This window comes from Citrobacter sp. Cpo032, assembly GCF_030332975.1.
In the GTDB taxonomy this organism is placed as follows: domain Bacteria; phylum Pseudomonadota; class Gammaproteobacteria; order Enterobacterales; family Enterobacteriaceae; genus Citrobacter; species Citrobacter portucalensis.
This window is the reverse complement of record NZ_JAOWGU010000046.1, coordinates 138,060-195,730: the sequence shown is the minus strand read 5'-3', so window position 1 is coordinate 195,730 and position 57,671 is coordinate 138,060. Positions and strand designations below refer to the sequence as shown.

Annotated in this window: 45 protein-coding genes and 2 pseudogenes (2 of these 47 cut by a window edge); 22 read left to right on the top strand and 25 right to left on the bottom strand. The window is 48.2% G+C overall.

Translation table 11 applies throughout. From position 1 onward, the window contains the following. The 6 genes from OGY33_RS16200 to OGY33_RS16175 form a co-directional block, all read left to right on the top strand. A protein-coding gene (locus OGY33_RS16200) for an ankyrin repeat domain-containing protein (protein ID WP_049007390.1) crosses the window boundary here: on the top strand, window positions 1-877 show its 3' portion. It extends 68 nt beyond the left edge of the window; only the last 877 of its 945 coding nucleotides appear in the window; the start codon falls outside the window, past its left edge; the stop codon is at window positions 875-877. Window positions 878-1,053: 176 nt separating this feature from the next. Then, complete coding sequence (locus OGY33_RS16195; RefSeq protein WP_049007389.1) at window positions 1,054-1,458, top strand: hypothetical protein; 405 nt, start codon at window positions 1,054-1,056, stop codon at window positions 1,456-1,458. Continuing rightward, complete coding sequence (locus tag OGY33_RS16190; RefSeq protein ID WP_049121040.1) at window positions 1,455-2,702, top strand: relaxase/mobilization nuclease domain-containing protein; 1,248 nt, start codon at window positions 1,455-1,457, stop codon at window positions 2,700-2,702. The genes OGY33_RS16195 and OGY33_RS16190 overlap by 4 nt, the downstream gene beginning before the upstream one ends. A 189-nt stretch (window positions 2,703-2,891) precedes the next feature. Next, window positions 2,892-3,164, top strand: a complete 273-nt coding sequence (locus OGY33_RS16185; protein WP_071978083.1) for a hypothetical protein — start codon at window positions 2,892-2,894, stop codon at window positions 3,162-3,164. A 49-nt stretch (window positions 3,165-3,213) separates the two neighbouring features. Then, on the top strand, window positions 3,214-3,600 hold the full coding sequence (locus OGY33_RS16180; protein ID WP_057058079.1) for an SEN1984 family lipoprotein: 387 nt from the start codon (window positions 3,214-3,216) through the stop codon (window positions 3,598-3,600). A 26-nt stretch (window positions 3,601-3,626) separates the two neighbouring features. Next, entirely contained in the window at window positions 3,627-3,947 is a 321-nt protein-coding gene (locus OGY33_RS16175) for a hypothetical protein (RefSeq protein ID WP_057058078.1), read from the top strand. A 145-nt stretch (window positions 3,948-4,092) separates the two neighbouring features. On the opposite strand, the gene OGY33_RS16170 is transcribed toward OGY33_RS16175, so the two are convergent. Next, complete coding sequence (locus OGY33_RS16170) at window positions 4,093-4,518, bottom strand: hypothetical protein (protein WP_057058080.1); 426 nt, start codon at window positions 4,516-4,518, stop codon at window positions 4,093-4,095. 992 nt (window positions 4,519-5,510) lie between these two features. On the opposite strand from OGY33_RS16170, the gene OGY33_RS16165 reads away from it, so the two are divergent. Together OGY33_RS16165 and OGY33_RS16160 are read left to right on the top strand one after the other, a co-directional pair. Then, window positions 5,511-6,074: a helix-turn-helix domain-containing protein gene (locus tag OGY33_RS16165; RefSeq protein WP_000072653.1), complete on the top strand. Its 564-nt coding sequence runs from the start codon at window positions 5,511-5,513 to the stop codon at window positions 6,072-6,074. 69 nt (window positions 6,075-6,143) lie between these two features. Continuing rightward, window positions 6,144-6,449: a hypothetical protein gene (locus OGY33_RS16160; protein ID WP_057058141.1), complete on the top strand. Its 306-nt coding sequence runs from the start codon at window positions 6,144-6,146 to the stop codon at window positions 6,447-6,449. A gap of 173 nt (window positions 6,450-6,622) precedes the next feature. Here OGY33_RS16160 and OGY33_RS16155 read toward each other — a convergent pair whose 3' ends face one another. The 3 genes from OGY33_RS16155 to OGY33_RS16145 form a co-directional block, all read right to left on the bottom strand. Beyond that, a complete protein-coding gene (locus OGY33_RS16155; RefSeq protein WP_286571914.1) occupies window positions 6,623-6,898 on the bottom strand; it encodes a hypothetical protein in 276 nt (91 codons plus the stop codon). Between the two features lie 204 nt (window positions 6,899-7,102). Beyond that, a complete protein-coding gene (locus OGY33_RS16150) occupies window positions 7,103-7,309 on the bottom strand; it encodes a helix-turn-helix transcriptional regulator (RefSeq protein WP_001064738.1) in 207 nt (68 codons plus the stop codon). Window positions 7,310-7,431: 122 nt separating this feature from the next. Further along, window positions 7,432-8,286 carry a DUF6387 family protein gene (locus tag OGY33_RS16145; RefSeq protein WP_000800614.1) on the bottom strand — a complete coding sequence of 285 codons (855 nt, stop codon included), beginning with the start codon at window positions 8,284-8,286 and terminating at the stop codon, window positions 7,432-7,434. 240 nt (window positions 8,287-8,526) lie between these two features. Here OGY33_RS16145 and OGY33_RS16140 point away from each other — a divergent pair. Continuing rightward, a pseudogene (locus OGY33_RS16140) lies at window positions 8,527-8,655 on the top strand (IS3 family transposase); the annotation flags it as partial. Window positions 8,656-8,721: 66 nt separating this feature from the next. Here the strand turns inward: OGY33_RS16140 and OGY33_RS16135 are convergent. Beyond that, window positions 8,722-8,869: pseudogene (locus OGY33_RS16135) on the bottom strand (ATP-binding protein); the annotation flags it as partial. A gap of 174 nt (window positions 8,870-9,043) precedes the next feature. Here OGY33_RS16135 and OGY33_RS16130 point away from each other — a divergent pair. From OGY33_RS16130 to OGY33_RS16120, 3 genes are all read left to right on the top strand, one after another. Beyond that, window positions 9,044-10,036, top strand: a complete 993-nt coding sequence (locus tag OGY33_RS16130) for an ankyrin repeat domain-containing protein (protein WP_118909817.1) — start codon at window positions 9,044-9,046, stop codon at window positions 10,034-10,036. 888 nt (window positions 10,037-10,924) lie between these two features. Further along, entirely contained in the window at window positions 10,925-12,277 is a 1,353-nt protein-coding gene (locus OGY33_RS16125) for an SIR2 family NAD-dependent protein deacylase (protein WP_252069247.1), read from the top strand. Between the two features lie 931 nt (window positions 12,278-13,208). Further along, window positions 13,209-16,751 carry an inverse autotransporter beta domain-containing protein gene (locus tag OGY33_RS16120; protein WP_191238214.1) on the top strand — a complete coding sequence of 1,181 codons (3,543 nt, stop codon included), beginning with the start codon at window positions 13,209-13,211 and terminating at the stop codon, window positions 16,749-16,751. Window positions 16,752-16,968: 217 nt separating this feature from the next. Here OGY33_RS16120 and iolB read toward each other — a convergent pair whose 3' ends face one another. The 10 genes from iolB to OGY33_RS16070 all read right to left on the bottom strand — a co-directional run bounded on the left by iolB (window position 16,969) and on the right by OGY33_RS16070 (window position 30,143). Beyond that, complete coding sequence (iolB, locus tag OGY33_RS16115; RefSeq protein ID WP_048215741.1) at window positions 16,969-17,787, bottom strand: 5-deoxy-glucuronate isomerase; 819 nt, start codon at window positions 17,785-17,787, stop codon at window positions 16,969-16,971. 9 nt (window positions 17,788-17,796) lie between these two features. Continuing rightward, a complete protein-coding gene (gene iolE / locus OGY33_RS16110; RefSeq protein ID WP_020996280.1) occupies window positions 17,797-18,687 on the bottom strand; it encodes a myo-inosose-2 dehydratase in 891 nt (296 codons plus the stop codon). A gap of 14 nt (window positions 18,688-18,701) precedes the next feature. After that, window positions 18,702-20,606 (bottom strand): bifunctional 5-dehydro-2-deoxygluconokinase/5-dehydro-2-deoxyphosphogluconate aldolase, encoded by a 1,905-nt coding sequence (locus tag OGY33_RS16105; protein ID WP_191238213.1) that lies wholly within the window; start codon window positions 20,604-20,606, stop codon window positions 18,702-18,704. A gap of 12 nt (window positions 20,607-20,618) precedes the next feature. Further along, complete coding sequence (locus OGY33_RS16100) at window positions 20,619-21,752, bottom strand: Gfo/Idh/MocA family protein (RefSeq protein ID WP_191239002.1); 1,134 nt, start codon at window positions 21,750-21,752, stop codon at window positions 20,619-20,621. Between the two features lie 8 nt (window positions 21,753-21,760). Next, window positions 21,761-22,789, bottom strand: a complete 1,029-nt coding sequence (locus tag OGY33_RS16095) for an ABC transporter permease (RefSeq protein ID WP_003826102.1) — start codon at window positions 22,787-22,789, stop codon at window positions 21,761-21,763. A gap of 11 nt (window positions 22,790-22,800) precedes the next feature. Continuing rightward, the gene (locus OGY33_RS16090) at window positions 22,801-24,348 is read right to left on the bottom strand and encodes a sugar ABC transporter ATP-binding protein (protein WP_191238212.1); all 1,548 of its coding nucleotides are present in this window, start codon (window positions 24,346-24,348) and stop codon (window positions 22,801-22,803) included. 53 nt (window positions 24,349-24,401) lie between these two features. Further along, the gene (locus OGY33_RS16085) at window positions 24,402-25,331 is read right to left on the bottom strand and encodes a sugar ABC transporter substrate-binding protein (protein ID WP_003839787.1); all 930 of its coding nucleotides are present in this window, start codon (window positions 25,329-25,331) and stop codon (window positions 24,402-24,404) included. Between the two features lie 38 nt (window positions 25,332-25,369). After that, entirely contained in the window at window positions 25,370-26,356 is a 987-nt protein-coding gene (gene iolG, locus OGY33_RS16080; protein WP_032944644.1) for an inositol 2-dehydrogenase, read from the bottom strand. A gap of 344 nt (window positions 26,357-26,700) precedes the next feature. Then, complete coding sequence (gene iolD / locus OGY33_RS16075) at window positions 26,701-28,626, bottom strand: 3D-(3,5/4)-trihydroxycyclohexane-1,2-dione acylhydrolase (decyclizing) (protein WP_149608154.1); 1,926 nt, start codon at window positions 28,624-28,626, stop codon at window positions 26,701-26,703. A gap of 11 nt (window positions 28,627-28,637) precedes the next feature. After that, a complete protein-coding gene (locus OGY33_RS16070) occupies window positions 28,638-30,143 on the bottom strand; it encodes a CoA-acylating methylmalonate-semialdehyde dehydrogenase (protein WP_103014793.1) in 1,506 nt (501 codons plus the stop codon). Window positions 30,144-30,436: 293 nt separating this feature from the next. Between OGY33_RS16070 and OGY33_RS16065 the strand changes: the two genes are divergently transcribed. The 4 genes from OGY33_RS16065 (at window position 30,437) to OGY33_RS16050 (ending at window position 36,682) form a co-directional block, all read left to right on the top strand. Beyond that, a complete protein-coding gene (locus tag OGY33_RS16065; protein WP_048225153.1) occupies window positions 30,437-31,291 on the top strand; it encodes a MurR/RpiR family transcriptional regulator in 855 nt (284 codons plus the stop codon). Window positions 31,292-31,535: 244 nt separating this feature from the next. Further along, complete coding sequence (locus tag OGY33_RS16060; protein ID WP_048215733.1) at window positions 31,536-32,102, top strand: Slp family lipoprotein; 567 nt, start codon at window positions 31,536-31,538, stop codon at window positions 32,100-32,102. A gap of 280 nt (window positions 32,103-32,382) precedes the next feature. Then, complete coding sequence (locus OGY33_RS16055; protein WP_048215732.1) at window positions 32,383-33,537, top strand: efflux RND transporter periplasmic adaptor subunit; 1,155 nt, start codon at window positions 32,383-32,385, stop codon at window positions 33,535-33,537. A 28-nt stretch (window positions 33,538-33,565) separates the two neighbouring features. Continuing rightward, the gene (locus OGY33_RS16050) at window positions 33,566-36,682 is read left to right on the top strand and encodes an efflux RND transporter permease subunit (protein WP_191238210.1); all 3,117 of its coding nucleotides are present in this window, start codon (window positions 33,566-33,568) and stop codon (window positions 36,680-36,682) included. Between the two features lie 208 nt (window positions 36,683-36,890). Here the strand turns inward: OGY33_RS16050 and OGY33_RS16045 are convergent, their stop codons facing one another. Beyond that, the gene (locus OGY33_RS16045) at window positions 36,891-37,238 is read right to left on the bottom strand and encodes an HdeA/HdeB family chaperone (protein ID WP_020996283.1); all 348 of its coding nucleotides are present in this window, start codon (window positions 37,236-37,238) and stop codon (window positions 36,891-36,893) included. After that, complete coding sequence (locus OGY33_RS16040) at window positions 37,238-37,834, bottom strand: DUF308 domain-containing protein (protein ID WP_003826082.1); 597 nt, start codon at window positions 37,832-37,834, stop codon at window positions 37,238-37,240. Before OGY33_RS16040 ends, OGY33_RS16045 begins: the two co-directional genes overlap by 1 nt. Window positions 37,835-38,115: 281 nt before the next feature. Between OGY33_RS16040 and OGY33_RS16035 the strand changes: the two genes are divergently transcribed. After that, a complete protein-coding gene (locus OGY33_RS16035; protein WP_003826081.1) occupies window positions 38,116-38,748 on the top strand; it encodes a YfdX family protein in 633 nt (210 codons plus the stop codon). Window positions 38,749-38,822: 74 nt separating this feature from the next. Here OGY33_RS16035 and OGY33_RS16030 read toward each other — a convergent pair whose 3' ends face one another. Beyond that, complete coding sequence (locus OGY33_RS16030) at window positions 38,823-42,065, bottom strand: ATP-binding protein (RefSeq protein WP_191238209.1); 3,243 nt, start codon at window positions 42,063-42,065, stop codon at window positions 38,823-38,825. 4 nt (window positions 42,066-42,069) lie between these two features. Then, on the bottom strand, window positions 42,070-42,684 hold the full coding sequence (gene evgA / locus OGY33_RS16025; RefSeq protein ID WP_008785570.1) for an acid-sensing system DNA-binding response regulator EvgA: 615 nt from the start codon (window positions 42,682-42,684) through the stop codon (window positions 42,070-42,072). Window positions 42,685-43,525: 841 nt separating this feature from the next. Between evgA and OGY33_RS16020 the strand changes: the two genes are divergently transcribed. Continuing rightward, entirely contained in the window at window positions 43,526-44,698 is a 1,173-nt protein-coding gene (locus tag OGY33_RS16020; protein WP_153686741.1) for a hypothetical protein, read from the top strand. Window positions 44,699-44,786: 88 nt separating this feature from the next. Here OGY33_RS16020 and OGY33_RS16015 read toward each other — a convergent pair whose 3' ends face one another. From OGY33_RS16015 to dpaL, 4 genes are all read right to left on the bottom strand, one after another. Continuing rightward, window positions 44,787-46,073 carry an MFS transporter gene (locus OGY33_RS16015; RefSeq protein ID WP_003826074.1) on the bottom strand — a complete coding sequence of 429 codons (1,287 nt, stop codon included), beginning with the start codon at window positions 46,071-46,073 and terminating at the stop codon, window positions 44,787-44,789. 78 nt (window positions 46,074-46,151) lie between these two features. Continuing rightward, window positions 46,152-47,744 (bottom strand): N-acyl-D-amino-acid deacylase family protein, encoded by a 1,593-nt coding sequence (locus OGY33_RS16010; RefSeq protein ID WP_008785573.1) that lies wholly within the window; start codon window positions 47,742-47,744, stop codon window positions 46,152-46,154. Between the two features lie 67 nt (window positions 47,745-47,811). After that, on the bottom strand, window positions 47,812-48,996 hold the full coding sequence (locus tag OGY33_RS16005; RefSeq protein ID WP_048215727.1) for a YgeY family selenium metabolism-linked hydrolase: 1,185 nt from the start codon (window positions 48,994-48,996) through the stop codon (window positions 47,812-47,814). Between the two features lie 32 nt (window positions 48,997-49,028). Beyond that, on the bottom strand, window positions 49,029-50,243 hold the full coding sequence (gene dpaL / locus OGY33_RS16000; RefSeq protein WP_048225852.1) for a diaminopropionate ammonia-lyase: 1,215 nt from the start codon (window positions 50,241-50,243) through the stop codon (window positions 49,029-49,031). A gap of 381 nt (window positions 50,244-50,624) precedes the next feature. Between dpaL and OGY33_RS15995 the strand changes: the two genes are divergently transcribed. Then, window positions 50,625-52,373, top strand: a complete 1,749-nt coding sequence (locus tag OGY33_RS15995; RefSeq protein ID WP_048236604.1) for a sigma-54 interaction domain-containing protein — start codon at window positions 50,625-50,627, stop codon at window positions 52,371-52,373. Window positions 52,374-52,429: 56 nt separating this feature from the next. Here OGY33_RS15995 and OGY33_RS15990 read toward each other — a convergent pair whose 3' ends face one another. Both OGY33_RS15990 and OGY33_RS15985 read right to left on the bottom strand, forming a co-directional pair. Next, on the bottom strand, window positions 52,430-53,842 hold the full coding sequence (locus OGY33_RS15990; protein ID WP_191238208.1) for a tetratricopeptide repeat protein: 1,413 nt from the start codon (window positions 53,840-53,842) through the stop codon (window positions 52,430-52,432). A gap of 220 nt (window positions 53,843-54,062) precedes the next feature. Further along, window positions 54,063-54,563 carry an anti-virulence regulator CigR family protein gene (locus OGY33_RS15985; protein WP_191238207.1) on the bottom strand — a complete coding sequence of 167 codons (501 nt, stop codon included), beginning with the start codon at window positions 54,561-54,563 and terminating at the stop codon, window positions 54,063-54,065. A gap of 309 nt (window positions 54,564-54,872) precedes the next feature. On the opposite strand from OGY33_RS15985, the gene melR reads away from it, so the two are divergent. The 3 genes from melR to OGY33_RS15970 form a co-directional block, all read left to right on the top strand. After that, the gene (gene melR, locus OGY33_RS15980; RefSeq protein WP_286571898.1) at window positions 54,873-55,811 is read left to right on the top strand and encodes a transcriptional regulator MelR; all 939 of its coding nucleotides are present in this window, start codon (window positions 54,873-54,875) and stop codon (window positions 55,809-55,811) included. Between the two features lie 193 nt (window positions 55,812-56,004). Beyond that, on the top strand, window positions 56,005-57,465 hold the full coding sequence (gene nhaC, locus OGY33_RS15975) for a Na+/H+ antiporter NhaC (RefSeq protein ID WP_191238206.1): 1,461 nt from the start codon (window positions 56,005-56,007) through the stop codon (window positions 57,463-57,465). A 123-nt stretch (window positions 57,466-57,588) separates the two neighbouring features. Next, window positions 57,589-57,671: the 5' end (the start) of a MalY/PatB family protein gene (locus tag OGY33_RS15970; RefSeq protein WP_136392264.1), read on the top strand. The gene runs 1,090 nt beyond the window's last position; the window shows 83 of its 1,173 coding nt (coding positions 1-83); it begins with the start codon at window positions 57,589-57,591; its stop codon lies off the right edge, out of view.

Sequence of the window (57,671 nt, the reverse complement as noted above, 5' to 3'; positions counted from 1 at the left end):
TGCAGGCTCCGATATTAATACACTGGATTCGTTTGGAAGAAATATACTGTTTTACTGTAAAAACCCAAGAATGATTGACACTCTGGTTAAAGCAGGAATAGATTTTAACCATGCTGACAACTATGGTCACAATGTTTTGTTTAACCAGCGAAATCCTCACATACTGAAAAAATTGATTGATTCCGGCGTAGATATACACCACAAAAATGGTCTCGGCCAAACCTGTTTATGCTCGTTAGCTGATAATATATCCTGTTGCAAAACCCTGATCAATGCTGGAATTAATGTCAACAATGTGGATAAATGCGGAAGAACAATACTTTTTTACGTAAAAAATCACTCTATCTTTGATTTGATGGTACAGGCCGGTTGCGATATAAACCATAGAGATAACCAGGGTCACGGTTTTTTTGAAATTTGCTATTCATTAGGCGATTTCAAAGCCAAAATGCTCATTCGTCATATTAGTATGAAGGATAGCAGTCCAGTAATTTTCAACTACCTCAACAGCGAAAGTCTGCAGATAATGGATTTGCTTCAGAAGAAAAACCTTAACTTTACTATCTCTGATAACTGCCAGGTTTATCTAAGTGCCAATGAAAATGAAATGAGCTCTTTCTTCAGTGAACTAAAGAAGAAGACAGATATCAGCAACACACATTTTCGCCATATTGTACTGCGAGGTTATGATTTACGCGGGGACATTGAAACCATTAAATGGTTTATCCGCAATGACATCAAAATAGATAAAAAACAACTGGAACAGCATATTCGACATGATGAGATTTGTAAATATATAGCAGAACATGAGAGAAAGAAACTTAGCGAAATTATGAAACAAACAATCTCTTTAATGCCAGTAAAACGTAGATTGTAACCTCCGCCCCTCCTCACTGTCATAATGAATTTAATATGAACCCTATTTTTACCCAGAGCAGATTACCTAATTAGCAATCTGCTCCACCTCTCTTATTTATAAATTTCGACACTGCCTTGACTTATTTTACCAATGCGCTAACTGTAGATCATGAACACATTTTAAAAAGGTTAGATATGCATAAAAACGAAAGTAAAGAAGATCTATCAAGAAGCTCAAGAAGAGGTAAATTCCATACAGCAAAATATTCACCTAATGAAGTTCGAAATCACTGCGTCAGCGTTCGGTTAAACGAAGAAGAATTATCTATTCTCGATAGTAAAAGAGGCCCTTATAAAAAAGGGGAATGGCTAAGAATGGCATCCCTCAACAAACTCCCACCGGTATTACCTGAAATCAATCGTGAAGCATGGATTAAACTCGGCTACCTTTCACAGGATTTAAACCGCCTGCTGAATCATCTCGACAGCAAAAGCCCTGACAGCGAACTGACCCGTACAGAACTCTTCGCCCTGCGCAGACAAATCAAAACTCTCAGGGATCACCTTATTCCATCAACCTTTCTGGAGCAAGACCAGTGAAAGGCATGCAGAAAATAAAGCGGGGTAAACAGTTTGCAGGTGTGGTTCTCTATAGCCTTAAGTCAGGATCTCACCACAAAATCACGCCTTATATTATCGGTGGCAACATGACGGGAAGCACTGCTGCTGAACTTATCAGTGAATTTGAAGGCACAAGACTACTGCGCCCCGGTGTCGCCAAACCTGTCTGGCATAATTCGCTTCGCCTGCCAAAGGGAGAAACACTGTCAGTCAGACAATGGGCGGCATTCGCTGACGATTATATGACCCGGATGGGATTCACTGAAACCCATCTTCGCTGCTATATCATGCACGATGATTCGGACGGGCAGCATATCCATATAATAGCTAACAGAATTAACATGGTCGGTGGGAAGCTGTACCTTGGGAAAAATGAAAATCTTATCAGTACCCGGATTATCAGCGAGCTGGAGAAAGTCCACAAACTCACTCAAACCACATCTGCAATCAGTAGTCATAGTCAGGAGAAAAGAAAGCCTTCCCGCAACGAGCTGATGATGGCTGAAAGAACGACAACTCCCTGCCCCAGGTTCACTCTGCAGAGCCTGATTGATAATGCGTTAACCGGCCGCCCTGATTTGCTGACTTTTATCGCTATGCTGGAAAAGGTAGACGTCAGCTGCAAACCCAATATCGCCTCAACGGGAAAAATGAACGGCTTTTCATTTCAGTACCAAGGTATTGCCTTTAAAGCCTCTCAATTGGGTAAAAAATATGGCTGGTCTTCCCTGCAAACATTGATTGATTTCGTACCGGAACATCTGACTTTACTGAAACAAGCACAAAAGCCAACAGTACCTGCACCTGTGCCATTAACAGTGCCAATGCCAGTGCCAATGCCAATGCCAATGCCAATGCCAATGCCATCATGCGAGTCTGAAGAACAGGCTGCAAACCGGGAAACGATTCTGGAGAAAATCCATCAGCTTGAAGAAAAAATTCGTCTGGAAAGACAACAGGAGACAGTGGGTATCATTCAGCTCAGGAGCAAACTGTACAATACAACCGGCCAGATACCCCTCCAGCGTCGCCTGAAGGTGTGGCTTTTATTACTCAACCAAATTGTTGTACTTCTAAAGCCCAGGGGACTGTCACTGCTGCATGCCACAACACATCCTTTCCGCAAGATTCTTCATCTGCACCTGTTAGCACCCGTTCCTTTCACAGCCACTCATTCTCCTCAGGAACAATCAGTTAGGAATAACCAGCACCACACACCATAAGGTGTGATAGTCCATAACAAAATGATTGTCAATAAATAATTGATCGTTTGTATAGATCGATAATGCAGTTATGATAGTCATAACCTATCATGAGGTAATCATCGATCGGTACAAGCAATTTTACTAAAGCGGGTCATTCATCGAAAATGTTCAAAAATACATCATCTTAAATCAGTCCTTGGAGTCACGATGGATAATAAAATGATTAGCTGCCCCTTCTGCTTTACACAAAGCCCACATGGTGTGCGGGTTTGCAAAGGCTGTCATGCAAAAGTGGCCTATGGTGAAAGCCCGCTCAGTGTGGCATTCTTGTTTCAATTCGTGGCATTAGCTATCGCCTGGTTAGTATTTTCATTAACCGGCAGCACTCCTGTCTCAGTCATTACGTTTTTTGCCAGCGTCATTATTCTTATCTGCATTATTAAAAAGAAATATGCAGACAGAGTTGTTTTTATACGGTGATATTAATTTTACACCACCGCAAACATAAAAAATTAATATGAGATAACTTATGAACAGATTCATGATTTCTGTGTTTTTTATTTCTTCTTTCCTTATTTCTGGTTGTTCAACATCAGGCAATCAGCAACTGAAAAAAGAAACATCACAAAGTCTGCAGTCTAAAATCATCAAGAATAAAACAACGAAATCAGAAATCATTACCGCATTAGGTGAGCCCGAAACCAGAACCACACTTGATAGTGGCAATGAAGAATGGACTTATTCCATGGATAACAATCAGTTTGATGCCACCACATTCATTCCCATGATTGGGCTGCTGACAGGGGGTTCACAGACGCAGGCCAAAACGCTGGAAATCGAATTTAAAGGCGAAACGGTCAGCAAGTGGACGTTCTCTGAAAACAGCAGCAAGATGAAAACCGGTCTTATTCAATAACGTACTCTACAGTCTGGGATTATTTTATGAAAACATATGCATTTACCACACTCATCGCGTCCATTTTTTTGCTGAGCGGTTGTACCGGTGAACCGTCTGAGCAGGATATTTACACTGCGATGAATAAGGTAGTGGAGCAGACGAATGCCATCGTTAAATCCATAGCAGGTAAAGATGTCCCGAAAGACGCACTGCGCGAATTAAAATCAGTCAAAAAGCATGACTGCGTAGAAGTCTCTGATAAAAGCTATAAATGCAATGTGACGGCTATTGTCGATAACGAAAAGCGTACTGCTGCTGTAACCCTTGTCAAAACGGATGATGGCTGGCAGGTCGTTGATAAGTAAACCCACCTTAAAGCCATCACGACAGGCGGGACGCCAACTGGGTGGCTCCTGCCTTTTTAATACTCGATTATGACCTGCCGGAAACGCCAGCTCCATTTCTCTCCACCATTCAGCATCCCATTCCTTGTACACGCTGCTGCCGCTATCAAAGTCTTTTCCTGATCACTGAGACTGGCGGAGTATAAGCCAGAGAGCCTGCAATGCGTTTCTTTTCATACTGAGCCAGCAAATCAGCATAAATATGCTCTGCTTCGTCCAGATTGCCTGAAATATAATTCACGAGCGAATTCAGGCAATGCAGTAATGTATCACTGTTTGCGAGTTGCCTGAGCAGAGGGGCCTTCAGGGTAGAAACGACACCCATAAACATCTGCATGATATTATCAACGTGATAACACGAATTGCGATATTGCGCCCGTGAATAAAAATACTTCAGATGGTATCCAGCGAAAAGCACATAAAGTTTTCTGTAAAAATTATTGTTATTAACACTGTCGCGATGGTGTGTTATATATTTATCAACAACAAATATAAACTTTTCTTCCTGAGATGAAACACAAATATTACTCATAACCCTCTCCTTTTTTGTTTTTATAATTAAGTACTATCAGCTTTAAAATTTAAATCAATACAAAATTGAAAATATTTTATTTTAAAATGACAACTATTTATTCTTATAATACTGGAAACAGCTTTCGCTGTAGCAATGTTGAGTCCGATCGATTGCATTACCACTTCCTTTTTTCAAAAGCCAGGTAGTTTCCAGATTTCAGATAAAACCCCTTCAGGAATTTTTTTGAGAGAGTGCTACGCACTGGCTCACGCCCCCGACGACAGATATATGTTAATTATTTTTACCCGTCAGATGAAAACCCAACGTTTAATCTCCCTTGCAGCGCCGCTGAGTGCCCTCAGCACTCACACGCTGAAGCAAAAAGGATTTTTCCGAAGGGGTTCCGGCGTGAGCCGTATTAAGTTAACGGGTAAATCATGTAGTCGGGTCCACTCTTTCGCTAAACTCAGCAGTCTGAATCTCTGCGCGAAGCGTATTTGTGCTGAGAGCTAAACCCAACTGTCTGAACTCCTGCGCGAAGCGTATTTCTACTGACAGTTAAACACTATAGCAATGTTCTGAAGCCCAGTGGCGCAACACACAGGTGCGCGGGCTTCACTTAAGGAATAATATTACGAAGGAAAATCAGCAATAGCAGTGTTTATCAAACTGTGTACAATGGAATTTTGTGTCAGTCTAAAGCTAAATTTCGGTTTCTTGTTTCTTTATCACTCTTTTATCTTGCAAATACAAAAAGAAAATTAATAAATCACATCAACAAGTTAAGATAGAATATTGGTTGTATCTTTCAGAACCAAAAATTATTAATAACATAACAGGTGATGGTGAAATTTAGCACCCTTCGTAATAACTCTGACAACCCTTAATATTTCACTAAAAAATAATCACAGAGCAATAAATATAATATTTTTAAACTTTATTACTAATAATATTGACAAACAAATTTAATATGCCATATCTGTTATCACAATAATAAAAAAGGAGCCATTATGTCAAACACAAGTGTTATGTTAACTAAAGAACAAAAAGCAATTATTGCAGAAGCATTAGATGTTATGCCCGAAGATCTGGAAGAAATAAAAGTTAAAGCAAGTGCCTGTAAAAAGACATCCTTTCGTGACGATTTTTCGATGGTCTTTAAAGATAATACGGCCACGCTCGCCAGAATGGATCTGACACCAACGGCATTCAGAATTGTTATTTATCTCTTCTCAGTCATTGATTATGGAAATATTATCCCTGACTTTTCACAGTCACGTACCGCCAGAGAGTTAGGACTGAATAAATCGAATGTTTCACGTGCATTCAGGGAATTATTTGAGAGGAAAATACTGATCCGTAATGCTGAAGATGGTCAGGTTTACCTGAATTCTAATTTATGCGTAAAAGGTATTCCTCATCGTTTCAATGAAGATCTGATGGATAAATTCAGTAAATCCAGACTTGAGACTGAAGATTTTGCCACTTCATTCAACTTTTATCGCGCAGGGCGCAAAACAAAGCCTGTAAAAAAATCCAGAAACAGATATCCAACTGACGGCATTCCCTTTTAAAAGACATAACAGCGCGGTGATTTTACGCCCCACACCAGCGAAAAACTTAACAAAATAAAGGATATCTTTATGAAGCAAAGACTCCCTGCTTACCTTTACCAGAATAAATTATCAGATGAACAACGCAATCTGAACAATACTGCTCACAATGTGTTTTGGCTTCTCACATTAATCGCTTCATACACACCAGATAAAAACACTGTTTACCTGAACTTTCACCGTGCAACATCCATCGCACAACAGGAAGATATACATATTACGCCAGCCCGATTTTATCGGGCCATCGATGAACTGATTGATACGAATGTTATTATACCTACTGAGTTTAAATACCAGTATCGTTTAAACCCTGTATTTTTCAGTTATCTTAAATAAAACAAAGGGCAGAGAATGAAAGTTTAGGATATTCCTATCCTGCAATGCTTACTATAGCAAAACCACATGACCGCTATCAAAAGCACATAATTTTTATATATCATTACCAGTAGGATTAAAATAAGAAGGTACAGACTTGTGCTGTCTGTACCCATGATAATTTATTACAGACCTTACACCTTTTTACCTGTGTTATTCTTTCTGATAATATTTTTATCATTGACAAGGTGCTCAATACACATTCGTGCTTCATCATTAATGGTAACATCTGTAGCACCTTCGACCAGTATAGAACACAACAAATAAAGAAGGACGTGCTCAAACTCTATCTCTTCGACTGGATCTACATAATTACGATAGGTTTCAATAGCCTCATACAAGCTATCCGGTGAAGTCACAAATGCACATACAAAATCTTTATCTTCAGGTACTCTGATTGAATTATTCATTTTAAATCTCCTGTACTTATTAATTTATAATGTCACAGTAAAAATGCCATCATAATTCCCAGTAATGACTATTGTTATTACTTCTTAATACCAAAGCCTAACCTAATACTACTTATAAAATATCAGGCGGCCCTCGACTCATTGTTGAATAGCACCATTTATTTTTACACACCAAATTTAATACACTCATCATTAGCCCCGTAATCAGGCTGCATTTTTACGTGAACGTTCAATTGCAGATGCGATCCATTCATCAACTTCGCTTTCGACAAATGCAATTGCACGCGAACCAATTTTTATTGGTTGTGGAAATAAACCTTCGTTGATTAGACGATAAATCCAGGCCTTGCCATAGCCGGTTCTGTTCATAACTTCTGGCAAGCGAATTAGGCGGGTATTTTGATTGTTCATTTTGTTTTCCCTTTGTCGTTGTGATGGGATCACTATACGAACAGTTGGGAAAAGAAAGGAGCGAGCTTCCTAACTGCAGGGTTACGGTCTGCCCTGCAGTAGTAGACTTCGGGAATTCGAGATCAGTTAGAATCAGAGAGTTTCATCACATCTGAAACTCTCATGTTTTTCAGGTGGGGATTTCGGTTCATGAAAAAATTGAACTGCCTAATGAAGTCTATCGTTGCAGCTTTCATCGCAAGCGGACGATCTGAGTCTTTAATGTGATACCCTAAACGGGTAGTTGTTTCTTCATCTTCATCAGTATAAAGAAGCCGGGAGAGGCGATCATCTGAGATTCTTAGTTCTTTCCTTTTTGCCCAAAGTAAGATGTCCAGCATCGCAACCAACCTGTAATTTATGATTTTTTTAATGGTTCCATAGCCGAAACGAACGATACCGGTTTCATTAACTTCCACTCCTTTTACCGATCTCCATTGTGGCAGGGCCGCTTTTATCGATTCGGCTATTTCATCGTCAGTACCACTACCAAGATCGATTTCAAGCAACACCGTTTTCTCACATAAGGGAGACAAGAGTTGTGACACATAAGCTTCGTGATGAGGCGCATTAACACAATATTCATCGTTTCCTTCCTCCCAGGTGAAAAGATTCACACTAAGAGCCATCACACTAAGTTCAGCAAGCCTGGTGATATCCGTGATAAAAATGTGTGGAGGACTGTAGAGAGTATCGTTAACTGTTGGATAATCGAGATGCTTCCCTTTGAAAAGATGGGGGTTCCCACTGAAAATTTCAGTCATGTACACCCATAGCCCTTTCTTTTCTTCGTCAGTAGGCCCAGGCTTGTACAGAAGTGCTCTTGCCCAAAGTTCGTGATACAAGGCATTTAAACTGATGTCTTCGAGCTTGCGATAGTTATCTATGTCAAGCCAAGCTTTGATTTCTTTAGTATGCTCTGGTGACCAGTTTTTCAAAATTCAAATCTCCTGCCTTCTTAAAGATTTAAGTCATACGAATAGAGTTCAGTTAGTTTGAAAAAACTACCGTATTCACTAATCGATGAAAAGCAGTTCCTGCTTGCAAGTTAACCTAGCCAGAAGGAAGTTGAACTGAGAAATTTGTTATCTTTTGATGCAACTTGCCAGGGTCTACGTCCTGTCAGGAAAGGAGAGGCAGGGACATGGACCGACTACGCCCTGCCTCTTACTTTACTCTGGGCGTATCTTGTCGTTGTTCTCGACCTGTTCGCCAGAAAACCCGGAGGGGTGGGCAATGAAATTCAATTCTCACCTGACAACAAACTTACCATCAGAGCACTGGAAATGGTTTGGGAGCGCCAGGGGTCAACAACGGGTAAAAAGTGATCCGCATACCGCCACCACCGACGGTCTAATGTTGATCTACCTTGTTTACTCAGGATTAGCTTCAGCGATAACCCCGGCTTTCCGTTTTTGCTTCAGCCGATAGCCTTCTCCTTTTATTTGTACGACGTGTGTGATGTAAAATCCGGTTCAACATTGCCGATGTAATGGTAGCATCTCCCGCGAAGGTTTGGTCCTATAGTCCGGACGGCAGGTTACAGGCGTAAATTTACTGCAGGTGTTTCTGATGTATCCACGGGTGGTTTGTGGAAATTTTTATTCCGCACATCATGAACACCTTTCCCCAGCTGTTGCATTTCACAGAATTTCTGATATCTAATGACTTAAACATTTTTTCATGGGGGTGTTTATGGAATTAGTCATGTCCTTATTACAAAAGGGATTATTAGAAAAGGCATTAGACCTTGCCATTTCTGAATCATTCTTCAATGCAAGATCACCTGATGATATAAAGAAAGCTTTAAAAATAGGCTATGACATTAATGCTGTTAACAGTAACGGCAACAATGCCATTTTTGCCTGCAGAACCCTGGAAGCCATGGATTGCCTGCTCAGTTATGGAATTAATATACACCATATCAACGGACATGGGCAAAATGCGCTCTTTCATCAAAAAAATCCAGAAATACTGAAGAAACTGATTGAACTGGGTTTAGACACCTCGCATACGGATACTAATGGCTACACATGCATTTTTGAACATTACAGGAATGCTGAAGGATTGACAGAATTAATTAATGCTGGTTGTGATATAAATCACATCGATAAAAAAGGAATGAATATTCTCTTCCTGCCCCTTTCCCCGGAAGTTTTATCCGTAGCAATAGATGCTGGATGCAATGTCAATCAAATTGATCATTCAGGGAAAGGATTTATTGAAAATATATATGATTATGAATTACATGATATCATTCTCTCGCATATTGATAAATTTGACAGAAGAACGCTGCATGTAGATTTTTGTGATCTCGACTCAGCCTTTTTCTTGTATTACCTTTCTGAACATGGATTCAAAATAGAACTTAATAAAGACCATTTCACCATTAACAGTTACATTGGTGATTATAAAGAAATCTTATCCATACTTGATTTCATCAGTGAAATTCATGATATTCACTTCTATAAATATAAAGGCGGCCCTCTCTATAAAGATATTGACAAGCGAATTGTAAAGTGGATGATAAGAAATAATCTCTTGGTTGATTTATCAAAAATAAATAAACACAAGGATTATGAAGAAATTAATTCATACAAAATCCGTCGAGAACAGAAAGAAATCTCCAGGCATTTAAAACCTGCTAAAAGTATATCTGCAACAGTCAAAAACGGCGGAAGATTGTGAGAGCTTATATGTGTGATTCATTCTCATTGTTTCAATATACTGCCTCAACATGAACAAAGAAATTCAGCATCAACTATATTGGGAATTACTCTATGAATCGTATGGTGCTAAGGGTCTGACGCCTCTGCCTGGTGATGTGGAAGCTGCAGGCAATTTTAAAATATCTGCTCGTTGTTTAGTGAACTTGTCAATCATTACCCAAGTGATATTGATTATCAGCACTCGTGCTGGATCACGGCACTTCTGGAAATAAAACTTAATGAGGTAAATGATTGTCAGATGTATTCGAGAACTGCCCATCGCTGATAGCCAGTATCAATGTCAAATCAGGTTCTGATCTCCTAATCGTGCTCTCGCGATCAGTTTTCATAGAAACAGTATCCTTTATGCTCGGAAAGGCATATCCCCCTAAAGCAGCTCATGTTTATCTGGCTGAGGCTATGACGCGAAACCATTAGGGAATCTAAAAAAAGTAAAGACTGTGTGATTTGTGAGCTTGATTGAATGCACTGAGAGCTCACGCCGCTGGCGATATTGCTTAAACACAACCGGCAAATAGATCGATAGTCCCCACGGAGGAACGAGGGCATATGCCAGCTTACGTTGTTCGGGAACTTCTGCTTAGTGCCAGGAGCGGACATTTTGTCTCTCGATTCAGGCGGCCAAATTCAGTAAACCACTTCATACTCACTGATCAGCCGCGATGTGTGCGCTGTGTTGCCGTTATTGCAATCACATCCTAAGAAGATTTCTGAGAAACGCAATTAACTTCAATGATATTATATACAAAGGAAACGCTGGGAAACCGGGGTAAAGTTTGGGTGTCACAAAGCCCCGAACCGTTTCGCGGTGCATCACATAGCAATCACCTATCCCTGAGGTAACTATATGGACTTTACGGAATATCAAGAAGAAATAATCGAAGATGTTAAATCTTGCCTTGAAAACTTACAAGTCCAACCCATTTTATTCATGGGTGCAGGTATTTCACAACGATATATAAAAGCGCCTGACTGGGAAGGTCTATTAGAGCAACTAGCGGAAATATGCCCCTTGATCAAACGCCCTTATGGTTACTACAGCCAAACAAAGGGTGATAACAAACCTCTGATTGCTAGCGATTTTTGTGACTTCTATGCTGAATGGGCTTGGGATGATGGCAAGGATCGCTATCCAGAGACATACTTTGAAGGAACGACTCCAAAAGATATTTATATTAAGCATGAAATTGCATCCATTCTGAATGAATTATCAAACTCCGTTGATTTCTCGAACATGGAATATACAGAGGAAGTTCAGAAATTAAGGAAAGTAAAACCTCATGCAATAATCACAACAAATTATGACGACACATTAGAAAAAATATTTGACAATTATCAGGCAATAGTTGGTCATAACGTTGTTAAAGTGAATTATTCATCTTATGGCGAAATCATGAAAATTCATGGTAGCAGTCATGAAGTTGAAAGTATTGTTATTACAAATGAAGATTATGTTGATTTCTATAAACGTAAGAAATATATCAGTGCTAAGTTGCTAACATATTTTGCTGAACACCCCTTGTTTTTCTTTGGGTACAGTATCAATGATGAAAACATAAAGGCAATTCTCTCTGATATAGATGAAATCATCGCTCCCAATAATGCATTGATTCCAAATATTTATCTTGTCTCCTTCAGTAAGGACTGCGAGGCCACTGGTTCTCATCAAAAGGAATTGCTAATCGGTGTTGGTGAGAATAAAAGCGTTCGAATCAAGGTGATATACGCAAATAATTTTGGTTGGATTTTTGATGCGTTATCATCTAATACACCGGAAATTAGTGTTAATCCAAAACTTGTGCGTGCATTTCTAGCCAGAACGTACACATTCGCATCAGAATCCCTTGTTAAACAAGAACTTCCATACGATTTTGAGATGTTCCGCAATATTGCAGAGCATGATGATGCATTAGCAAAAATGTATGGTATCGCTGAACTCAATAATGGGCAGGCACTAAATGCTAGTTTCCCATATACAATGTCTGATCTGGCAAGGATTCTCGACATGGGATCGTGGCACTATGTTAATCAAGAATTCGAAAAATTAAGAAAACTAACCGACTTCAACATTAAAGCATCAGACAACAATTATCATGTTTTCATTAAATCTGGGAAAAGTGGTGTCGGAAAATACTCATCTGAGGCACTTGACTTATTGCGAAAATTGATAAACGGGGAACAGTTTGAGTTAAACCCATAATTAAAGATGATGCACACAATGACGTTATATTAAAGAGGCCGCTGCGAGAGCCTTTTTTGCAGCAGCCTTTTCAACATATGGGCATTTCTAACGAACCAGTGATTAGACATTTTCACTGAATCTTGACATGTCTGCCTGAGTTAAATAGTTTTTTACAGTTGTTTTACGTCCGATCCTCGCTCATAGCAGACATGAATACTCTGCTAATTGGCCACTCCGGGCCTGAACGGACGAGGTACACCATCGACTCAAGCGGACAAGTTTATGGGCCACTACAGTATTTGAGATAGAGCAGTTTTTATTGACCCTCTCAGTAATCAGACGCTAAATATCCAGCCACACTTACATTTAGTATGCCATAGAGCGTGTTATTTTGAAGTCGCTCGGCATTTTGGAACCATGCGAGGTTCTGTGGTTCTACTTTATGGTTCCTTTTTGGAACCCATAACGAAATTAATTTAAACAAAAATATTAAATATCAATACACTATAATTAAAAGCACAGGGACGCCAGCCCACCAAACACCGGTGAAAGCCCTCAGCGCAAGCTGAGGGCTTTTTTGTGTCTATTGACCCGTCCTGAAAGCGTTGACACGTTCCAGACTTAGATCCGTAGAACGTGATGATAGCTGAATACGAACAGGCAGATTAATTTCCTGATAACTCTTTTTATTTAACAGTGAACGACCATGGTTAAATAATATCCCTACAAGCTTAAAATCGTCACGATAAAAAGAAACGTATTTTTTAAATACATTTGTCATTTAAACGTTCGACATCGTTAGCCAGCCCACAACGCCGCATAGTGTAAAAATATCCAGTTAACTTCTCCATGAATAACTCTTGAATTTTCCTACTAAATACATATATTACGCATCCCGTTCAGTACATGAAATAACCTTTGATTTTTTTAATTGATATTGGAGTTACAAATGTCAAATAAGAAAATTTCGCGGAGCAATGGGGCAACAGGCCCCGTTAATAAGGTTGTCGCATGGTCAACAATCGCTTTGCAGGCTCTGTATCCTGCCCTTCTTAGCTTCACGCCAACCATCAGCCATGCGTCAGCCGTTAAGGCATCGCAGGCCGCCGCAGAACAGCAAGAACTGCGCGGCCTGTCTTCTCTCGCCGCGCAGGCTGGCAGAAGTATTGAAAACGGCCATGCGGGCAGTTTTGCTGCTAATACCGTCTCAGCACAGGCAACGAAGGAGGTGGTAGAGTGGCTACAGAAGTACGGTAATGCGCGTATTCAACTCAACGTCGATGACGCTTTCTCGTTGAAAGATTCGGCGTTCGATTTCCTTTATCCGTGGATTGATACAAAGCAGCATGTTTTATTTAGCCAGACATCGCTTCACCGTACCGATGACAGAACCCAAACTAATATCGGCATGGGTTATCGCTATTTCACGGCGGATAATTCAATGCTGGGCGCAAACCTATTTTATGACTACGATTTAAGTCGTCATCACGCACGTATGGGTGCAGGCGTTGAGTATTGGCGAGATTATTTACGCGCAGGCGCAAATGCTTATTTAAGATTATCAAAATGGAAGGATTCCCACGATCTGGATGATTATCAGGAACGTCCGGCAGATGGCTGGGATATCTATACCCAAGGTTGGTTGCCATCGTATCCGCAACTGGGCGCATCGCTTAAATATGAAAAGTATTACGGCAAGAATGTCGGCCTCTTTGGCAGCGATCATCTTCAGGAAAATCCGTACGCCTTTACAGGCGGGATCAGCTATACGCCGGTTCCGCTAGTTACGCTTTCCGCTGAACACAAGCAGGGGCAGAGCAATACTCATGATTCACGCTTCGGCATAGAGATTAACTATCGCCCCGGCATCCCGCTGGCGAAGCAGTTGGACAGCGACAATGTTGCGTTAATGCGCGAAGTTCAGCACGGACGCTACGATTTTGTCGAACGAAATAACAATATTGTTCTGGAATACCGCAAAAAATCGGTTCTGAAAATCCGCCTGCCTGAAAGCGTACAGGGGGAAGGTGGCGCCGTTATTCCGGTGACTATTTCGCTGGATAAATCCCACTGGGGCATTCAGTCGGTAGAGTGGAACGATAGCGCATTTACCGCCGCTGGCGGACGCATTTCCGGTAGCGGCACATCATGGCAACTGACGTTACCCGCTTATACACCAGGCGGCACTAATCACTGGCAAATCGGTGCAACGGCGCGAGATGTTAAAGGAAATGTCTCTAACTATGCGGTGATGAACGTGACGGTGACGGGGAGTTCAGCCTCTGTCGGCACAATGGATTTTACATTGAACGGCGAGCAGCAACCGATCATCGCGGCTGACGGGAAGTCACAGCATCCGGTTACGTTGGTGCTTAAAGATACCAATGGTAATCCGTTAACAGGGCTTGCACATGACATTGAGTTGTCTTTAGCGTTTACGCCTGACGCACAGAGAAATCGTGAGCGTTCGGCACAGGCTCCAAAGCTTGGTGAAGTGCAGGAAACCCGCTCCGGGGTGTATACCGCCACGCTGACGCCGGGTTTAACGGCGGGGACGGCGCGCATCACCGCTAAAGTCCTGGGTAAAACAGAAACCCTGACGGTGAAACTAAAAGCGGTTTCCGCCGAGGCGGCAAAATCGACATTCACGGTAATGCCCATGGAGCAGGTCGTTGGACACCCGATTAGCCTGGCGTTAGAAGCAAAAGATAAAGACGGGAATGCCATCACCGGCGACGACAGCTTACGTTTTTATGCAGTTTCAGCCAGCGGCGAGGTCCGTTTTACTGCAGTAGAAGAGAAAGACGGCGTGTACAGCGCTAAGGCAACGTCTGAACTGGCTCAGGCGACACGCATTGGTGTGAAGTCACAAAAACATGATTTCTCTGGGCTGGAAAAACAAGCCAACTGGATTGCCGACAAAACGCAACCGGTGGTGCAGGCTTTTAACCTGACCAAGGACAATGCGCTGGCGGATGGTAAACAGAGTAATGTCGCGGTCGTTACCCTGACCGACCGTTATGGGAACCCGCTGTCCGGATACACGGTCACCCTGGCGTTACCGCCACAGGTTAAGATCGCGAATGGGGAGAACGTTGTGAAGACCGATGCCAAAGGTGAAGCAAGATTCTCACTGACCAGTTCAACGCCGGGAACTTATGATATTACACTAAGCGCGGGGAACATCAGCTCATCGCTAAGCGTAACATTTGCCTCTGCAATGGAGGGGGCAACATTATCTCTGACAGCCAAAGACAATGGCGCAATCACCAATATTGCAGCAAACGGCCGCGATGGTGCCACGCTTGAGATCATGCTCAACAATACCGCCGCGTCGGTTGAAGGGCAGAAAGTGGAGCTTATCGTAACGCCACAAGGGCTCGTGTACCCGGAGAAAATCACCACCAATAAAGACGGTTACGCGACGGTAACGTTAACTACGGTTAAGGCAGGTCATTACACCGTTAATGCCAGGGTTACAGATGGGCAGCACAGCGTTGAGTCCTCAAGCGTTGACCTGGAATTCGTACCTGATATTAACAGCGCAGTGCTGAATTTGACCGCACCGTCTGAGAGCATTGTGGCAAACGCATCAGCGGCACATGAAATTCAGGTACAGGTTGTCGACGGTGAAAACAACCCATTTAGTGGTGACGTGCACCTGACCAGTTCCCCTACCAGTGGATTAAAACTGGGCCAGTCCGAACTGACATTGGATGAGAAAGGAATGGCATCAACAACCTTTATTGCCGCAGAAGCCGGGCACTATCAATTGCAGGCAACCTTCAGCAAAGAGGGTAAACGCGTTACGGCGAGTAAGGCGATTGAGGTGGTATCGGATCTGCAAAATGCCGCGTTGACGATCGAACCGTCAACGACATCCGCCGTAGTCAGTGATGTGGATAACGTGGCGTTTACCCTGCATCTGACCGATACATCAGGGAACAGCGTCAGCAACCGTAAGCTGAAAATTACGGCTACAGGCCCATCGCCACGCGATCCTCTGGTGATTGACAATACGCTTGTCACCACCAATGGTTCCGGTACTGCGACTGTAAATGTCCACGGTAATAAGGCGGGTCGTTACACGCTGACCGCCACATTGGCTGAACACGGTAGCAATGTCTCGGCAAATGCTTCGCTAACGCTGAATGCCGATGCCCAGAATCCAGTACTCACTCTGGAGCAGGATCCTGGCTATGCCGTTGCCAACCTTGAGCCGGTAGGCTTTATGGCCCGGTTGCAGGATAAATTCGGTAACCCGTTAAACGGCAGTGTCGAATTTAGCGCAGGCAGCAAAGCCAAACCCGGCAGCGGAACCTTTACGATGACGCCGGATAAAACCAACTTTAAGTTAGGGAATGCTTACTCTGAACTGAGAACGGATACGGCCGGTGTAAGTTGGGTGAGAGCGAAGGCAACGATGGGAGATAAAACATTGGAAAAAGTACTCACCGTCTGGGTAGTTGAGAACCATCAACCAAATTCCTGATCGGGATATAAACAAAAGATAGCCGGGGTGTTCTCGAGATCACCCCGGCTACTGCCATAACCCCAAATATATCGACGCTTGCATTATTCTCATGGCCAGGCGATCTATGAGAATAATGAGCACTTAAATAGCGCCAACCGTCATCCCATTCTTCCCTCTTTTACTCATCAAAAGGAGGGAAAAAAACGACTCGCAGTTAAAAAAGCCATTCATGACCTTACTTATCAACCGGATAATCCCTGTTAATCCACGCATGTTCATCTTCCCAGGTAAACATCCATTTGCGAACCGGGCCGGCCATCACGTTAAGGTAGTAACTGTCATATCCCGCCAGGGTTGCCACCGGGTGATACCCTTTCGGCACCATCACCACGTCGCGGTTATAGACTGCCATACACTCGTCAAGCGACCGGTCATCGGTGTAGACCCGTTGCATACAGAATCCCTGCGGCGGGTTGAGGCGATGGTAGTAAGTCTCCTCCAGATAGGTTTCCTGTGGGGGATTATCGGTGTCATGCTTATGGCTTGGGTAAGAACTGGTACAACCTTCGTTGGTCCACACCTCCACCACCAGCAGGCTATCTGCGGGTTTATCTTCCGGTAAGATGTTGTGCACGTAGCGCTGGTTGTGACCTTTGCCGCGCGCTTCCCCGTCAATATCCTTAGGTGCGATCAGCCGCGTTGGGTGCGTGCCTTTCCCCGGCGCAGCGCAGACTGCCAGCTCCAGTCTGGTCACCGCCTGAACCTGTATGGTTTCACCAGCAGTGACATAAACCGCCCACGGTTTGATCCGTTCGAACGGGCTCATCCGCTCACCGATATCCGTAAAAGTTGCGCCCGGCGTGGTGACGGTCGCGCGTCCGGCAACCAGTACCAGACAACGTTCTTCGCTGACGGCGGGCAGCGTAAGCTGCTGCCCTTCCTCCAGTTCATACGCTCTAAAGCCAACATATCCCCAACCGGCGCTTTCCGGTGTCACTGACTGCGTACACCCTTGCGCGTCCGGCTGCTGCCAGCGTGATAATAAACGTGACATATCACCTCCTCAGATAAGCCCGGCATCCCGTGCCAGACGGCTAAGGTTGTTATAGCCCAGACGCGCATACGTCAGCGGATGCGCGATGGCTGGATCCTGCTCCGCCTCCACCACCAGCCACCCCTGATACTGGTTCGCCTTCAGCAAGGCCATGATCGGCGGATAGTCAACGCAGCCATCTCCCGGCACGGTAAAGACGCCGCTCAGCACCGCATCAAGGAAGCTGGTTTTGCGGTTTTTGACATCCGCCAGCACGTCGGCACGTACGTCTTTGCAGTGAACATGGTTGATACGTGATGCCCAGCGCTGCGCCACAGCCAACGGATCGGCACCCGCAAAGGTCAAATGCCCGGTATCGAGCAACAAGCCAACTTCATCACCGGTATTCGTCATCAGATTATCCACATCTTCAGCAGATTCAATCACCGTTCCCATGTGGTGGTGATAGGCAATCTGTACCCCCTGCTGCTGGGTGTAGCGCGCAAACTCGGTGAGCTTTTCACCGTACTCTTGCCAGCGCTCTTGCGGGAAGCGCGGACGCAGATGTACCGGCGTCTGCTGCTCGCCGTGAATGCAGCCACTGACTTCGGCAAAGACCAGCACCTTCGCTCCCAGTTCGCGCAGTAACGTCAGATGTGACTGCACGGCGGCAATCTCCTCCTCCACGCTGCGTTCCAGCAGACGTCCGGAGTACCAGCCGGAAACCAGTTGCAGGTCGTGGTGCTGCAAAATGGGGCCGAGCAGTCGCGCCTCACGCGGGAATTTGTTGCCCAGTTCGAAACCAGCAAATCCAGCCTCTTTGCCCTCGCTCAGACACGTATCAAGCGACGTCTCAGCGCCCAGTGAAGGAAGATCGTCATTCGTCCATGTCAGTGGATTAATACCTAATTGTACCGTCATCATCTTCTCCTGAATTATGCTTGTCCGCGCTCGCGCCACCAGGCGATAAGCTGCAGGTAGTTATCTTTAATGCGCGTCACCAGCTGCGCATCGTCAATATCGTGTTTCAACCACGCGCGGGAAGCGTCGCCGAACAGCGTGCGTCCCACGGCAAAACCTTTTACCACCCCATGACCCGCAGCCGCTTTAAAATCAGCACACAGTTGCTCTGCCGGTGCGTCCAGACCCAGGATCACCACGCCACGGCAGTGCGGATCGCGCCGTTCGATAATGTCACTCAACGCCGTCCAGCCAGCAGAAGTCAGCGGTGGGAGTTTCCACCAGTCGGGGTAGATCCCTAAGTTGTAGAAGCGGGAAATGGCGCGCAAATACAGTTCATCACTGCGCGGCATACTGGCCGGTAAAATCACCTCCAGCAGCAGCTCATGACCGGACTGGCAACAGGCGCGGTACACCTCAGCGATTTTCTGTTCTTGTTCCAGACGCAACGCGTGGGCATCTTCCGGATGGAAAAAGACCAGACACTTCACCACATGTTCCTGCGGCCAACTAATGAGCTGAGAGCCTATATTGCCGTGTTCCATCTCCAGCGGGCGCGACCCCGGCAATTCGATAGGGCGACCTATCCACCAGCCCTCTCCGGTTATCGCATTCAGCGCATCCTGACCAAACGTACCATCGCAAAGTAGCCCGGCCTTGCCCTCCAGCCCGGCGCTGTTGGCCGCTTCACGGCTGGCCTGCAAAATAAGCTGTTTCAATGCCGGAATACGCTTCAAAGACGCGCCGCACTGCAACGCCATATCTTCCAGTTGGCTACGGTGATCGAAGGCCATCACGCACAGTTCCGGCCATGTGCGGCGGCGAGTCGTCACGCGATGCAAATGGTTGAGATGCGGATCGAGATCCGGACGTGGAACCTCTGCAGCGCGAGAAAGATAATCATCAAGCTCCACTTTGCTCGGCATCGCCGGCGCACAGCCGTGACGCGACACCACCAGCGCACCGCAGGCGTTGGCGTAGCGGCACGCCTGCTCCCATCCCTCATCGTTGAGGTAGCCGCGCAGCAGACCGGACATAAACGCGTCCCCTGCCCCCAGCACGTTCAGCACCTCCACGCGCACGCCAGTCACCGTCAGGCCATCGTCAAGCCGGGCCGGGATGGCGTCGGTATACACCGAGCAGCCGAGCGCACCACGCTTGCAAACCAGCGTCGCGTGACTCACGCCGCGAACCTGCGACAGCGCCTGCAGCGTATCGGTACTGCCGCCCGCGATATGAAATTCCTCTTCGGTGCCGACAATTACATCAAAAAGATGCAGCACCTCCTGCAACTGGCGGGTGACCTGTTCGGCGGCGATAAAGCGCGTTTCGCCGTCGCCTAAGGAAGTAAGCCCCCACAGCACCGGGCGATAGTCGATATCCAGCGCCGTACGCACGCCGTGACGCCGGGCGTAAGCGAGCGCCGTCAACACCGCCTCGCGGGTTTGCGGATGAGAAAGATGCGTCCCGGTGATGGCAAGACAACGAGCAGAAGCGATGTACTGTTCATCAACATCGCTGGCGGTAATCGCCATATCCGCGCAGTTATCACGGTAAAAAATCAGTGGGAAGGTGTCCCGGTCTTTAATGCCGAGTAACACCAGCGCCGTCAGGCGGTCTTTATCAGTGATCAGATGGCTGGTATCGCAGCCTACCTGGTTTAATTCTTCACGCAGGAAACGCCCCATATGTTCGTCGCCAACCCGCGCCAGCATTGAGGAGCGCAGCCCCTGGCGTGCCGTGCCGTAAGCCACGTTGCCGGACGAACCACCAAGATATTTGGCAAAGCTCGACACATCTTCCAGGCGCGCACCAATTTGCTGACTGTAGAGGTCAACCGCCACGCGGCCCATGCATATCACATCAAACTGCTTTTCCACGTTGATACCTCTTCAGACAATGTCGTTCACGTTCAGCCAGCGGCCTTCCTGGTGCGAGAGTGCGATAGCGTCAAGCACGCGCGACACCTTCCAGCCCTCTTCAAAGTCCGGCCACATCGGCGCATCGGCAGCAATGCCGTCCACCAGGTCGCGTACTTCTACTGTTTTCTGGTCGTTAAAGCCGATACCATGCCCGGCTCCCATGCAAAACGCGCCGTAGTCCGGGTGCGCCGGGCCAACCAGTAAAGTGCGAAACCCCTGGCGGTTGACCGGATCGTCATGCAGATAGAGCTTCAGCTCTGCCATGCGCTCCTGGGTAAAACTGATAGTTCCTTTGGTCCCGGTAATCACATACGACAACCCCATCTTGCGGCCACAGGCAACGCGCGAGGTTTCAATCACCCCTTGCGCACCGCCCGCAAAGCGCACCATCGCGTGGGCCTGATCTTCGTTTTCTACCGTCACCATTTGCGAGGAACCGACCTGAGCCGGACGCTGTGGCACAACGATCTTCAGGTCGCCGCACACCTGCTGAATATCCCCAACCAGGTACTGCGCCATATTGACGATATGCGCCGCCAGATCGCCAAGCGCCCCAAGCCCAGCGGTCTCTTTAAAACAATGCCAGTGGATCGGTGCAAGCGGATCGGCCATGTAGTCTTCGTTGTGGGTGCCGTAGAAATGGATCACCTCACCAATTTCTCCGCGCTCAATGATCTCTTTCGCCAGCTGCGCCGTTGGGTTCTTCATATAGTTGAACCCCACCAGCGTTTTCACTCCTGCCCGCTGTGCAGCTTCAACCATTTCACGTGCGTCGTGGGCGTTCAGCGCCAACGGCTTTTCTGAGTACACATGCTTGCCATGGCGAATCGCTTCCAGCGCCATCTCTTTGTGCAGATGATTAGGAGAACAGATATCCACGACATCAATGGCCGGGTCAGCCACCAGCACACGCCAGTCTCCGGTTGAGCGATTGAAGCCAAACGCCTGCGCCCGCTCGGCGGCAAGCTCTGGAGAGACTTCCGCCACCATTTCGCGCACCAGCTTGCCGCGCAGGTTAAACACCGTCGGGGCCTGGGCATAGGCGATGGCATGCGCCTTGCCGATATACCCGGTGCCAATCAATCCAATACGAACTTCTTTCATCATGATCCTCACAATGCGCCGCGACGGCTCTTGGCGTAGGTATCGAACGCCACCGCCAGAACGATAATTAAGCCGGTAATAATTTGTTGGTAGTAAGCCGAGACGTTCATCAGCACCAGACCGTTAATCAGGATGCCCATGATGATCGAGCCGATAATGGTGCCGCCAATACGCCCGTAGCCGCCCATCAGTGAGGTACCGCCAATGACCACCGAGGCAATGACGCGTAGCTCAAAAGAGATCCCGGCGACCGCTTCCGCACTGCCCAACCGTGCACTGAGAATGAAGCCCGCCAGTCCTGCCAGACAGCCAATTAACACGTAGACGCTCACCAGCACGCGCTTCACGTTAACCCCTGCCAGACGCGCCGCCTCCGGGTTGCCGCCGATGGCGTACACGAAGCGCCCCCAGCGGGTTTTATGCAGCGCCAGATAACCGCCTACCGCCACCAGCGCGAATATCCAGATTGGAATGGAGATACCGAGCAGTTCGCCACGTCCCCACCAGCGGTATCCCGCGTCGAAACCGGCAATTGGCGCGCCGTCGTTAATCACCAGCGTCAGGCCGCGCCAGATAGTCATCCCGCCGAGGGTGACGATAAACGGCGGCAGACGCAGGCGGGTCACGCCGAGGCCATGCAGAAAACCAATCGCAGTGCCCATCGCCATACAGATACCAAGGCCAATCAGCCAGCTCATGCCGCCCCAGGCGTTCGGGTCGACGGTGGTGAAGTTGTCCCCTTTAATCACATACGCCGCGGTCATGGCGCACACTGCCAGAATAGAACCTACGGAGAGGTCGATCCCGGCGGTCAGAATGACAAACGTCATACCGACGGCCATGATCCCGTAGATGGAGACTTCGGTCAGAATGTTGAAAATATTGCGTTCAGAAAGAAAATTGCTGTTCTGCAACTGAAAGAAAATCAGCAGCAGGATCATGAAAATCAGTACCCCAAAGCGCTCAAAAAAGGCAATGGGATCAAGACGTCCGCCGCGTTTGGCTGGAACCTGCGTTTTAGAAATAATCTGCGTCATGAATCACTCCGTTATGCCGCATTCAGGGCGTTGTGGTTGATGGCCATCATCGTCATTAGCCGCTCTTCGGTGGCGTCGTCGCCGTGGATCTCGCCGGTCACCCGGCCTTCACTTAGCGTGATGATCCGATCGGAAACCGCCATCACTTCCGGCAGATCGGAGGAGATCACGATCACCGCCACGCCCTTTTTCGCCATATCAAACAGCACCTGATGGACTTCTGATTTGGTGCCAACATCGATGCCGCGCGTTGGTTCATCCACGATCAACACTCGCGGATTAAGCGCCATGCAGCGCGCGAGGATCACTTTTTGCTGGTTCCCACCGGAGAGCTTGCGCACCTCTTGCGCGCTGTTGACCATTTTGATCTGCAGCGCCTGGCGGTATGACTCGATCAGGGCATCCTCTTTGCGGGTATTCACGAACCAGCGCCAGTGCAGTAGTGACGAGAGGCTGGAGAGCGACAGGTTGTCGCGGATCGACAGCCCAAGCACCGCGCCCTCTTTTTTACGATCTTCCGGTACCAGCGCCAGCCCCTGATCCAGCGCAAACAGCGGATCGCGCGGCTGATATGGCACGCCATCAAGTTCAAAGCTGCCGGAAGTAAAACTGTCGGCGCCAAACAGGCAGCGGGCCACTTCGGTGCGCCCGGCACCCACCAGTCCGGCAATGCCTAACACTTCGCCAGCATGCACGTGGAAGCTAATGTCGTGCAGCGCGATACCATGCGGATCCAGCGGCGGTTTTTCGCGGCTAAGCCCCTTCACCGCCAGACGCACAGGTTTATCTTCATGGTGAGTTTCGCTGGCCGGACGGCGATTAAAGGCCACATCGCGCCCCACCATCAGGCGGATCAGTTGTTCTACGGTGGTCTGTGCAACTGCGCCATTCCCGGTGAATCGTCCATCCTGGAAAACAGTGAACTGGTCGCAGAGTTGAAAAACTTCATGCAGGCGATGGGTGACGTAGATAATGCTCACGCCACGCCCTTTAAGTTCCCGCACCACACGGTGTAGGCTTTCTACTTCGCTGTCGCTCAGCGCGGCGGAAGGTTCATCCATAATGATCAGCTTTGCGTTCAGCGTCAGCGCCCGCGCAATTTCCACCATTTGCTGCTGCGCCACGCTCAGTCGGGCCACGGCCGTGGTTGGCGCAACGTTCAGTTGCAGGTAATCCAGAATCACCTGCGCTTCCTGATTTACCGCCTTTTCGTCAACAATCAGATTGCGTTTACGCGGTTCGCGACCGAGGAACATATTCTCGGCGACGGTCATATTGGGCAGCAGATTAAATTCCTGATAAATCGTGATAATGCCCTTGTTCTGCCGCTCAACCGGAGAGTCTTCTACCGGCAATGTTTCGCCGTTGAACCAAATATCCCCGCGTGTTTGCGGCTGTGCGCCCGCCAGCGCTTTCAGCAGGGTCGATTTTCCGGCACCGTTCTCACCTAACAGCGCATGAATTTCGCCTGCTCCGACGGTCAGCTGTGCGCTGCTCAGCGCCCAAACGCCGGAAAAGCTTTTCGCCAGGTCGGTCACTTTTAGTAAGGGTTGCGACATCGGTCTGCTCCTCCTCATAGAGAGCCGCCACTTGTGCGGCGGCTGCGGACATATCAGTTACCGGCCTCACTAATACGCTCGGCCTGCTGCAGGTTCTCTTTGGTGATAAGCGTTGGCGGGTAGTCAGCCCCGGTGATCGCCGTCTTCTCACGGACGTTATTCACCAACTGGCTCATGGCCGTTTTCACCGCAAAGCCAGGACGCTGATCCGCCGTCACTGCCAGCCAGCCGTCGCGCACACGCGCCAGTGCTTCCGGCACGGCATCGAAGCCCGTGACCAGAACTTCACCCGGTTTCAGTCCTTGTCCCTGTAACGCTTCAATCGCGCCCAACGCCATATCGTCGTTAGCGGAGAGGATCACCTGCGGACGCTTCGGCAACGAAGGCAGAACGCTTTCGACAATGCGCATCCCTTCAGAACGCATCCAGTTACCGGTCTGATCAGCAACGATCTTGTACTTTTCACCACCCGCCTTCAGGCTGTCGCGAATGCCTTTAGTACGTTCAATGTTGGAGGAGGAGCCTGGCTGGCCGGTCAGCAGAATAATGTCTGCCCCGTCAGGGAATTTGGTTTTGACAAAGTCGCCAATCGCCTGGCCGCCTTTGTAGTTGTTCGCGCCGAAGTGCGGCACTTTTTTCTGGCTGTCAACGGAGCGGTCGAGGGTAACAACGGGCAGTTTCGCATCCTGAATTTCATCTACCGCGCTGGACACCGCGTTGACATCGTTTGGTGAAACAATAAAGCCCTGTGCGCCACGAGTTATGGCGTTTTCCAGGTCAGCGACCTGTTTTGGCGAGCTACCCTGCCCGTCCAGGACCTGTAAATTCACGCCCATCTCTTTTGCGGCTTTCACCGCCGTGCGCTGCATGTGAACTTCAAATGGCATCGCCAGGTTTGGCGTACTGAAAACAATTTGCTCGTTTTCAGCAATGGCTGCCCCGGATGTCATGGCGATGAGGACAGCTAAGATCAGTTTTTTCATTATTATGTCTCTCTGTGTAGGGTAGGTTGTGGTGACAATCAGAGGAGAACTTCACGCTGGCTATGCAGTGACTCCAGCGCTTTATCCGCCAGATACAGCGCACGCTCGCCATCGTCCCCGCTGCAATCAGGGACCGCTTCGCCGCGCAGTACCGCAACAAAGTGTTCCCATTCCGCGGCATAGGCCGATTTATAACGCTGCAGGAAGAAATGTTCAGGTAACGCGCTGGTGCAGCCGGTCTTCGCGTAGTGCTGCACCTGATTTTCGAGAATGTTGCCCGCGCACAGCAGCCCTTCAGAGCCGTGCAGCTCAAGGCGCTGATCGTATCCGTAAGAAGAACGGCGGCTGTTGACGATGGTCGCCATCGCACCGGATGAATATTTCAGTACGATGAACGCGGTATCGATATCGCCCGCTTCGCCAATCGCCGGATCCACCAGATTGCTGCCCTGGGCATACACCGAAACCGGCTCTTCGCCCATGATAAAGCGCGCCATATCAAAATCGTGGATGGTCATATCGCGGAACATACCGCCGGACACACGCACGTATTCCGCAGGAGGCGGAGACGGGTCGCGGGAGATGATCAGCAGCGATTCCGGCTTTCCGATACGCCCGGCCAGTGCGTCAGTTTTCACACGGCGAAACTGTGGATCGAAGCGGCGGTTGAAACCGATAAACAACGGTACGTCGTACTCTTTGACCACTTTCAGGCAGTCGCGTACACGGGCCAGATCCAGGTGGACCGGCTTTTCACAGAAGATGGCTTTGCCGTGGCGGGCGGCCATTTCAATCAAATCCGCATGGGTATCGGTCGCGGAGGCAATCAGCACGGCGTGAACGTTAGGGTCCGTCATCGCCTCATCCAGGCTTTGCAAACGAGCCTGGTACTGTGTGGCAAGACGGGTGGCAAATTCCTGATTCGGGTCGACGACGGACCAGAGGGTAGTGGCACTGTGACTGGCAATGTTAGCTGCATGTACCTGGCCAATTCGGCCAGCGCCCAGTAAAGCAATGTTAAACATAACGGCTCCCGGTGTTGGTGAATGCGATGAACTAACGACCCTTTAAATAAAACATTTATTTCATTTTTATAAATAGTGAAAATTATGTTTTTGGGTGCAAGTTAACACTTTTGAGATGAGTGAGATAAAATCTGTTATCAATATCACAACATAACAACAGGGAAGATGCAGGAATTGGCCCCCTTCCGTTCAGGAAGGAGGCGATGGATGAAGAGAAAGGAAAAATGAAATGAAAATTTCGTTGTCGCAGGTTGCCGGATGACGGCGCTAGCGCCTTATCAGGCCAGGGGGGTGGAATCCGCTGTAGGCCGGATAAGCGCAGCGCCATCCGGCATTAATCGCTTTTAGTACTGACGTGCGTTTTTCACCTGCTCAAACGTCTGATCAGCCGCTTTTCGCACCGACGGAGATTCTGCCACCTGCGCATCGCCAGTGCGCCACCAGGAGGCATAGTCGTGGGTCATGGTTTTCGGCAGGACTTTGATATCCAGCAGCACAGGTCCCGAATGCGCACGCGAGGCTTCCAGCGCCGCCAGCAGGCTTTGCTCGTCATGTACACGCCATGCCCGACAGCCGTAGCTTTCCGCGTTTTTAGCAAAATCGACCTTCACCAACGGCCCATCCAACCGTCCGGTTTGCGGATTACGGTGACGGTTTTCCGTACCGAAGCTCCCCATCCCATGCCCCATCTGCAGGTTGTTAATACACCCGAAGCTGGCGTTATCAAACAGCAGGATAGTGACTTTTATCCCCTCCTGGACGGCGGTTTGTAGTTCGGAATGCAGCATCATGTACGAGCCATCCCCCACCATGGCATATACCGGCTGCTGCGGCTTCGCCAGCCTGGCTCCAATAGCAGCCGCAATCTCATAGCCCATACAGGAGTAACCGTATTCCAGGTGATAGCTGTCCGGGGTTTTGACCTGCCAGATACGCTGTAAATCGCCAGGTAGCGATCCGGCGGCCCCTACGACGATAGCGTTATCTTCAATGTGCTGATTGATAAGCCCCAGCACCTTCGTCTGGGTCAACCGGGTGTTTAGCGTGTCGCCATATTCCGCCAGTTGAGCGTCAAGATGCCCAGCCACTTCGGGTTCGTCGTCGGGACGCCAGTCGCGCTCCCATAAACGTTGGCACTCATCGCGCCAGGCCTCTTGCGCCTGCGCGACCTCCTTCCCCCAATCGCTGCGGTAGTCTTTCAGTGTTTCAGTTAATGCCGTAAGCCCGGTACGGGCGTCGGCGATAAGCGCAGTGGCATCAAGCTTCAGTGCGTCAAACTCCGCCACGTTCAGCAGCAGGAACTCAACCTCCGGATGAGAAAACAGCGCTTTCGAACCGGTGGTAAAGTCGGTGAGGCGCGTACCGATGCCGATCACCAGATCGGCTTGCGGTGCGAGCTGATTCGCTGCCATCCCTCCAGTTACCCCAATGCCTCCGAGGTTAAGTGGGTGGTCACTAACCAGCGCTCCCTTTCCGGCCTGAGTTTCGGCAAATGGCAGTTGCAGCGTTTCAACAAACGTACGAAACGCCTCATGCGCGCCGGAATATCGTACCCCGCCGCCGCATACCACCAGCGGACGGCGTTTGCGGGCAATCAGCGCTCGCGCCATCGCCAGACGCTGCGGGTCGGGTGGTCGACGTTCGATCAAATGAACGCGGCGCGCAAAGAAGCTCTGCGGATAGTCCCAGGCTTCCCCCTGCACATCCTGTGGCAGGCAAATAGTTACGGCACCAGTATCTGCGGGGTCAGTAAGCGTTCGCATCGCGTTTAGCATCGCGCTCATTAACTGCTCCGGTCGGTTAATCCGGTCCCAGTAACGCGAGACCGGGCGGAAGCAGTCGTTGGTACTGATGCCAAGGTCATGGTATTGCTCAATTTGCTGCAATACCGGGTCCGGCTGACGACTGGCGTAGACATCGCCAGGCAACAACAACAGCGGAATACGGTTCGCCGTCGCGGTTGCCGCTGCGGTGACCATGTTTGCCGCTCCCGGCCCAACCGATGACGTCACGGCAAAAATACGCTGGCGCCGATGCTGTTTGGCGAACCCGGTCGCCATGTGCGCAATTCCCTGCTCATTACATCCCTGCATCACCTGCAAATGACCGGGTGCCTGCTCCAGCGCCTGGCCAATGCCAAGCACGTTACCGTGACCAAAGATGGTGGCGACACCCTCGACAAAGGGCGTTTCCACGCCATCGACACAGATATATTGTTGATTAAGGAATTTGACCAGCGCCTGAGCCATGGTCATACGTTCGGTTTGCATAAACCCTCCTGTCAGCCCAGCGTTGGCATGGAGAACGCGGCCCCTGTGTCCTGCAGCATCTCCGGCCAGCGTGCGGTGACGGTTTTCATCCGGGTGTAGAAGCGCACGCCATCGTTACCATGAACGTTCAGCGCACCAAAAATGGACCGCTTCCAGCCGCCAAAACTGTGGAACGCCATCGGCACCGGAATTGGAACGTTTACGCCCACCATGCCCGCCTGCACTTCTTCGCAGAAGCGACGCGCACAGCCGCCGTCACGTGTGAAAATTGCCGTGCCATTACCATATTCATGACGGTTAATCAGTTCCACCGCGCTGCTGTAATCTGCTACGCGCACCACAGAAAGCACCGGTCCAAAAATCTCTTCTTTATAGATGGTCATCTCCGGCGTGACGTTATCAAACAGGGTCGGCCCGACAAAATAACCCTGCTCATGGCCTTTAACGCTAAAACGTCGACCATCCACGCGCAGGCTGGCCCCCTGCGATTCCCCACTGTCGATATAACCGAGCACTTTATTACGGTGTACAGAGGAGATAAGCGGCCCCATTTCATTTTCAGGTGTCTGATCAAGCCCCGGCCCGACACGCAGCGCCGCAATCTGTTTTTCCAGTCGCGAGCACAGCTCATCTGCCGTTTTATCCCCTACCGCCAGCACAACCGAAAGCGCCATGCAGCGTTCACCCGCCGCGCCGTAAGCGGCCCCCATAATGGCGCTGGTCGCCATATCCATGTCGGCATCCGGCATTAAAATGCAGTGATTTTTAGCGCCACCTAACGCCTGGCAACGTTTTCCGTGGGCTGACGCTGTCTGATAAATATATTCCGCAATCGGCGTAGAGCCGACAAAGCTCACGGCCTGCACACGCGGGTCAGTTAACAGCACGTCAACGGACTCTTTGTCCCCCTGCACGACGTTGAACACGCCGTCTGGCAATCCGGCGTCTTGCAGTAGTTTGGCCAGAGCCAGGGCGAGAGAAGGGTCTTTTTCTGAGGGTTTCAGCACGAAGGTATTCCCGGTTGCCAGCGCGATGGGGAACATCCACATCGGTACCATTGCCGGAAAGTTAAACGGCGTGATCCCGACGCAAACCCCGAGCGGTTGCATCAGCGAATGGCTATCGACGCCGGTACCTACGTTGGCTGAGTGTTCGCCCTTTTGCAGATGTGGGATGCCACAGGCAAACTCCACCACTTCCAGGCCGCGGGTCAGCTCACCAACTGCGTCAGAGAATACCTTGCCATGCTCTTCGCTGATGATGCGAGCCAGCCTCTCCATGTTTTCTTCCAACAGCGCCTTAAAGCGGAACATCACTCGCGCACGTTTTAACGGAGAATGGCGCGCCCACCCGGGGAATGCGTCGTGCGCTGCCGCAATGGCCTGCTCGGTTTCCTGTGTCGTACTCATCACCACCTGGCGGATCTGTTCGCCGGTGGCCGGGTTGAAGATTGCCTGAACGCGCTGGCCTGAACCGGTGACACATTCGCCGTGGATAAAATTCGCTACTGTCTCCATCCTTAACCTCTCGCTGTTGATACGTGACTGTTACCTGAACACTGTTATCTGTGTACTATATATGAAACAAACATTCCATTTTAAGTTGAAATAAAATAAATAATGATTAATGTGATCAAGGATGGGTTTTTATGTTAACAAGCGGAATCGCATGATTAGCGTGCACTGGCATAACGTTTCAGCGGACGACAAGCCTGAAGCTTTTGTTTCGTTTTTACAGCCAGATGAATGAGTGACATTTCAAAGACGCGGTTTTGCGTTTAGAATCATAAAACTATGTACCAGGAGGTAAAATGACAACAGCAACCAGCCTGAACGAGCTGCAGCAGCAAATCCGCGATCGCTACGATAGCCTGAGTAAGAGGCTGCAGCAGGTGTCCCGCTATGTGCTGGATAATACCAATAGCGTGGCCTTTGATACGGTTGCCGTCATTGCTGAACGTGCCGGAGTGCCACCCTCTACGCTGATCCGCTTCGCCAACGCCTTTGACTTCACCGGCTTCAACGAAATGAAACAGCTGTTTCGTATGAACCTGGTAGAGGAAACCGCCAGCTACAGCGACCGCGCGCGCATGTTCCGTGAGATGGAAAGCGAAGCCGTACCGGAAACCCCGCTCGATATCCTGCAGGAGTTCGCCCGTTCGAATACCCAGGCGCTCCAGCAGCTGGCAGCCCGTGCCGAACCTGAAATGTTGGAACGCGCCGTACAATTGCTGGCAGAAGCCGACACCATTTACATCGCTGGTCTGCGTCGTTCGTTTAGCGTAGCGGCCTATCTCACCTACGCCCTGAGCCATCTTGAGTGTCGCCCTATTTTGCTCGACGGAATGGGCGGAATGCTGCGCGAGCAGATTAACCGCATCAAAGCGCACGATATTGTGGTGTCGATTAGCTTCTCGCCTTATGCGGAAGAAACAGTGATGGTCAGCGAAACTGCGGCCAATGCCGGCGCGCGCCAGATAGTGATTACCGACAGTCAGATAAGCCCGCTGGCCACGTTCAGCGATCTCTGCTTTGTGGTGAAAGAGGCGCAGGTTGACGCGTTTCGATCCCAGTCTGCGACGCTGTGCCTGGTGCAGTCGCTAGTGGTGGCGCTGGCTTACCGTCTGGGTGACGGGAGTAATGAACGCGGTCATTCTGTCGGGTGATGAGCACCGCAAAAATTGACGATCCGCTTTATTACATTCCCGCCAGCGTGACGTGAAACCGTGATGCCAGCCGTTACTTTTATGGTCGTTGAAAATATCGTCCTCATTCAGCGACCAGATAAAATACAATCCGTTATTACCATAAGCTACAATTATATTAATATTAGATAATCAACAATGCGCATGCTGACAATAATACGCAAAGGTTTACTATAGACCTGTCTTTTTTAAGCAGGAAAGTAAAATGAAAAATACAAAAGGGTTGATGATTATTGCCCTTGCTTTCACCCTGGCATCATGTGCTTCCATTCCTGAGAATATCAAAGGTAATAATCAACCCGATATCCAAAAAAACTTTATCTCCGTGCATAACCAGCCCGGTTTATATACCGGACAGCAGGCCCGCTTTGGCGGTAAAGTCATCAATGTGATTAACACCAAAAAAGATACGTTGCTGGAAATCGCCGTTTTGCCACTGAATGACTCTGCTAAGCCACAAATAGACGCGAGCTATCAGGGACGTATTCTTGCCCAGCAGAAAGGTTTCCTCGATCCGGTAAACTACAGAAACCATTTCGTGACTATTTTGGGAACAATTCAAGGAGATGAGTCAGGATTCATCAACAAAGTCCCGTACAACTTTGTTAAAGTTGATTTACAAGGAATCCAGGTTTGGCATTTAACTGAGTCTGTCAACACCACCTATAACATGTGGGATTATGGTTACGGCGCATTCTGGCCTGAGCCGATGTGGGGAGCGCCTTACTACGCCAGTACAGTCACTCAGGTAACTCCGGAGCTAGTGAAATAATCCCAGAGGTAAGATGGCGTGACTATATTCCGGAGTCAGGTGTTGGCAAACAACCCTTCTCATCACCCCGCGTTTATCTTATTGCGCCATCCTGCTTCATGGGATCCTACGCTTAACATGCATTCTTCCTGTTACATATAATTTTTAACCGCTAATTCTTTAGCGAAGAAATGGGCTTTACCCTTCTCATGCCTGACCATCTTTTGTTATTTACCGACAACTCCCCCACCCTGCATGCAATAAAAGAACATTTGTGTTTACACATTATTCAGGGATTACTATGAACAGAAAATGCTTACTGTTGATACCATTATTCTTTAGCAGCATCATCATCACCGCCTGCGATAATAAACCTGCAGTAAAAACCGCCATGGAGCCCGAGGTCGGCGTTGTTACCTTAGCGCCCTCCTCTGTAAATATTAAAAGTGAACTTCCGGGTCGCGCGCTTGCGTTCGAGATCGCCGAAATCCGCCCTCAGGTTGGTGGGATCATCATAAAACGCAACTTTGTTGAAGGTGATAAAGTCAGCAAAGGAGAATCACTGTATCAAATTGATCCTGCCCCGCTGCAGGCACGACTGGACTCAGCCAAAGGCGCGTTGGCAAAGGCACAGGCTACCGCCAATAATGTTCGTCTGACACTCAATCGGCAGTCAGCATTAATAAAATCTAATTACGTCAGCCGCCAGGACTATGACACGACGCGTTCACAGCTTAATGAAGCGCAAGCCAATGTTGCCGTCGCTAAAGCGGATCTTGAACAAGCCACCATCAATCTTCGATACGCCAATGTTACCTCGCCCATTGATGGCATTAGCGGCAAATCTTCCGTGACCGTGGGTGCCCTGGTTACTGCCAATCAGGAAAACGCGCTGGTCACCGTTCAGAGATTAGATCCGATTTATGTTGATTTAACCCAGTCAGTACAGGACTTCTTACGCCTGAAAGAAGAGAAAGCCAACGGCCAAATCGCCCAGCAACAAGGCAAAATTCCGGTTGAGCTGATGCTGGAAAACGGCAAGCCCTATCGCCATACCGGTACGCTTGAGTTTTCCGATCCCGCTGTTGATGAGACCACCGGTTCGGTAACCCTGCGCGCCGTATTTCCCAATCCTGAAGGTGAAATTTTACCCGGTATGTATGTCACGGCGTTGCTGGACGAAGGCAGTCAACAAAACGTGTTGATGGTCCCCCAGCAAGGAATTACGCATAACGAGCAAGGAAAAGCCACCGCGCTGATCCTTGACCAGGAGAACGTAGTGCAACTGCGTGAAATAAACGCAGTGAAGGCCGTTGGTAATCAATGGTTAGTGACCGCGGGATTACGTCCTGGCGATCGGGTCATTGTGTCCGGATTACAAAGAATTCGTCCGGGAATCAAAGCCCGGGTCCTCCCTTCAAAACTGAACACATCTGACACGGTAGCTGAACAGTAATATTTCAGGCATTAAGGACACTTTCTTCATGGCCAACTTTTTTATTGAGCGCCCGGTTTTCGCCTGGGTGCTCGCTATTATCATGATGTTTACGGGCGGTATCGCGATAATGAACCTGCCTGTCGCCCAATATCCACAAATTGCGCCCCCAACCATTACCATCAGCGCTGCCTACCCAGGGGCAGACGCAAAGACCGTTGAAGACTCCGTCACCCAGGTGATTGAACAAAATATGAATGGTCTTGATGGCCTGATGTATATGTCATCCACCAGCGATGCGGCAGGTAATGCCTCGATTATCCTGACCTTCAAAACGGGTACGTCACCCGATATTGCGCAGGTTCAGGTACAGAATAAACTGCAGCTGGCGATGCCTTCCTTGCCACAGGAAGTACAACAGCAAGGGATCAGCGTTGATAAATCCAGCAGTAATATCTTAATGGTCGCCGGTTTTATCTCTGATAATAACAGCCTGAGCCAATATGATATTGCCGACTATGTGGCCTCGAACATTAAAGATCCGCTAAGCCGCACTGCCGGGGTGGGGAGCGTACAGTTATTCGGTTCGCAATACGCCATGCGCATCTGGTTGGATCCGCAAAAGCTCGACAAGTATAACCTCACTCCCGAGGACGTCATTACCCAGCTCAAAGTGCAGAATAATCAGATATCTGGCGGGCAGTTGGGGGGCATGCCTCAGTCAGCCGATCAGCAGTTAAATGCGTCGATAATCGTCCAGACGCGTCTGCAAACAACCGATGAATTTGGCAAGATCTTCCTTAAAGTTCAGCAAGATGGTTCTCAGGTTCTGCTGCGCGATGTCGCGCGCATTGAGCTGGGTGCGGAAAATTATGCAACGGTTGCACGTTACAACGGCAAACCCGCCGCCGGGATTGCGATTAAACTTGCCGCTGGCGCCAATGCCCTGGCAACGTCCCAGGCGGTCAAACAAGAGCTGAACAGATTATCGGCCTGGTTTCCGGCTAGTATGAAAACCGTTTATCCCTATGACACCACGCCGTTTATCGAGATTTCGATTCAGGGTGTTTTTCATACTTTGATCGAGGCAATCATTCTGGTATTCCTCGTCATGTATCTGTTTTTGCAAAGTTTCCGTGCGACGCTTATCCCCACTATCGCCGTTCCGGTGGTTATCCTCGGAACCTTTGCAATACTCGACGTTGCCGGTTTTTCGATTAACACGCTCACGATGTTTGGCATGGTGCTGGCGATAGGGCTGTTAGTCGATGATGCCATCGTGGTGGTTGAGAACGTAGAACGTATTATTGCCGAAGAGCACTTGTCACCAAAAGCGGCGACGCATAAAGCGATGGGTCAGCTCCAGAGAGCACTGGTCGGTATTGCCGTCGTCTTATCCGCCGTGTTTATGCCAATGGCATTTATGAGCGGGGCAACGGGTGAGATTTTCCGTCAGTTTTCCATCACCTTAATTTCCTCCATGCTGCTGTCGGTATTTGTGGCAATGAGCCTGACGCCTGCACTTTGCGCTATGTTGTTGAAATCCCATGAAGGAGAAAAGGAAAACACACATTTTCTGTTTACCCGTTTCAATCACTTCATGGAGAAATGCACTCAGCACTACACGGACAGCACCCGTAGACTGCTACGTCGCACAGGCCGTTATATGGTCGTCTATTTAGTCATTGGCGCGGGCATGATTGTGCTGTTTTTACGCACTCCGACCTCGTTTCTGCCTGAAGAAGATCAGGGGGTATTCATGACCACGGCACAATTGCCTTCGGGTTCAACGATGGTGAACACCAGCAAAGTGCTTGGGGAAATAACGGATTACTATCTGACAAAAGAACAGAAAAATGTCGCGTCTGTTTTTACCGTTGGCGGATTTGGCTTCAGCGGACAGGGGCAAAATAACGGTCTGGCGTTTATCAGCCTGAAACCGTGGTCAGAACGTGTTGGCGAAGAAAACTCGGTTACCGCCATCATTCGCCGGGCAATGATGGCTTTAAGCACCATTAATAATGCCGTCGTTTATCCGTTCAATTTACCCGCAGTCGCGGAATTGGGTACCGCATCAGGGTTTGATATGGAGCTGCTGGATAACGGTAATCTTGGGCATGAAAAAATGATGCAGGCGCGCAACCAGCTTCTGGCTTTGGCCAACCAGTCCTCCGGTGAGGTCGACGGGGTGCGTCCGAACGGTCTGGAAGATACACCGATGTTCCGCATTCACGTCAACGCCAAAAAGGCTGAAGCTATGGGCGTTGCGTTATCGGATATTAATCAGACCATCTCCACCGCGTTTGGTAGTCGCTATGTCAATGATTTCCTGAACCAGGGGCGCGTAAAAAAAGTGTATGTCCAGGCCGATACGCCGTTCCGTATGTTGCCGGACAATATCAACCACTGGTACGTACGTAACGCCTCCGGTTCCATGACGCCGCTCTCCGCCTACTCATCCACCGAGTGGACCTACGGTTCTCCTCGCCTTGAACGCTACAACGGTCAACCAGCAATGGAAATTCTGGGCCAGCCGGTTGAAGGGAAAAGCAGCGGTGATGCGATGAAATTTATGGCATCGCTGATTAATAAACTGCCCGCAGGCGTCGGCTATGCCTGGACCGGTCTGTCTTATCAGGAGGCGCTATCCACAAACCAGGCACCAATGCTGTACGGCATTTCGCTGATCGTCGTGTTTCTGGCGCTGGCGGCACTGTATGAAAGCTGGTCGATCCCGTTCTCGGTGATGCTGGTTGTGCCAATCGGGGTGGTCGGCGCTTTGCTGGCTACCGATCTGCGTGGCCTGAGCAATGATGTTTATTTCCAGGTCGGCCTGCTCACCACCATGGGGCTGTCGGCTAAAAACGCCATTCTGATCGTCGAGTTTGCCGTCGAGATTATGCAGAAAGAAGGGAAAACGCCGCTTGAAGCTGCGGTGGAAGCCGCGCAAATGCGCTTACGTCCAATTCTGATGACCTCACTGGCCTTCATCCTGGGGGTTATTCCGCTGGCAATAAGCAACGGCGCGGGCTCTGGTGCGCAAAATGCCGTCGGTACGGGGGTTATCGGAGGGATGCTGGCCGCGACGGTACTGGCAATCTATTTTGTTCCAGTGTTCTTTGTCCTCGTTGAAAATACGTTAACGCGATTTAAAGCTCGACGCTGATCCCCTGCCCTCTCCCTGGGTTTAGATTATTCAATTCCCAGGGATGGGGCTTCGTTTGTCAGGTCTACAGTTATTAGCGGGCACGGCTATCCAGCGAGTTTCTCGTGGATAGCAGGGTAAGCATTACGCGGATTTTTTATAAGGAACGACTGAGGGTAGGAACAGAGGTTGTCAATTCTAACTAAAGCCAGGCTATCAAAACGGTTAATCAATAGTGCAGACCGGAACCTTTCAGATTTACAGCCAGTTCACCCAGTTTAGTATTCGGATGCTGATGACACATTTTAACCATTTTCGGTACAGCTTCCGTTTCCACCTCATGCAGGGGAACATAATCATCGCCTTTAAAGTCAGAATTTTTATTAACAATCACAAAGGCAATTGCCGTCTTGTATTGCTGACTCATATCAACAAATTCTTTACAGGTCATATCTTGTGGCGCAGCTTCCGTTGCCTGAGTAGCCAAAGCACGGGTCATTGGTGCCATAACAGAGGTCACAAGAATAGCCGCAGAAACCATCATTTTAATATTCACTATGCGCTCCAGAGTTAGCATTAATTTTTATCGGCGAGCTTATCAGTTTTAACCAGCGTCGCATTTCTACGCAGACTGATAAAAGCTAAAGAACTAAAGATCATCTCGACACCAATAAAAATTGAGGTAAATACATACGATCTGTCGGGATCCATATTCAGCCATACGCCGGCAATAAGCAGGTCAAAAATACCAATAAAAATGTTCCATCCATAACCCGGACTACGGAACAGTTTGACCCCAGAGGCGATACGAAAAATACCCCCCAGAATAAACAGGCAGCAAAATACCATTGCCAGAGAATTCATGCCTATCACAGGATTCACGAGGAAACAGTAACCCAGCAGTAACCACGCGATAGCAAAAAAGGCATAGGTAAATTTGGCTTTCAATTGCTTTTTACCTGAGCTAAACAGGCTATAAATAGAATAGAAACCACATACCAGGAACATAAAACCGGTTGCATAGCTTAAATAAACACCTGCAGCAATCGGATAAATCAAGCAGCAGATGCCACAAATCAACATCAACACCGCCATAATCGTCGCGTGCTTTTTATAATGAACGAGTGTTTTTTCATTAAACGCTCTCAGGCTACGCTGATTAAAAACAAACATATATCCTCCGTTATACATAAACGCAATGTAACCTGTTGACACAAGAATTATTACTCACTCAACATATGTTACTTACAGTGGAATGATAAGACTTCCACTAAGGAAGCGTATATAAGAACAAGAGAATGTCGCTATGCGTATATTCCTACACATGTCAGACATCTGACACTTGTAGGATTAAACGGTCATTATTCTATCTTGGCTCTGATTCCTCTCTTTAACATTATTTAATATGCTTATTGCGTTTGGTGACATATACCAAATTTATTCAGGAGAAAGTAATGAAAAAGATTATTCTTGCGGGTGTGCTTGCAACCATGATGGGTTCAGCACCAGTGATGGCTGCTACTGCTACCACAACCACTCCGGCGCAAGCTGCTACCGCAAATGTACAAAAAGAAGCTGCCGATGTTATGCAGGTCGCAGTGCAAGGCGCAAATGCGATGCGTGATATTCAGCTTGCTCGTCTGGCCCTGTTTCATGGACAGCCTGACAGCGCTAAAAAATTAACCGATGACGCGGCTTCCCTGCTGGCAGGCGACAGCAAAGATTGGGCGAAATTTGTAAAAGCTGCGCCTAAAGCCAAGATGATTGACGATCAGTACGTGGTTATTAACGCTACGGTCGCGCTATCAGAAGACTATATTGCGACTCCGGCCAAAGAATCCGCTATCAAAACAGCGAATGGCAAAATGGCCAAAGGCGACTGGAAAGGTGCAGTGGATACTCTGCAACTGGCTGGTATCAGCGTGCTTCAGACCCAATACCTGATGCCTCTGAATCAGACTCGTAAAGCCGTTGCCAGCGCGCAAAAACTGCTGACTTCCGGTAAATACTATGAAGCAAACCTTGTGTTAAAAGGTGCTGAAGATGGCATTGTGGTCGATAGCGAGATGATCGGCGCAGGCCAGTAGTACTCAGCACTACGGAGTGTTGAACCAGGACTTTCTCTCCTGATCGGGCAGCTACGGCTACCCGATCAGGGGGATTAATGGCTAATCAGACTGTCTATCTCAATCTCAATTTCCCGCATAACAGCAATAATCTTCTGCAATGCCTCCTCGCGTACTGCCAGAGGAAGATCGTCATGTCGTCTGGATTCGAAAGGTTCGCACAGGTTCTGTAGCGCAGTGATACCCAGAATTTGCGCCGAGCCATGCAACCGGTGAAGAGCTCGCAAAAACAGCTGAGGTTCATCTTGCAGAACGGCTTTCTCAGCCGCTTGTATATCATTCAGCGTTGCCTCGCGAAATGTCTCGAGAATCTCGTTCATCAGTGCGCGATCGCCGCCGGTATTTTCCGTCAACACATTGAATTTCAAATGCCGGATTGTACAAGGAGACGAATAACCGGTTTCGATTTTACTCAATTCATGGGTCAGTGTCTGAATCGACACAGGCTTGAACAGGCACAAGTTCATACCATTTTGCAGGCATCGATCGCGTGACTGTGGAAGTGCGCTGGCCGTCAGTCCCCATATTTGTAAATTCGGCTGTTGACGACGTAGCGAAGCCGCGAGATCAAACCCGTCTTTTTTCGGCATATTTACATCGGTTATCAGCAGATCGTACGATTTCTTCGCTAGTTTGGCTTCTGCTTCCTCCCCATCACACGCTTCATCCACGCTGTAGCCAATGGCATTCAACTGTCGCTTGAGCAGCAGGCGATTGGTTGGATTATCGTCAGCTATCAAAATAGACAGACACGGAAGCGGTAACAGAGTACCGGGCGCATCGCCATCCGATACAATCGACTGTCGAGCTGTTTCAACCGGCAGCGTTATGGTAAACGTGGTTCCTTGCAACGGGACGCTCATCAACTCCAGCGTCCCACCCATCAACGTCACCAGTTCTTTGCAGATAAATAACCCCAGTCCAGAACCGGTTTGTTGACGCCCGCAGCGTCCCTGAGCGTAACGCTGAAACAGCCCCGCCTGCTCCTCTTCACTAATACCGCAACCGGTGTCGCTAATGGCAATAGTCAGGGTACCGTGATTCTCCCCCTCAGGCATCAAACGGACCGTCACATGAATGCTGCCCTGCTCGGTAAACTTCAACGCATTACCCACCAGGTTGGTGAGAATTTGCCGCAAAGCCTGCTGATCGACAAATACCCGCTCGTTCGCCGGCAACTGACTAACGCAGGCAAGCGTAATGCCTTTCTGTCTGGCTAAGGCATCGAAAGAGTGGCACTGCAATTCAATGAGTTGCGAGAGATCCGTCCATTGAGGAACTACCTGGTATTTACCAGACTCAATCTTATCCACATCCAGAATCTTACCGATCAGCCCAAGCAATGACTGGGCCGTCGCCCCGGTAAGGGCAATCGCCTCTTTTCGCTGTGCCGGGCTGAGTTCTGAACTCGACAGTAATTCCACAAAGCCAACAATCGAACTTACCGGAGTACGTAACTCATGGCTCATACTCGCCAGAAAGCGACTTTTGGCCTTGGTTGCTTCAATCGCTTTATTCTTTTCGTTTTCCAGTTCTTGAGATAATGCTTCTTTGAGATGAAGCTGCTCTTCCAGTAGCCGCTGCGATTGTTTCCTTTTATTTACCTCACGGGAGAGTGAGATCCCCCAGATCAGGCTAATTGCTATCAGCAGCAGCGCGAATATCCCCAGTTGATAGAATTGTTTGCTATATCGACTCCAGAAATCGACCTGCGTATTGGAAATTTTCGACCACCTCTCCGTCATCTGCAAAATTTCACGTGGCGGTATGGCCTGAAGCGCTTTATCCATAACAGACTTCAACACCGGCTCGCGGGGAGAGATTGCAAAACTTACCGACGCACCAGGCATATCTGGAAGCCTAAAAAAGTGCATATTTTTCTGGTAGTAATGATCGACCATAAATCTTGCCGACAATTCGGTAGCGATTGCCGCATCAACGCTGCCCTCCTTGACCATGGCCATCGCAACACTGCCAGTATCCGCATTCACCCAGGTGGCCTGCGGATAGCGTTGCTTAAGCTCACTTTCCAGCACATGCCCGGCAGGCAAAGCAATGCGTATCGGCTTCTCCAGTAGCGATTCGGCGGTTTCCTCACGGGAAGTGATCATCACAAATGCCACATTCATCAGCGGATCGCTAAAGGCCGAATTGGGCGGGTTTTGATGAGTTAGCGTGATAGTGGGATACATATCCCACTGTTCGCCGCTTATTTGCTTTGTCTGCTCACTTTTAGAGCTAGCTAAAATGGGTTCAAAATCGAGCCCCGTTTGCAGATGAATAATATTCAGCAAATCACCAATAATACCGCGTAACTCACCACTGCGATCGACCAGCGTATAGGGCGAGTAATCTGGGTTGATTAAAATGCGGATAACATGCTTTTTCTTCAACCACGCTTTTTCCTGATCGGTGAAAGGAATAGGCGCATTCAGATAGGCAAGGTTGCCTCGGTTCAGCCAGTTCTGCATGACTTGCATATGAATTTCATTACTGATTGACGTAATGAAACCATCAAGAATATTTCTTAATACAGGCTGATCTTCGTTAACGACAAAATAATTATATTGTTCTTGCTTATCAAAGTAGTGCGTAATAACCAGTGATTGTGAGAAGTATCGAGAGATACAATGACTGCTGGTGATATTGTTACCAATATAATATTGGTTATCGCCATTCACTACCGACGCCATAGCCTGATACTCGTCGTCATAAAATGAGACTTTAGCCTCAGGAAAAGCCCCCTGGATAACATCGAGAAAAGGGCAATCCCGTACACACGCGACGCTAACCTGATGGTTCGAGGTCAGCGGCAGCAGAGTGTTTTTTAGCGATGTTACAAGCGTCGGCCACGTGGTCAGCAATGCCGAAGTGCGCAACAGATTTCCACCAACATCCTGGCGTCGGGACAGTTGGGTTATCAGCGTATCAACATCGTTATTGGCGAGCGCGGCCAGCGCCTCTTGCTCATTATCATACTGCTTTATAATGATTTTTAGATTGAGGTTCTTTTGCATTAACGCAAGGTAATCCGCGTTGACGCCTCGATAATATTCACCGCTATTTTGATAAACAATGGGGGAGACTTCCGGTAACCAGGTGCCAACAACCAAGGTTTTTTTATGCGCTAACCAGTTTGTTTCTTCCCTGTTCAAGCCGATATTTTGCACTGAGGTATTATAGTTACTTTTTAGCTCAACTTGCCGAGCTGAGCTTACACCCGTAGACAACCCGATGGTAAAGATGACCATCAAAAAAATAAAAAAGCGTTCCAGCATTACTCTATCCTATTTTATTTCTCTGCGCATAATCATAAATTTCCATTAATGATGAACAATCTAATTTTTCCATCAACCGGCTTTTATAGGTACTTACCGTTTTATTACTGATATTCATTTTGCTGGCAATTGTGCTGTAATCCATGCCATTAAGGATATAACGCAATACTCTCATTTCCTGGTTCGACAACGTATCAAGCTTATCCTGCTCGCTGACGGATGAACCAGTAAAATGCTCAAGGGAAAAGGGAAAATAGCTATAGCCATTTTTTGCTGCTTCGATTGCGGCAAGAATATTATTCATACCTTCTTTTTTACTCACAAATCCGTTAGCACCGTATTCGGCGCTACGTTTGCCGTAAAAAAATTCATTTTTGGCTGAAATGATAATGATTACACCAGCATAGTGCCGCTTTCTCAGCTGCTCCAGCACTTCGATGCCACTGATACCCGGAATATCCACATCGATAATCAACAGCTCCGGTTTGGTTTTTTCAACGGTTTGAACCACTTGATCTCCACTGTCGAGTTCGGTGGTCACAGCGATACCATTGGTATCGAGTAAGTTGCGGATGGCAATGCGAGCCAATGGGTGATCGTCAACGATTATCGCGTTCATTGCGTATAAGAATCCCGATAAATAAAGAGAGGCGATGGCTATAGAGCAGATGAGTCTTCAATATTATGTTTGATAAACGCAAGACTTTAAGAGGAAAATTCTAGCATAGCCACGCGTATATTTTATTATTTTTTCATAATTCGAATGAATAAATCATAAAAATAACATTTTGATTTACAAAAATTAAACCTTGAACCTTTGTAAATATCAAATCATTAACACAACGTAAAGGAAAATTCCTACACATGTAGGACAGGTCTTTCATTTATTAGGGTTCATTCTTAACAAAGCTATTAATATCAATAGGGTAGTAAGCATTAGAACCGTAAAAATACGAAAAACACCCCTCATCTGACGATCATTCCGTTAGGGTGGCATGGTGGAAAGCTGCCATCAAATAGCCGCTTACGTTGAACATTCCCATGCACATTTCTATGCCAGCAACTTTACATTACAAACAGATATTATTTTTCAATACGTTGCCTACGACAGTTTTTTGTTAATTTTATTTCTATATGAAATTATCCTACACTTGTCTTTATGCTTAAATAGAGCAGAAATAGCGCATTTCAAATTTCCAGGTTACATCGATGCGCTGCTAAAAAAATAAGATAGAGCATTTTTTCATACTTTCGGGTGATAACAATTTTACTAACCTGAATTTTGGAGAAACTGTAAATCCAGAGGGATCGTACACTGGCACAACCTGGCGGGAAGAAAAACCGGCCAACGTTAAAAGCATCACTTTCACATTCTAAGGAGAAAAATAGGTTACCAGAACAGCAAGTTACGCTTCTCTTCTGGTAGTAAGCAAAGCAATTGATTGATGGCGTATAGCAAAATGAATCAAATACGAGAATCATTAAACAATGTTGTATTCCCTGACACAATGCCTGACGCATGGCCTTATCAATCCTGGTGTTCACCTGAAAATATTGATACCGATATTACATGGTATTCATTTACTGAGCTGGATTTGATGATCGAAGCCTGGCTGGGTAAAGACTCACTCATCCCAGTGAACAAAACCGTATGGGGTTTTGTGAACGAAAATGAACCATTAATCCAGATAGTTATCCACGAAGATATTGCATATATTGCAATTAATCACAGATTCTATTCATGGGTAATTATTGTTGCAGGAACATACAACTTAAACATCAGTCTCGATCTTGCCTCCATATTTAAACACACAGCCTTAGCCGATACAGCGCTATGCATTATAGCCAATCGCGTTGACATACATTCAGTAGAGGTATCTCTTAACACCGCCCGCTCTTTTATGAACTTTGTTTTCTTTCATGAATTGGTTCATTTGATGTGTTGCCAGCATCAATACATCAAGATGAATGGCAACCAACTTCCGTATATCAGGACCATGGAGTTTATTGCCGACTTTCTAGCGTACGAACATTCACTCATGCCTGTAACTTACGAATATACCGTACAAAAAGACAACTGGGATCTGCAGATGAGTACCGCTCGATGCCTTGGCTTTGTCATCGCGTCCTATTTCATCATTAAGACGAAACAGATCAACAAGTTAAATCTATATCCATCCATAAATGAAAGAACCACCTTGTTGCTGAGTTATATATTATCGCCATCTTTAACGCGGAGTGAACGGGAGGGATTACTGCTAAAATATGAAGCCAGTGGAATAATGGATGCTTATATCCGGCGAGGAAAGCTAGGATTTAATATTGGCAATAATGATTCCCTCACCTCGACTGAATATTCTGCATGTCGTTGTAATTGCAGCAAATGCAGCGCATTCGCCAACGAGATATGTAACAAGGCCAAACCATTGAACAGCGAAGTATTAAACCATATGAGCATTTATACAGAATGCTTCCCTAAAAATAAGGTTTTTTACCCCTTTCCTGTTATAGATAAAAGAGATAACAAAACATCTCATTTTTGTAGTTTACAAAATCCTATACTGTTTTCCTTAGAGAAAACGATTAAAAGATCCTCTGCATTTCTATCAAACCGATTCCTGAGTTTCCACTAAGAGCCTAATGGGATAGGCTCTTAATCACTTATTTCCGTCATCCTTAATGTGGCTCTGGAACAGCAGAGCCACAAGAGAGAGACATTAATCAGGCTTTACTGGGCAACGCTCCCACTGCGTGCGAGCTTTTGACTGTCAGCGTAACGACAGCTGAGCACAACAGTGCAGCAATCATAAAGATAAAGGCGCTGTTATAGCTTCCGCCACTACTTTGGATAAGCCAGCCGATGATAGGCGCTGATACAACCCCCGCCATCTGGCCGCCAAAGTTAACAATACCGGATGCCCGCCCCATGATGTTGCTCGGGATCGTATCCATCAGAATGCCCCAGAACGTCGCCATGGCAAAGAACATGAACAGGGCTGAGACACACTGATAAACCACCGCCATATCTGCACTGCTCACGCTGAAAGTCAGATACAGGAATCCCGCGGCAATAACAGAGGTTACAACATACAGCGTTTTACGCTGGGGTTTGAATTTGTCTGAGCAATAACCGCCTAATAATGTTCCGCCTGCCCCGAACAGGAAGGGAATGGCTGCCATGACACCGGTCTTTGCCAGAGAAAACTCTCGTACGGTAATCAGATAGCTTGGTAGCCAGGTTGAAAAACCCCAGAAGGTGATATCAAACAAAAACCAGATGCTGGCCATTTGCCAGAGCACCGGCATTTTAAGTACGTCTTTAAACGCGATAGCACTGGTGTTTTGCAGGCTCCCCTGATCGTCAGCAGCCAGCTCAGCCAGGTCTTGCTGCGTAATGGCAGGGTGATCTTTCGGGTTGTCACGTGTAAATAAGTAGATACCTGCCGCGATAAACAGACCGGGAATACCCAGCACGATAAAAACCATGTGCCAGCCAAATGCCCCGATGATACTTGCCGCCACAACTACCGCCAGCGCTGGGCCTAAGGTGTTAACCGTTGACTGAATCGCCGTGGCGCGACCACGCTCTTTCGACGGGAAATAGGTTGATATCATCTTCCATGAGGCCGACGGGAAACACCCCTCACCGATACCAAAGAAGAATCGTACTGCTAACATCAGCGGCAGCGTCAGCACAGCGCCGGTTAAGCTGGTGAACACAGACCACCATGCAATACCAATGGCCATGATTTTGCGCGAGCCAAATTTATCCGCCAGTAATCCACCGGGAATTTGAAACGCAGCATAACCAATAAAAAAGGCGCTAATAATTAAACCTTGTTGAGTCGTATCAAGATTTAAATCTTTGCCAATATAAGGGAGCGAAACGCTCATCACCATTCTGTCGAGAAAAGAGAGCAGCCACGCCAGCCAGATCAGGGTCAGGACGGTATATCTTGCTTTCCAGGTCTTGGGTTTACCTGAAGGTAAAGACGTTTGTAGGTTCATTGTGATGTCCTTAGGGTGTAGTGATCTACCGCGGCCATAAATAGTCGCGATAGATCCATGCGTGTTTAGCGTTATTTATTAATATTGTTTTCTAATAACCGTACCGCTACAGGCATAACTTTCCGTGCCATTGATTAAGGCAATGCGCCCATTAACCATGACAATTTCAATCCCTTCCGGGTACTGATTGGGTTCCACAAAAGTGCCTTTATCCGTAATTGTGTTCGGATCGAACATCACAATATCCGCTGCATAACCCACCTTCAGCAGTCCGCGATCCTGCAAACCCAATACTTCAGCAGGTTTCCCCGTCATCTTGCGGATTGCCGCTTCCCAGCTCAGACATCCCTCTTCACGGACATATTTACCGAGTACGCGAGGGAATGCGCCAAACACGCGCGGGTGCGGTTTGCCAGCCCCCATTAAGCCGTCGGTACAGACGTTTTGCTCAGGTCGACAGAGAAACTTAATCACGTGCTCTTCGGTACCGTAGAAGTCGACCATCCCCACGGCGTTTTCCTCTTCAAAGAGCAGATCGAAGGTGGCGTTGTACGGATCTTTTCCGCGCAGCTCGCCCAACTGGACGAGGTTCAAACCGACAGCATCCTGATTTTTTGCCGTTTTCACGCTGGTGACAAAAATCTGGTCCAAGCCGGCAAAATCGATAAAGTTATCCCAGCCAGGAATACCCTGCTGAATATCATCAATCATTTTGGCGCGCAGTTCGGGCGAGGCGAGACGCTCAAGTAATTTGTCCGTACCACCGGAGTGAACCCAGGGCGGCAGGATCACGCCAAGCATCGTACTGCCCGCCACATACGGATACTGGTCGAAAGAGATACGAATTCCCTCTTCCTGCGCCTGTTCCAGCATGCCCAGCATCTGGTCGATCAGCCCCCAGTTTTTCTTGCCGCAAACCTTCATATGCGAAATATGTAGCCAGACGCCAGTGGCTTTGGCGATATCAATCAGTTCCTGGGTTGAGTTGATAATATCGTCAGCTTCACTGCGCTGATGCACCACAAAGATCCCGTCATATTTCGCCGTGACCTTACACAGTTCAATCATTTCGGCAGTATCACCAAAGGCGCAAGGCATATAGATAAGTCCTGTGGAAAGTCCAAATGCCCCAGCCTTTAGCTCTCGCTCAAGGACTTCACACATCTTCGCCACATCTTCACGGGTCGAAGGACGCCCATCCAGACCCATCGCTTCCATGCGCACGTTGCCATGAGGAACTAAATACGCGAGGTTTGTCGCCGGATGACGTGATGCCAGCAGATTGAGATAACCGTCTGTATTTTTATACTTCCAGTCAATTTTGTCGGTGTCACCGTCCAGTCCGGCGATATTTTTACGCCAGGCTGGAATATATTCTTCAGGTAGCGGTGCTAAGGCGACGCCATCCTGGCCCAACAGTTCGGTGGTGATACCCTGACGAATTTTTGCCGACAGCGCGGGGTTAATAATGGCCGACAGGTCAGAGTGCGTATGGGTATCAATAAAGCCAGGGCAAATAATTTTTCCTGTTGCATCAATTACCTGTTCATTGATGCCAACCTCAATTTGACCGATTTCGACAATACGTCCTTCATCAACCATCACATCGGCAATTCTGCCTTCACTGCCCGTCCCATCGATTACATTTCCGTTTTTGAAAATGGTTTTCATCGTTATTCTCCATGGCGGTGCTGCTGAGCGACACCGCCTGTAAGGTAAGAGGTGGTTATCTTTATTTTTATTGGCGATAGAGTGTCTGGATGATGCTGTAATAGCCGCTGGCCGAGCCGGTTAACTGATCGATCTCGATATACTCGTCAATGGTGTGTGCCAGGTTTTCTCGTGAAGGACCGAAGCCGATGGTTTTGATTCCCGCTTCGCCCGCATAGTGGCTACCGTTGGTACAAAATGAGTACTGCGTAATGGTTGGATTAAAGCCAGCCTCGCGAACGCCCGCCAACGCTGCCTGCACGAATTCGTCTGACTCGTCGTACACCCAGCCAGGGAAGAAACGCTCTCCCTCAATCGTGGCGCCGGTATAGCAAGACTCCTGACCCACCGCGTAGGACACTCGGGCCTTAAACTGCGGATCCTGAGCAATAAGTTCGGCAAGCGCATTTTCCAGCGGAGCAATCACGCTTTCTTTGGTTTCACCCACCAGCAAACGGCGATCGTAGGTTGCGCGACAGTAATCCGGTACCACCGAGGCTCCCGGGTACGGCGAAGATTTAATGTCGGTCAGTTCCAGAATGCCAGGCCCCAGAACCGGATGCGTTGGCGGCGTGATCGTACGAATTTTGTCGATCAATTGCGCCATTTTGTACACCGCGTTAATCCCCGCCTGTGGGTTAGCGGAGTGCGCGGGCTTACCAAAGGTTTCGACCACAATCTCAGCGCGACCACGCTGACCAATTTTCAGGTTTAACTCGGAAGCTTCACCGATGATTACGTAGTCTGGCTTATAGCGCTCGCTGACCAGGCGGGCAGCAATACCTTCAAAACACTCTTCGTGCACAATGCACGCAACGTAGATTTTCCCGGCAAAATTTCGCTGATTGTCCTGACCGAAAAAGCCCACGGCGGAGATCATCGCCGCCACGGCGCCTTTCATGTCTGTTGTGCCGCGACCATAAATTTTGCCATCTTCAATATCGCCGCCGTATGGATTGCGGGACCACTTCTCTTCGTTCACCGGCACGGTATCGATATGTCCATCGAGAACCAGCGTTTTCCCCGGCTGGGTGCCGACAATGCCGCCAACAATGTTGCCGTACTTATCAACGTGGATGTCATCGAATTGGTAATGCTGCATCATTGTTTTTATGGCATTAACCACTTCCCCTTCCTGACCGGAATAACTTTTTTGTTGGATCAGCGCCTGACAGTTTTTAATGACTTCTTCAATGCGGTTTGCAGATAACATGGGTTTCTCCGTTATATCTCTCAATCAGGGAATTATTTGTTGATGCCCGGGTACTGACCGCCCCAGACAATATCCAGATATTGTTGTGGGTCGGTATCCCCTTCGGTGCTGACTAACAGCACACGAGAGTGCGCATCCAACCCCAGTTGCTCACGCGTTTGCGCCAGTTCAGGCGAGGTCATCAGCAGCGCCAGCAGACCGGTAGTAACCGCACCTGACTCACCCGAAATAATCTGTGGATCGCCTGCCAGCGGGTTGCCCAACATGCGCATGCCCAACGCTGCAACTTCATCAGGACAGGAGGCAAATGCGTTGGCATAATCGCGCAGCAGTTTCCAGCCGATACTGTTCGCTTCACCGCAGGCAAGACCGGCCATCACGGTTTGTAAATCACCGCCCACCGCAATGGCATCCCCCTCTTTTGAACGGGCTGAGCGGTAGAGGCAATCGGCAATTAACGCTTCGGCGACGATCACTTTCGGGCGATTCTCCCCCCAGGCTGCCGTCACCATTCCCTGCACCATTCCGGCAAACGAGCCGACGCCTGCCTGCACAAAAATGTGCGTCGGCGCAACCTGATGCAGCTGATCTATCGCCTCCAGCATCAGCGTGCCGTAGCCCTGCATAATCCACTGCGGGATCTTTTCGTATCCTTCCCACGCGGTATCCTGCACCACTATCCAGCCATACTTTTCGGCCTGCTCTGCGGTCATACGAACCGCATCGTCGTAGTTCATATCGACAATCTCAGCGGTAGCGCCTTCGTTACGGATAGAGGCCAGACGTTGCTGCGAAGAACCCTTCGGCATATAAACCACGGCGTTTTGCTTCAGTTGGCGCGCCATCCATGCCACGCCGCGACCGTGGTTGCCATCAGTAGTAGTGGCAAACGTGACGGTTTGCAGATCGTGGCGTACCTCTTCGCTGGTCATCACGTCAAAGGGCAGTTCGCTGATATCCTTACCAACTAATTCAGCGATATGGCACGCCATCGCATAGGAGCCACCCAGCGCTTTAAAGGCTTTCAGGCCAAAACGCTGAGATTCATCTTTGAGGTAGATATTTTTTACGCCCAGTTTTTGTGAAAGTGCCGGTAGCGTATACAGCGGCGTCGGCGCGTAACCCGGAATAGACCGATGAAAATTCAACGCTTTTACCAGTTCCTGGCGGCTAAACGGTGCCAACGGCGCGTTCGGATGTTCGGTAAACGGTGTCTGGTTAATAAAAAATGATAAGTTTTCCTGCATCATAAAACCTCATTGTCCTGGTATTTCATTCCCTGTAATCGGTGCAATACAGAGATATTTCCGTTATCGGTATTGGCAATAGAGCAAAATGCTTACCAGCTTTTTATTAACCGAGTAAATTCTTATGAATATTTTAATAAAGGCTTTAATTTCAATAAATTAAATAGAAATAAAAATTGACACCAAAAAATATCACTGCGTCAGTTTATCGTCTCATTTTGATAAATTCTCATTATTGATAAATAGTGTGATCGCTGAAGATAAAATAAGAAAAACATCCAAAAACAGCGTGATAGATTGATTTTTCGCAAATCATTTTTGCATTGCTTCGCCTATTTATCATTTTCCTTGAGAAATGCGACACACTGCCGGAGAAGTACCATGATTTCAGTACTCAGCAATATTCAGGATGATATATGTAATTATGCCGATGCTATTTCTGGCATAACGGGCACGGACGTTGAAATCATTGATGAATCTTTAATGCGCATCGCGGGTACCGGGAAATACCGGCATATGCTCAATGAGAACGTGGCCAAAAATGGCTACATCTATCGTCACGTATTGCAGGTGCGAGAAACGGTACTGATCAAAAATCCCGGCGAGCATCCGTTGTGTCAGTTATGTGAAAAACACCACTACTGTTCTGAAATGCTGGATTTGAACGCACCAATTTTTCTCAATAATCGCGTGATTGGCGTGATCGGGATTATTTGCTCAACCCAGGCACAGCGTGACACGTTACTGAGCCAGATTGATAAATTTGTCACCTTTATTGAGCAAATCGCCGTAATGATCTCCAGTAAGGTCTTTGAATGCCTGGAGCGTTTACGCGCGCAGGAAACGCTTGGCGCATTTCGGCTTCTGATCGATGCTATGGACCGCGGCGTGGTGGCGATTGATGGCAAGGGTCTTATCTGGCATGCCAATCATTCAGCCGATCGCATCCTCAACCGTGAGGTTCAGGGATTACCACTGACCATTGAAACAACCGGAGACAGCCTGTACGGCGATGAAGAAGCGTGGCTGACGCTTGAAGGTCAGAAACATCATGTACTGTGCAAACAAATTTCGCTCTCCTCGCAGGATAACGATCGCTTAACCATGGTTATCTTTCGTGATGCACACGACTACCTGAGTAACCTTACTCCATCCCCTTATGAGTCCGATATGCAGGTGCGACTGATTGGTCACTCTCCCTCAATGGAGCAACTCAGAAGCACCATCGGTAAAATCGCCAACAGTTACGCCAGCGTGCTCATCACCGGGGAAAGCGGCTCGGGGAAAGAGGTCGTGGCTTTTGCCATTCACCAAAGCAGTCCACGTAAAGCCGCGCCTTTCGTGACAATCAACTGCGCGGCTATCCCCGAACAACTGCTGGAAAGCGAACTGTTTGGTTATGTTCGTGGCGCATTCAGCGGGGCCGATCCCAAAGGACGAATGGGAAAATTTGAACTGGCCAACGGCGGCAGCCTGTTTCTGGATGAAATTGGCGATATGCCGTTGCACCTGCAGGCCAAGCTGCTCAGGGTATTACAGGAAAAGGCGATCACCCGCGTTGGCTCTAATAACACCATCAATATTGATGTGCGCATTATTGCCGCGACCAACAAAAACATTAATGCGATGGTGGAGAATAATCAGTTTCGCGAAGATCTTTTCTATCGCCTGAACGTGGTCCCTCTGGTACTTCCTTCCCTGCGTGAACGCCGGGCTGATATTGCGGTCCTCGCACAGTATTTTGCCGATGAGTTCTCGGTCAGTTACCAGCGACCACCGCAAAAACTGCCTGATGACGTTATTAACCGCCTTTATGCCTGGCACTGGCCGGGCAACATTCGTGAATTACGCAACGTGATCGAATACATTTTTGTGATGCGCGGAGAAGCCGCCGGGATCAACGCCAGCCATCTTCCCCCTTACCTGCTCACCGCCGCTGACGGTAGGAAAACGACGATGACCGCGCAACCCTGTCAGCTTGCCAGCAAAGGAAAACAGGCGGAAAGAGAAGCTATCGAAAACGTCATCCAGCGGTTCGGCTCAAGCGTTGAGGGGAAAAAACAAGCCGCGACAGAACTGGGGATCAGCATTGCCACGCTCTATAGAAAAATAAAACTGTACGGTTTGTGAGCCCCCCCCTCTTAGCGAAGAGGCTCACGTAAAACCATACTGTGCAACCGAATGCGTTACAGGGCCGATTGATTTCGATGCTGCTCGAAATAGCGTCTGGCCTTGTCGTCAGCTTCTTTCAGGTCTGTCGGATTCAGGTTCTTCTGCGCGATATCCAGTCCATTTTGCGCATCAGAATTCCCATTAGCGAAGGCCACCGCACTCCAGATATACGCCTGAGCATAATCCTGAGTTACCCCTTTGCCTTCAAGGTACATGGTTCCCAGCATCCCCTGAGCTTCCGCATTTCCCTTTCTTGCGGCCTGTTCAAACCACTCAGCGGCTTTTTTATCATCCTGAGCGACGCCATTACCTTCTAAATACATCAAGCCAAGATCTTTCTGCGAGCCTGCATCTCCCTGGGCCGCGGCTTTCTCCAGCCACTCCACCGCTTTTTTACTGTCCTGGGCCGTTCCCTCTCCTTTTGCGTACATCATGCCAAGCATGCCCTCGGCCAGCATATCCCCTTGAAGAGCAGCCTGATTAAACAGCTCAAACGCTTTTTTGTGGTCCTGAGCCACACCAACCCCCTCGCCAAGGTAATACATCGCGCCGAGCATGCTCTGGCCCAGCGCGTCCCCTTTGCTGGCGGACTGTTTAAACAGCGCGAAAGCTTTGTCAGTATCCAGACCGACACCATCACCTTCAAAGTACTTTCTGCCCAGTAATCCCTGCGCTTTGGCATCCCCTCGTTCAGCCGCTTTACTCAATGACTTAACGGTGTTGTAGCCCTCTAATAGCGACGCCTTACTTTCAAGGAAACGCTTTGCGTCAGGATTGCCCTTCTCAACCGCACGATGGAGCCACTCAATGGCATGATAGTTTCCGCGCTCGGCAGCAATGCTTAACCACTCTACGGCCTGCTTATTGCCTTTTCCGACTTCGTTGTCAAACCACTCAATGACCTTACCGTCATACCAGCGCGCGCCCTCACCATCAAAGTAGACTAAGGCGAGCAAATAACGCGCATCGAGATTGCCCTGCTCAGCCGCACGGGTCAGCCATTCAACAGCGTTCTTGTCATTCTGCTGCACGCCCTTACCTTCGAAATACAGCACACCGAGATAGTATTGGGCATCGACATTCCCCTGAGCCGCCGCTTTGCTAAACCATTCGGCCGCTTTCTTGTCATCTTTCAGGCCGCCTTTGCCCTCATAGTACATCAGTGCAAGCAGATGCTGAGCACTCGCATTACCCTGCTCAGCCGATTTGGTCAGCCACTCGCTGCCTTTACTGAAATTCTGCTCTACCTCTTTACCTTTTAAGTACACGGTTGCAAGCACAAATTGCGCCTGCGCATCTCCCGCCTCAGCACCCTGCTGTAAAACAGCCACAGGTTCTTTATTCCACTCTTTTGCTTGTCCCTGTGAAGATCCCGCACCCCACAATATTCCGATGAAAGTGAAGGCGAGGAGAGGCCGAATGTTCATAAAACGTAATCCTTGTTAAGAAAAGGCACATAATGGAGATGCTCCAACGGCAAGCCAACTTATTTAACTGCGATTGTGATCCGTGTCGGAACTATCAGATATTAACTGGGAAATTTGCAAAATATAATTCTTTGACTATGCAGGTGATCCTTAGTGAATAATGCACAACAAAAAGGCCATGTTAATAACATGGCCTTTCGTCTGGACATGGCGTTGAAACTTAATCAAACACACCATTAATAACAGCGGTGACAATCGCCGTGCTCAGTGCAATCAGCACCAGATTATCGCCAATAACCTGCCATTCATAGCCCGGGTAATACGGAAGTTGATTCAACATTGATGGCGGAACGCTCTTCCTGGCGATCCCCGGAGGAAGCGGTTTTCCTCGCGCCAGATTTTTGGCAATACCTGGAGGCAGTGACTTATAGCCCGTTAGACCGTATCTGACGGCATACTGCCTGGCCACGTTATAGCTGATGTCACTATCAACATGGTCCGGCTTACCATAATTTTTACGCTGTTCTGATTGTGCGTTATTTTTTTGGTCCGCGTGTCCTTTCTGGCTATGACCACTATTCCCCTTGTTCCCGCTATTACCATGATTGCCACTGTTACCATTTCCGTTGCCATTACCGGGGTTAGCCAACACAGGAGTGGCACACATCGTCATCACAGCAACGGCAACTACCGCCGCGGCCAAAGTTCGAAGCCTGGACATGATGATTCCTTAAGCTGTGGATACAAATAAAAATGTACGGTATTTGCTGAATACTGGCTATCGCTTCAACTCCGATTTATGGGCAAATAAACGATGTTGTTTTGCCATGGACTCCCCAGATTGAGCGTTTTTGAGATTACAGCTCGCCATTCCCGCTATCTCAGATCGGCAAGCGACAGGCACAGGATCTGAGTTTTTGGGAATAACTTCGCGAAAATGGAGAGAAAACGACGTTTTTTTTCGGTTAAGCTATGTTCATGCTTTGGCGTTACCCCATGGCCGGAATCACTATCCAGGAACCCAACCATAATGGCAAAAAGTACCCCGCAGCTGCCGCTCGACCCCCATATGTGTCGCAGCTATGAGAAAAAGTCGCGAAGTCCGCTGGCGCTCTATTCCGAGTATCAGCGTATGGATGTCGAACTGCGGGCGCCGCTGGCTATGACCTACAGCCACTGGCATGGCCAGGTTGAGGTGAACGTGCCATTTGATGGTGATGTGGAGTATCTTTTTAATGACGAAGTGGTGAAGAGCAAACAGGGTTTTATCACCTTGTTCTGGGCCTGTACTCCCCATCAACTCACGGATGCCGGACACTGTAAACAGATGGCCATCTTCAACTTACCGATGCATCTGTTTTTATCCTGGCCGCTGGACAGGGAGCTGATTAATCACGTAACCCACGGGATGGTGATTACTTCGTTGGCTTCACAGCAGCTGAGCGCGTTTGAAGTACGGCGTTGGCAGAATGAACTCAATAGCGATAACGAACAAATTCGCCAGTTAGCCATTGATGAAATCGCGCTGATGCTCAAGCGCTTTAGCCTCGCTGGCTGGCGGCCGGTACTGGGTAACAAAACGTCGCGCACCCAGAAAAACAGTATTTCACGGCATTCACAGTTTTACGTCAGCCAGATGCTGGAGTTTATTGCCGCCAACTGCGACAAACAGCTTACGGTTGATGCTATTGCCGAACACGTTAAGCTCAATCCCAATTATGCGATGGGTATTTTTCATCGGGTGATGCAACTGACGATGAAACAGTATATTACCGCGATGCGCATCAACCATGTGCGGGCTTTACTCAGTGATACGGATAAAACAATTCTGGATATCGCTACAATTGCAGGTTTTCGCTCCAGCAGTCGATTTTACAGCTCGTTCCATAAATACGTCGGCATGCCGCCACAGCAGTATCGAAAATTGAGTCAACAATGCCGACATCATTCACCTTATGCCGAGGGGTAATTTATTCAACAAACGTTCTCTTACCTTACTACTAAAATATAAGTACCAGAATAGCAGGTCAAAAAAGATAATCTGCAACAGTTAATAAAATAGGGTTCAGCCATGAACTCTGGCAACTATGTTACTCAGACATGAGTGACCTGTAGCAGGTATTTATTTGACGTGTTCAACCATTAATGATTGGGATGAAATTATGGAATTAAATAACTGTACCCCCAACAACAGAAAGCCATTGTCTTTCTTTTGGTCAGTTTTACCCATGGTAGTTATGCTGGGCGGGATTAGCATCGGATATTTTATCTTCAATATTCGTGCTGAACCCATGATCCTGATGGGAACGGCAGCCGCCTCGTTTATCGCCATCGCTCACGGCTACACGTGGGATGACATTCTACAATCTATTTGCAATAAAATATCTGAAGCGCTGCCGGTCATATTAATCGTCGCCAGTATCGGTTTCTTAATTGGCGCATGGATGGTGTCAGGTACTATTCCAATGATGATTTATTATGGTCTGAAGTGGATTAACCCTCAATATTTCTATATTTCGGCATTTATGCTGGGAGCACTGATCTCAGTATGCACCGGTACCTCCTGGGGTTCTATCGGGACCGTTGGTATTGCCATGATTGGCGTAGCGATTGGTCTGAATGTCTCGCTGCCCATTGCCGCTGGTGCTATTGTTTCAGGCTGCTGGTTTGGTGATAAGCTCTCACCGGTTTCTGATTCAACCAACATGGCTGCACTGGCTGCCGGGGTAAACCTGTACTCGCATATCGGCCACCTGCTGTGGACTACCGGCCCGGGTTTTATTATTTGCTGCGTCGTTTACAGCTATATGGGCATGGGCATTGATGCCTCGTCCAGCGCGCCAGAAAATATCACCAACTTAATGAATTCTATTGGTCAGATTTATCACTTTAATATTCTGCTGCTACTCCCGCCGATCATCGTTTTATATGGCTCACTGTCAAAAAGACCGCCCATTCCGATGCTCTTTTTATCTACGATAGTCTCAATGATTTTGGCGTTAGTCTTTCAGCAATTCACGGCATCCTCTGTCGGCGAATCCGTGGTCAGTGGCTTTAAGCTCGCAATGCTTACCGGAGATAATCTGCCGACACTGTCTTCCGATGTTTCCCGCTTACTGGAGCGAGGCGGCGCTATTTCAATGTTTAGCAGCTTCGTTACCGTTTTCAGCGCCTTCAGCTTTGCCGGGGCAATGAGTGCGACAGGCTCTCTGCACACCGTGATAAACGCGCTGACAAAAGGCGTTAAATCCACATTCCGCCTGGTGGCTACCACGATTGTGACGACATTTACCATCTGTGCCTGCACGGCAAATGGGACCTTACCGTTGCTGCTGTGCGGTGATGCCTTTAAAGAGGAGTACAAAAAGCGAGGTCTTGCGGCAAAAAACCTCTCGCGAACCACTGAAGATGCCGGAACCGTTGTCGAACCGATTATCCCCTGGTCTGCCTCAGGCGTTTATTGCGCCACTATGCTGGGCGTTGCCACGCTTGATTACTTGCCCTGGGCAATCCTCTGTTACAGCGGCGTCATCTTTGCCCTACTGTGGGCGGTAACCGGTATTGGCATTGCTAAATATGAGCCCAATGAAGCCACTGAGAATATGGTTGAGCAAAAATCATAGACTACTAAATAGCTAAATATTAGCTATCACCAGGGTAAATTAAATATATCCATTAGATATACATAAACATTCTTCGCTTTTGCGTTGCTTACACTATTTTCAGAGACTTTCCAGGAGTCAACAATGTCTTTGTTTGATGATATTGTCACAAGGGATGTTAATTGTCGTAAATACGGGCAATTACAACAGATGTACGGTACCACCGA

Excerpts from the sequence above, each read along its gene's own strand:
- OGY33_RS16170 (WP_057058080.1), bottom strand. The coding sequence starts at position 4,518 with ATGAGTAATATTTGTGTTTCATCTCAGGAAGAAAAGTTTATATTTGTT.
- OGY33_RS16150 (WP_001064738.1), bottom strand. The coding sequence starts at position 7,309 with ATGAACAATCAAAATACCCGCCTAATTCGCTTGCCAGAAGTTATGAAC.
- iolD (WP_149608154.1), bottom strand. The coding sequence starts at position 28,626 with ATGCAAACCGAACGTATGACCATGGCTCAGGCGCTGGTCAAATTCCTT.
- OGY33_RS15990 (WP_191238208.1), bottom strand. The coding sequence starts at position 53,842 with ATGAACATTCGGCCTCTCCTCGCCTTCACTTTCATCGGAATATTGTGG.
- OGY33_RS16185 (WP_071978083.1), top strand. The coding sequence starts at position 2,892 with ATGGATAATAAAATGATTAGCTGCCCCTTCTGCTTTACACAAAGCCCA.
- OGY33_RS16100 (WP_191239002.1), bottom strand. The coding sequence starts at position 21,752 with ATGAAAGAAGTTCGTATTGGATTGATTGGCACCGGGTATATCGGCAAG.
- OGY33_RS16155 (WP_286571914.1), bottom strand. The coding sequence starts at position 6,898 with ATGAATAATTCAATCAGAGTACCTGAAGATAAAGATTTTGTATGTGCA.
- OGY33_RS16045 (WP_020996283.1), bottom strand. The coding sequence starts at position 37,238 with ATGCTAACTCTGGAGCGCATAGTGAATATTAAAATGATGGTTTCTGCG.
- OGY33_RS16180 (WP_057058079.1), top strand. The coding sequence starts at position 3,214 with ATGAACAGATTCATGATTTCTGTGTTTTTTATTTCTTCTTTCCTTATT.
- OGY33_RS16090 (WP_191238212.1), bottom strand. The coding sequence starts at position 24,348 with ATGTCGCAACCCTTACTAAAAGTGACCGACCTGGCGAAAAGCTTTTCC.
- OGY33_RS16175 (WP_057058078.1), top strand. The coding sequence starts at position 3,627 with ATGAAAACATATGCATTTACCACACTCATCGCGTCCATTTTTTTGCTG.
- OGY33_RS16060 (WP_048215733.1), top strand. The coding sequence starts at position 31,536 with ATGAAAAATACAAAAGGGTTGATGATTATTGCCCTTGCTTTCACCCTG.
- OGY33_RS15985 (WP_191238207.1), bottom strand. The coding sequence starts at position 54,563 with ATGTCCAGGCTTCGAACTTTGGCCGCGGCGGTAGTTGCCGTTGCTGTG.
- OGY33_RS16130 (WP_118909817.1), top strand. The coding sequence starts at position 9,044 with ATGGAATTAGTCATGTCCTTATTACAAAAGGGATTATTAGAAAAGGCA.
- OGY33_RS16095 (WP_003826102.1), bottom strand. The coding sequence starts at position 22,789 with ATGACGCAGATTATTTCTAAAACGCAGGTTCCAGCCAAACGCGGCGGA.
- OGY33_RS15995 (WP_048236604.1), top strand. The coding sequence starts at position 50,625 with ATGATTTCAGTACTCAGCAATATTCAGGATGATATATGTAATTATGCC.
- OGY33_RS16055 (WP_048215732.1), top strand. The coding sequence starts at position 32,383 with ATGAACAGAAAATGCTTACTGTTGATACCATTATTCTTTAGCAGCATC.
- OGY33_RS16010 (WP_008785573.1), bottom strand. The coding sequence starts at position 47,744 with ATGAAAACCATTTTCAAAAACGGAAATGTAATCGATGGGACGGGCAGT.
- evgA (WP_008785570.1), bottom strand. The coding sequence starts at position 42,684 with ATGAACGCGATAATCGTTGACGATCACCCATTGGCTCGCATTGCCATC.
- OGY33_RS16050 (WP_191238210.1), top strand. The coding sequence starts at position 33,566 with ATGGCCAACTTTTTTATTGAGCGCCCGGTTTTCGCCTGGGTGCTCGCT.
- OGY33_RS16040 (WP_003826082.1), bottom strand. The coding sequence starts at position 37,834 with ATGTTTGTTTTTAATCAGCGTAGCCTGAGAGCGTTTAATGAAAAAACA.
- iolB (WP_048215741.1), bottom strand. The coding sequence starts at position 17,787 with ATGTCACGTTTATTATCACGCTGGCAGCAGCCGGACGCGCAAGGGTGT.
- OGY33_RS16165 (WP_000072653.1), top strand. The coding sequence starts at position 5,511 with ATGTCAAACACAAGTGTTATGTTAACTAAAGAACAAAAAGCAATTATT.
- OGY33_RS16070 (WP_103014793.1), bottom strand. The coding sequence starts at position 30,143 with ATGGAGACAGTAGCGAATTTTATCCACGGCGAATGTGTCACCGGTTCA.
- OGY33_RS16195 (WP_049007389.1), top strand. The coding sequence starts at position 1,054 with ATGCATAAAAACGAAAGTAAAGAAGATCTATCAAGAAGCTCAAGAAGA.
- melR (WP_286571898.1), top strand. The coding sequence starts at position 54,873 with ATGGCAAAAAGTACCCCGCAGCTGCCGCTCGACCCCCATATGTGTCGC.
- OGY33_RS16085 (WP_003839787.1), bottom strand. The coding sequence starts at position 25,331 with ATGAAAAAACTGATCTTAGCTGTCCTCATCGCCATGACATCCGGGGCA.
- OGY33_RS16125 (WP_252069247.1), top strand. The coding sequence starts at position 10,925 with ATGGACTTTACGGAATATCAAGAAGAAATAATCGAAGATGTTAAATCT.
- OGY33_RS16120 (WP_191238214.1), top strand. The coding sequence starts at position 13,209 with ATGTCAAATAAGAAAATTTCGCGGAGCAATGGGGCAACAGGCCCCGTT.
- OGY33_RS16030 (WP_191238209.1), bottom strand. The coding sequence starts at position 42,065 with ATGCTGGAACGCTTTTTTATTTTTTTGATGGTCATCTTTACCATCGGG.
- iolE (WP_020996280.1), bottom strand. The coding sequence starts at position 18,687 with ATGACGGTACAATTAGGTATTAATCCACTGACATGGACGAATGACGAT.
- iolG (WP_032944644.1), bottom strand. The coding sequence starts at position 26,356 with ATGTTTAACATTGCTTTACTGGGCGCTGGCCGAATTGGCCAGGTACAT.
- OGY33_RS16035 (WP_003826081.1), top strand. The coding sequence starts at position 38,116 with ATGAAAAAGATTATTCTTGCGGGTGTGCTTGCAACCATGATGGGTTCA.
- OGY33_RS16065 (WP_048225153.1), top strand. The coding sequence starts at position 30,437 with ATGACAACAGCAACCAGCCTGAACGAGCTGCAGCAGCAAATCCGCGAT.
- OGY33_RS16020 (WP_153686741.1), top strand. The coding sequence starts at position 43,526 with ATGAATCAAATACGAGAATCATTAAACAATGTTGTATTCCCTGACACA.
- dpaL (WP_048225852.1), bottom strand. The coding sequence starts at position 50,243 with ATGCAGGAAAACTTATCATTTTTTATTAACCAGACACCGTTTACCGAA.
- OGY33_RS16015 (WP_003826074.1), bottom strand. The coding sequence starts at position 46,073 with ATGAACCTACAAACGTCTTTACCTTCAGGTAAACCCAAGACCTGGAAA.
- OGY33_RS16005 (WP_048215727.1), bottom strand. The coding sequence starts at position 48,996 with ATGTTATCTGCAAACCGCATTGAAGAAGTCATTAAAAACTGTCAGGCG.
- OGY33_RS16160 (WP_057058141.1), top strand. The coding sequence starts at position 6,144 with ATGAAGCAAAGACTCCCTGCTTACCTTTACCAGAATAAATTATCAGAT.
- nhaC (WP_191238206.1), top strand. The coding sequence starts at position 56,005 with ATGGAATTAAATAACTGTACCCCCAACAACAGAAAGCCATTGTCTTTC.